Raw genomic sequence first — 50,399 nt, 5'->3', positions numbered from 1 at the left:
TCAACCCCGCCACCCAGGAGGTGCTGGCCGAGGTGGCCAGCGGCGGTGAGGCCGAGGTCCACGCCGCCGTGGCCGCCGCCAAAGCGGCCTTCCCGAAATGGGCCGGCCTGCCCGCCACCGAGCGCGCCAAGCTGATGCGCAAGCTCGGCGAGCTCATCGCCCGCCACGTGCCCGAGATCGCCCAGACCGAGACCAACGACTGCGGCCAGGTCATCTCGCAAACCGGCAAGCAGCTCGTGCCCCGCGCGGCCGACAACTTCAGCTACTTCGCCGAGATGTGCACCCGCGTGGACGGCCACACCTACCCCACCCCCACCCACCTCAACTACACCCTGTTCCACCCCGTGGGCGTGTGCGCCCTCATCAGCCCCTGGAACGTGCCCTTCATGACCGCCACCTGGAAGGTGGCCCCCTGCCTGGCCTTCGGCAACACCGCCGTGCTCAAGATGAGCGAGCTCTCGCCCCTGTCCGCAGCCCGCCTGGGCGAGCTGGCCCTGGAGGCCGGCATCCCCGCCGGCGTGCTCAACATCGTGCACGGCTACGGCAAGCAGGCCGGCGAGCCCCTGTGCAGCCACCCCGATGTGCGCGCCATCAGCTTCACCGGCTCCACCGCCACTGGCAACCGCATCGTGCAAAGCGCGGGCCTCAAAAAGTTCAGCATGGAGCTGGGCGGCAAGAGCCCCTTCGTGATCTTTGCCGACGCCGACCTGGATCGCGCCCTCGACGCCGCCGTGTTCATGATCTTCAGCAACAACGGCGAGCGCTGCACCGCCGGCAGCCGCATCCTGGTGCAAAAGGCCATCTACGCCGACTTTGCCGCCAAGTTCGCCGAGCGCGCCCGCCGCATCACCGTGGGCGACCCGCTGGACGAAAAAACCATCGTGGGCCCCATGATCAGCCAGGCCCACCTGGCCAAGGTGCGCAGCTACATCGAGCTGGGCCCCAAGGAAGGCGCCACGCTGCTGTGCGGCGGCCTGGACCGTCCCGCCTACGCGGCCGCGCTGCCCGAGCGCGTGCAGCGCGGCAACTACGTGTGGCCCACCGTGTTCGCCGACGTGGACAACCGCATGAAGATCGCCCAGGACGAGATCTTCGGCCCCGTGGCCTGCCTGATCCCCTTCGAGGACGAGGCCGACGCCATCCGCATCGCCAACGACACGCAGTACGGCCTCTCCAGCTACGTGTGGACCGAGAACCTGGGCCGCGCCCACCGCATGGCCGCCGCCATCGAGGCCGGCATGTGCTTTGTGAACAGCCAGAACGTGCGCGACCTGCGCCAGCCCTTTGGCGGCACCAAGGCCAGCGGCACCGGGCGCGAGGGCGGCACCTGGAGCTACGAAGTCTTCTGCGAACCGAAGAACGTGGCCGTCTCGCTGGGCAACCACCACATCCCCCATTGGGGAGTTTGAGCCCGCGCTCACCCATCCATCGCCCCCGACACAAGACACAACCAAAGGAGTCAACCATGGGCCAACTCGCGCTTGCCGCCAAGATCACCCACGTCCCCTCGATGTACCTCAGCGAGCTGGACGGCCCGCACAAGGGCTGCCGCCAGGCCGCCATCGATGGCCACCACGAAATCGGCCGCCGCTGCCGCGCGCTGGGCGTGGACACCATCGTGGTGTTCGACACCCACTGGTTGGTCAACTCGGGCTACCACATCAACAACGCGGCGCACTTCAAGGGCATCTACACCAGCAACGAGCTGCCGCACTTCATCAAGAACATGCCGTATGAGTACGACGGCAACCCGGCCCTGGGTGATCTGCTGGCCCGCGCCGCCACGGCAGCCGGCGTGCCCACCCGTGCCCACCCCGACACCACGCTGAACCTGGAGTACGGCACCCTGGTGCCGATGCGCTACATGAACCCCGACCGCCACTTCAAGGTGGTGTCGGTGTCGGCGCTGTGCACGGTGCACAACCTGGCCGACAGCGCCCGCCTGGGCCGCGCCCTGCGCGAGGCCGTGGAGCGCGACTACGACGGCAAGGTGGCCTTTTTTGCCAGCGGCTCGCTGAGCCACCGCTTTGCCCAGAACGGGGTGGCCGAAGAATTCATGCACAAGATGTGGAGCCCCTACCTCGAAGAGTTCGACCACCACGTGGTCGAGATGTGGAAGAAGGGCGACTGGAAGACCTTCTGCGCCCTGCTGCCCGAGTACGCAGACAAGGGCCACGGCGAGGGCTTCATGCACGACACCGCCATGCTGCTGGGCGCCCTGGGCTGGGACGCCTACAGCGCCGGTGTCGAGGTGGTGACCCCGTTCTTCCCGAGTTCGGGCACGGGCCAGATCAACGCCATCTTTCCGGTTCAGCCCCTCGCGGCCTGAACACGGCCACGCCATCACAACAAGAGCACAGGACCCCACCCACCATGCTGCCCCCAACCACCCTGGAAGCCCTGGCCCAGGAGCTCTACCACGCCCGCAAGGCGCGCACCCCGCTGCGCCACTTCTCGGCCCGCCACCCCGGGATGACCATCGCCGACGGCTATGCCATCCAGCGCGAGTGGGTCAAGCTCGAACAGGCCGATGGCCGCCGCATCAAGGGCCGCAAGATCGGCCTGACCTCGCGCGCCATGCAGATGGCCAGCCAGATCACCGAGCCCGACTACGCGCCCTTGATGGACGACATGTTTTTTGACAACGGCACCGACATCCCGGCCGCGCGCTTCATTGCGCCGCGGGTGGAGGTGGAGCTGGCCTTCATCCTCGGCAAGCCCCTGAAAGGCCCCGAGGTGACCCTGTTCGAGGTGCTGTCGGCCACCGACTACGTGGTGCCCGCCATCGAGATCATCGATGCCCGCATCGAGCAGTTCGACCGCGACACCCGGGCCCCGCGCAAGGTGTTCGACACCATCTCCGACTTTGCCGCCAACGCGGGCGTGGTGCTGGGTGGCCGCCCGGTCAAACCGCTGGATGTGGACCTGCGCTGGGTGGGCGCCCTGTTGCACAAGAACGGCGTGATCGAAGAAACCGGCCTGGCCGCCGCCGTGCTGAACCACCCCGCCACCGGCGTGGCCTGGCTGGCCAACAAGATCGCCCCGCATGGCGAGCAGCTCAATGCGGGCGATGTGGTGCTGGCGGGCTCGTTCACCCGGCCCACACCGGCCAAGGCCGGCGACGCGTTTCATGCCGACTACGGGCCGCTGGGCTCGGTGTCCTTCCGCTTTGTGTGAGGCCACCGATGCAAGCCCTGAGCCCCAACCTGTTCAAGCGTGCCCTGCAACAGGGCCAGACCCAGATCGGCCTGTGGGTCGGCCTGGCCGACGACAACGTGGCCGAGGCCCTGGCCGGCTGCGGCTTTGATTGGCTGCTGCTCGATGCCGAGCACGGCCCCAACGATGTGCGCACCGTGCTGTCGCAGCTGCGCGCCGTGGCGCCCTACCCCGTGCACCCGGTGGTGCGCCCGGTGGAAGGCCGCACTGCCCTGGTCAAGCAGTACCTCGATGTGGGTGCCCAGACCCTGCTGGTGCCCATGATCGACAACGCCGAGCAGGCACGCCAGATGGTGCGCGCCATGCGCTACGCCCCGGCCGGGGTGCGCGGCATGGGCGCCGCCCTGGCCCGCGCCTCGCGCTGGAACCAGGTGCCCCAATACGTGCACCTGGCCGACGACGAGATGTGTCTTCTGGTGCAGGCCGAAACCACCGAAGCCCTGAGCCACCTGGCCGAGATCGCCCAGGTGGACGGGGTGGACGGCGTGTTCTTCGGCCCGGCCGACCTGTCGGCCTCGATGGGCTACCGCGGCCAGGCCAACCACCCCGCCGTGCAACAGGCCATCACCGAGGGCATTGCCACCGTGCGCGCTGCCGGCAAGGCCGCCGGCATTTTGATGGCCGACCCGGTGCAGGCCCGCCACTACCTGGCCGCCGGCGCGCAGTTTGTGGCCGTGGGCGTGGACACCACCTTGCTGGTGGGTGCCGCCAGCGCCCTGGCCCGCAGCTACAAGCCCGCCACCGAGCCGGCCCCAACCGCAGCCCCCACCGGCAGCAGCCCCTACTGAACCAACCCACCATGCTGACCCTGCAAGACCCCAGCCTGCTGAAGCAGGCCAACCTCATCAACGGCCACTGGGTGGCCGCCCGCAACGGTGCCACGCTGCCCGTGCACAACCCGGCCACAGGCGAGCTGATCGCCCACATCCCCGACGTGGGTGCCGACCAGACCCGCGAGGCCATCGAATCGGCCCAGGCCGCCTACCTGCTCTGGAAAGAGCGCACGGCCGAAGACCGCGCCCGCATCCTGCGCCGCTGGTTCGAGCTGATGCTGCAGCACCAGGACGACCTGGCCCTGCTGATGACCAGCGAGCAAGGCAAGCCCCTGAGCGAGGCGCGCGGCGAGATCGGCTACGCGGCCTCGTACATCGAGTGGTATGCCGAAGAGGCGCGGCGCGTGTACGGCGAGATCATCCCCTCGCCCTGGCCCGACAAGCGCCTGTTGGTCACGCGTGAGCCCGTGGGCGTGTGCGCCGCCATCACGCCCTGGAACTTCCCGGCTGCCATGATCACGCGCAAGGTGGCCCCGGCCCTGGCCGCGGGTTGCAGCATCATCGTCAAGCCCGCCACCCAGACCCCGCTAAGCGCCCTGGCCATGGCCGAGCTGGCCCAGCGCGCCGGGGTGCCGGCCGGGGTGTTCAACGTACTCACGGGCGGCGCCCGCCCCATCGGGGCCGAGCTGACCGCCAGCCCGCTGGTGCGCAAGCTGACCTTCACCGGCTCGACCGAGGTGGGCCGGCTGCTGGCCGCCCAGTGCGCGCCCACGCTCAAGAAGCTGTCGCTGGAGCTGGGCGGCAACGCGCCCTTCATCGTGTTCGAAGACGCCGACCTGGACCAGGCGGTGATCGGGGCCCTGGCCTCCAAGTACCGCAACACCGGGCAGACCTGTGTGTGCGCCAACCGCTTTCTGGTGCACGACAGCGTGTACGACGCCTTTGCCGCCAAGCTGGCCGCCGCCGTGCGCGCACTCAAGGTAGGCAACGGGCTGGATGCCGACGTGGGCCAAGGCCCGCTGATCGACGAGCCCGCCCTGGCCAAGGTCGAAGAGCTGGTGGCCGATGCGGTGGCCGGGGGCGCCCAGGTGCTGACCGGGGGCCGGCGCCATGCGCTGGGCCGCACCTTCTACGAGCCCACCATCCTGACCGGGGTGAGCCCGGCCATGCGCCTGGCGCAAGAGGAGATCTTTGGCCCGGTGGCGCCGCTGTTCCGCTTCCACACCGAGGCCGAAGCCCTGCAGATGGCCAACGACACCGAGTTCGGCCTGGCCGCCTATTTCTACACCCGCGACTCGGCCCGCACCTGGCGTGTGGGCGCCGCCCTGCAGTACGGCATGGTGGGCATCAACTCGGGCCTGATCTCCACCGCCGTGGCGCCCTTTGGCGGCGTCAAACAGTCGGGCTATGGCCGAGAAGGCGCGCGCCAGGGCCTGGAGGAGTACCTGCACACCAAGTACCAGTGCCTGGCCTGAGGCCGGCGGCTCGTGCCGCTTTCTGATTTTTCTGCTTCCAACCACCCTTCAATACAAGAGAGACACCATGACAACAAGCCGGAGACTTTTCACCACCCTCGCGCTGGCCGGCGCCAGCCTGCTGGCCCTGGGCGCAGCCCAGGCCCAGCCCAGCAGCTACCCCAGCAAGCCGATCCGCTGGGTGGTGGGCTACCCCGCCGGCGGGGGCACCGATTTTCTGGCCCGCACCGTGGGCGCCCAGTTGTCGCGCCAGCTGGGCCAGCCCATCCTGGTGGACAACCGCCCCGGGGCCGGCGCCTCCATCGCGGCCGACAACGTGGCCCACTCGCCAGCGGACGGCTACACCATGCTGTCGGCCGACAACGGCGTGCTGGTGTACAACCCCGTGCTCTACAAAAAGCTGCCCTACTCGGCCGACAAAGACTTCGGCACCGTGGGCATGATGGGCCGCTCGCCCTTGTTGATCGTGGCCTCGCCGCAGGCCGGCCTGGCCGACGCCAAGGCCTTGCTGGCCGCGCTGCAGCGCAGCCCCGGCGAACTCAGCATTGCCACCGCCGGCCCGGGCAGCCCGCACCACCTGGCGCTGGAGCTGTTCCAGCGCGAGTTCGGCGTGAAGATGCTGCACGTGCCCTACAAGGGCGGCGCCCCGGCCCTGCAGGATGTCATGGGCAACCAGGTGCCGCTGATGATGCTGGACCTGCCCAGTGGCATCAGCGCCGTCAAGGCGGGCAAGGTGGTGCCCCTGCTGGCCCTGTCGGGCGAGCGCATCCCCCAGCTGCCGCAGCTGATCACCGCGCGTGAGCTGGGCCACCCCGCGGTCGAGGCCTACACCTGGCAAGGCCTGGTGCTGCCCTCGGCCACGCCCAAAGAGATCGGCGCGCGCCTGGGCACCGAGCTGCAAAAAGCCATGGCCGATGCCGGCGTGCGCCAGAAGCTGTTCGACGCCGGCTGGGAAGCCCGCCCGGCCGACGCCGCCGACATGAACCGCCTGATCGACAGCGAGCGCAAGAAGTGGCAGCCGCTGATCAAGGCGCTGGGCATCACGCTGGATTGAGCCCGGGGCCGTGGCGAGCCGGCCTCCTGATCCAGCTGCTGGTTACACTGCCCGCTTCACAAAACAAGCGGCCCACGACGCGGCCTCGCCACCTGTCCATGCCTGCCTGCCCACCCGCAAACGCCTCTCACACCCTCAAAGCCCTGAAAATCGCGCTGACGCTCGGCTTGGCGGGCCTCTTGCCGGGTGTGGCCTGCTCTGAAGAGCCTGCCGCAGTGGCCCACCCCGAGGCCTTCAGCGGCGATGTCGGCCTGGGCGTGCTGCACACCGCCAGCGGCATCCAGGGCGTGCAGGCCCAGACCAGCGTCGTGCCCTACCTGAACTTCGAAAAGGGCCGGCTGTTTGGCCGCATCGATACCTTTGGCGTCAAGACCCTGCCGCTGGGCGCAGGCCACCTGGAGTTGCTGGGCCAGGTGCGCAGCGATGGCTACCAGGGCGGCGGCTGGTCGCTGCGCAAAGACCCGGTGCCGCTGGGGCTGGGCACGCTGCAAATCACGCCGGTGGGCGCCTTCGGCCTGAATGTGCTGCACGACTTCGGCGCCTCGGGCGGCACGCTGCTGCAGGCGCGCTACCTGGCCGAGCTGCCACTCGGCCGCCTCACGCTGTACCCCGAGCTGGGCCTGGAGCGGCAGTCGGCAGCCTATGCCCGCTACTACCTGGGCACCACCGCGGCCGACGCGGCTGCGGCGGGCCGCGCCTACCAGCCCGGTGCGGCCCTGAACCCCTATGTGGGTGGCCTGATCGAGTTGCCCGTGAGCGGTCCCTGGGTGCTGAACCTGTACCTGCGCCGCGTGTTCGTGGACCGCAACCTGAGCAACAGCCCGCTTGCAGGGCATGGCCACCGGGACACGGCGCTGCTGGCACTGACCTACCGGTATTGAAGCCCGGGCCACCAGGGCCCCAAGAAAGCTCCAAACAGGAGACAAGATGAAAAAGACAGAGGAAAAGACTGAGGGGTTGATGGCGGCCGGCAGGCGGCGTCAGCTCGGGGTGTGACCTGGCTCCGTGGCTGACAAATCACGATCCAGCAGGCAGCCGATGAAAGCGCTCAGCGCCGGCTGCAAATGGCGCCGATTCGGGTAGTAAAGGAACAGCCCCGGCCGCGTGACCGACCAATCGGCCAGGACCTGCACCAGCCGCCCTTGGGCAAGATGCTGGTCGACGTGCTCGCGGTCAAAGGCGTAGACGATGCCCAGTCCCTGCAGCGCTGCTTCGACGCCGACGTCCGAGTAGTTGGTGACCAAGGGGCCTTGCGCTGCGATCTCGAGCCGCTGGCCCTTCTTCTCGAACTCCCAACGATAGGCGCTACCGTCAAGCTGAAGGCGCCAGTTGATGCAGGCATGGTGGTGCAGGTCGGCCGGTGAACGCGGCATGCCGCGATGCGCCAGGTAGCCCGGCGACGCTGCCACGATCATGTTCACGTCCGGCGTCAGGCGCACGGCGATCATGTCTTTCTCCAGCCGCCCGCCCACGCGGATGCCGGCGTCGAAGCGACCCGCCACAATATCGCTCAGCCCGTCGTCCACCACAATGTCCAGCACCACCTCGGGATGTGCACGATGGAATCGGCCCAGCCGAGGGGCGATGATCTGCCGTGCAGCCATTCCGAGCGTATTGATGCGCAGCGTTCCGCTCGTCTGGCCGGCAGCCGCACTCACCTCGGCCACGGCGTCTGCCATCTCGCGGAACAAGGGTGCGATGCGGCCATACAACTGATCGCCAGCGGCCGTGGGCGCCACGCTGCGCGTGGTGCGGTTCAGCAACCGGGTGTCAAGCCGGGCTTCGAGCTGCCGGATGGTCTGGCTCAGCGCCGAGGGTGACAGGCCCAAATGCTCCGCCGCACGCGCAAAGCTGGCCCGCTCGACCACGGCGGCAAAGGCCTTCAGTTCAGCAAAGTCGGACCCGCGCATTCTGCATCCATTTCTACATAGATCATTCAAATTCTAGGTCATTCACTAAATTCTCTGGCGGGCGCATCCTGAGGGCTTCATCACCACGGAGTTCCTCACCATGACCGCCCTGATCCTCCCCGAACCCATCGCCGCCTACTTCGCGGCCGACAAGCAAGGCCACGAGGCCGTCGCCCGATGCTTCACGGCACAAGCCGTCGTGAAAGACGAGGGTCGCACCCACGTCGGCCTTGACGCCATCAGCGCGTGGAAGCTGGAGGCCTCAAGCAAGTACACCTACACGAGTGAGCCCTTCGCGCTGGAACAGAAGGACGGGCGCCATCTCGTCACCAGCCGGGTGGCCGGCAGCTTCCCTGGCAGTCCGGTCGATCTCCGCTACGACTTCCGGCTCGAGCACGGTCTGATCGCCTCCTTGGAGATCACCGCATGAGCTTTGACCTTCAACTGGCAGGCCGGCGGGCGCTGGTCACCGGCGGCACCAAGGGTGTGGGCGCAGCGGTCGTGCAGGGCCTACGCGACGCAGGGGTGCAGGTTGCAACCACGGCGCGGGCCGTGCCTGAGCCTGCGCCTGAAGGGGTGCACTGCATCGCGGCCGACCTGTCGACGGCCGAGGGCGCGACCGAGGTGGCGCAGGCGGTACTCCAGCGGTGGGGCGGGCTCGACATTCTGGTCAACGTGCTGGGCGGCTCCAATGCACCTGGCGGCGGCTTCGCGGCCTTGGACGACGCGCAATGGTTCGATGCGTTGAACCTGAACCTGATGCCGGCCGTGCGCCTTGACCGCGCCCTGCTGCCGGCCTTGCTGGCCCAAGGCTCTGGCGTCATCGTTCACGTCAGCTCGATCCAGCGCATGATGCCGCTGCCGGAATCGACCACGGCCTACGCGGCAGCCAAAGCGGCCTTGTCCACCTACAGCAAAGCCTTGTCGAAGGAAGTGACGCCAAAGGGGGTTCGCGTGTTGAGCGTCTCGCCGGGCTGGATCGAGACCGAGGCCGCCGTGGCCTTGGCCGAGCGCTTGGCGGCACAGGCGGGCACTGACTACGAAGGCGGCAAGCAGATCATCATGCAATCGCTGGGGGGAATTCCACTCGGGCGGCCAGCCAGGCCGCAGGAAGTCGCCGATCTGATCGTGTTCCTCGCATCACCGCGGGCGGGCTCGATTTCGGGTTCAGAGCACCTGATTGACGGGGGCACGGTGCCGACGATCTAGGAGCCTGCGCCTGGTCCAGGCCCCGGTGCATCCCGAACCCCACGAACGGGGCCAAGGTAACGCCGACACCGACCTGCCTCGCAGCGACTGCCACTGACTTGCGCCTCAATCCACCTGCAGCACCTCAAACTGCTGCCGGATGGAGCCGACCCCGATCAACACCTCATCGCCCTCGTATTTGCCCAGCATGGCCCGCCCCAAAGGCGCTTCGCTGCTGATGACCTGAACGAGCTGGGTGCCGCTGAGCAACCTCATGCTGCCCCCATCGGGGCCGAGAAAGAGATGCTGCTGTTGGCCGCCGGCATCGACCAGGCAGACCAGCGCGCCCAGCTGTATGCCCTGGCTGGCGTCGTAGGGGCGCGGGCGGAACTGGCGCCAATGGGCCATGGCCTGGCGGATGGCTTCAGCCCGGCGCGCCTGGCCAGTGGCCAGGTAGGCGGCTTCGAGGCCCAGGGTGTCGTATTTGTTTTCGGCGATGTTCTCTTCGTGAGTGGCCGTTTCATGGGCCTCGCGCAAGGCCTGTTCGACTTGCAGCAGGTCTTCGGCGAGCCGGTCCAGCACCTGCTGCTGCAGCAAAAATTTATCCATGGTTAGAGGCAGGTCGCTTGAGCAAGCGGCAGTGAGGCAAGGGCTTGAGGGTGAAAAGGGCGCCAGCAGCCTGCAAGGCCGCCTTGGGCTAGTTGGTTCGCTTCAGTGACGGGCACGGCCCTGTGACCGGCTTCAATGCAGCGAACGGCAGGCCCCAGCGGGCCCAGATCATCGTATCAGGCCCTGCCGGCGGTGAAGCCAAGCGGCGGTGACCGGCAGAACGGCCGGGGTGACAGCTTGGGACCTGATGGTTGCTCGCCTTCTATTGCGAGCCCCCATCCAGCAGCGCAGCGCTGCATTGATCAATGTTTAAGCACAATCAGGATTTCAAAATCGCCGACGCCCCTGGTGATCAACTCGCAACACGCAACGGTTCAGGCAGATAAGCCATGTTGGCTGAGATCCTGGACTTTTCATTGGGCGGCAATTCTGGCTGACGCAGCAGTTTCTTCCAGCAATCGGCAGCTTCCGCCAGCCGCCCTGTGTAATACGCGGCAATTCCAAGTTCATCCATCGAACGCCAGTGGTAGACCGACATGTCGACGAACAAGCGATCCGTCGGTATCGGGCGACGGGCGGCATCTGAAGCGAACAGATACGCCTGATGCCAAGCCATTTTGGATCTGCAGTAGGTGGCCAACGCTGTCAAGGTTTCTGCTCGCTGCGGACGAGTCTCAAATGCGAGAAGGTGGGACTGCACAATCACTTCTTGAGACAGCCCAAGCGCTTCGGAGAGCCGGGCCACCTGATACAGCGAATACCAAACCTCTTCCTCCCAGCCACCCAGCAATGAGCGGCGCGCGTACGCATCGCGCGCCTTTTCCAACTGACCGCTATCGCGATAGCTTTGGGCCAGGTAGAACACATAACGTGCGTTGCTCGGCTCGTCGAGCAAGGCCGCCTCCAACACTGCTGCGTCTTTGCGGAACTTGTCTTGATCGCCGGAACGCGCCCCATCCGGCGTTACCTGTATCCAAAAGCCAGGCATGCGGGGCTGCTCAACCGGCTGCCCTGCATCTAGGTATTCATGCAAAACGCCACACCATCGCCAGTCCAGGCGTGTAGACACCAGACTGACCCGGTCATAGGAAAGCTCGGCGTACCTGGCCTCAAGGGAGTATGCAGGCTTGTCCATGACCCGCGGCCAATGTGCCCCACGCTCTGCGCCGAGCTGCTCGTCGGCATCAATGAACAGAAGATAGTCCGACTTGGCCTTGGCCAATTGAAGTGCTTCAGTTCGGTTGTGCCCGAAATTTCGCCACGGCCGGTGAACCAATTCACCAGGCACCCCTGCCAGGGCCGCTTGGATGCGTTGCGGCGTATCGTCGGAGGACCCTGTATCAACAATCAACCAATGATCGATCCAAGGTTTGACAGAACGCAGGCACCGCTCGATTACCCGAGCCTCGTCCTTGACGATCATGTTCAGGCAGATTTGGGGCATTTGTTTGCTCCGGATTTGAATGAGTCCAATTTTTGTGACCGGTTCGGCCTGCAATTGATGTGGATACGGTCGCCGAACTGAATGGTAAACCGGGTTATCTGAGCCGCCCCCAATGATCGGCCGATCTGGGCGCAGGTGACGGGGTTCAGATGGCGAAGGCGGGCCATGAAAGACGCCTCGAGGCAGGAAGGGGCAATGTCCGCAGAAATCAGGCAAAAAGTGGTTGCTGCTGCCTGAGGCCTGAGGCCTGAGCAGCGTTGCACAACGGAACCCAGCATTCGCTGGGTCAGCAGGATTCGTCTGAATGAAACTCAGGGCGCCGTCCGCGATACGTTGCCGCTCCCCGTCATGCATAGAAGAAACCCTTATCAGGACACCCGCCATATCGATTTTCTGTACAAAAAATGACGACCGATGCTACATTCACAAAATTCATAACAAAAAGGCGGCAAATGAAAATGTTTTTTAACCGCTGGGCAGCAGTAGGAGGTTTACTGCTGGTTTTTACGGCTAACGGCTATGCACAAAGTGGATTCACTGTTCCCCCTGGGGGCACATCGAATCTACCCAGCGGTTCAAGCATGAACCTTGCTTGCGCTGCACTCACGGTGCAGGGCGCACTCAATATGAATTCGGCACAGGTCGATAGCGCCAATGCCGTCACCATTGCCGCCTCAGGTGCCGTCGATGCCGGCCAAAGCACCATCACCCTCAGCGGCGACTGGAGCAACAACGGGACGTTTGCGGCTGGCACAAGCACCGTGGTCTTCAACAATGGCTGTACAGCCGGTCCCATGCAACTCAGTGGCAACACGGTGTTTTACAACCTGACCCTCAGCAGCACGAGTGGCAGTACCTTCGTGATTCCTGCAGGGTCGAACATCACGGTTAACGGAACACTGACCCTGCAAGGCACAAATGGCCAGCCGATCACATTGGTCTCATCTTCCGGTTCACCCGCCGTCATCAATCTGGGACCCAATGCCCATGTCAACCAAGTCAATACCAACCTGAATAATGTCCAGATCGGCGCTGGGACAAATAGCCAAGGCATTCCGACCTTGCAGACATGGGGTCTGCTGATGCTGGGCCTGCTGCTGACAGCTTTGATGGTTTGGCAACAAAGACGTGAGCACAGCTAAGCCCGACAGAAAAAACCATTTTGAATATACGGAGTGCATGATCATGAGCAACTTGTTCCAGAAGAAAAAGATCGCCTTGGCAATATCTGCGGCTTTCCTGATGCAGATGTCTGTGCACAGTGCGGCAGCAGACATCACCATGACGCCACCAAGCGGGGGGGGATTTGCCGTCACTGACAGTACGGGCACCTCGACCAGATTTAGAGTTCAGGACGCAGGCGCAGTGACCATCCCCGGACTGCCGTCTGCCGCAGCACAAAGCACCAGCAACGTGACTTGCTTCAATGCCTCCAGCGGGCAACTCGGGCCATGCTCAGGTAGCTTGACCGGCGCCACGGGCGCAACCGGCGCTGCAGGTCCAACTGGCGCAACCGGTGCCACGGGACCGACTGGCGCCACCGGCGCAGGCGCCACGGGTCCAACCGGGGCGACGGGTCCAACGGGGGCTACAGGCAGCACCGGGGTGACGGGCCCAACCGGAGCCACGGGCAGCACCGGGGCCACGGGCACTACAGGACCAACTGGATCCACTGGTGCCACAGGCTCAACAGGTGCCGCAAGCTCTGTCGCCGGCCCCACTGGTGCAACAGGCAGCACGGGTGCTACAGGGAGCACAGGCCCGACCGGTGCTACCGGTTCTACAGGGGCAACGGGCGCGACAGGCGCCACGGGTGGGGCGACGTTCAGTCTCACCGAGTACAGCAACTCCACCTCGACGGGTGGAGGTGGAGCCATTTCGGTTACGGCGTCTTGTACGACAGGGGCCGTCATCAGCGGGGGATGCGCAACTTCTGCCCCAACCAACGATGCACTCTCCAATGGCAGACGTGCGAGTACAACTTCCTGGACTTGTACATACGGGTCAGGCGGTGGCTCTACGATTACTGCTTACGCCTATTGTCAATAAACAGCCCGGTGCAATCATGAACCGGCACCTTGGTACTGCGTATGTAGCATCCAGGGTGTTTAAAAACACAGGTCCTTTTTTGCCGGCATTCTCGGGTTTTGCCATCATCCATGCGCATGACACCTACCACAGGGCGGGCCGCGCCTTGGTAGTGGCTTCAACCAGAAATCGGAGATCCCTCCTCGATCAGCCGCCAGGCATCACTTTGAGCGCCTTACGGACTGCAGCGACTCTTGCAGCAACCCAAAAAAGCCCCCAGAAGGGGCATTGAAGTCGCTTGGAGAAGTGGCTTTGAAAGGTGCCGTGCCGAGGCAGGTGTGCCCCCACAGCACGCCCATCTCAGTTCATGTGAAAAGCCGGCCACGCCTGGCGTTGCGCCTCGGTGAGGCCCGAGGGCTCGGCCTGCAGGCTGTCGCCCGCGCCATCAATTCGCAGCACCTGCCCTGCCGCAGGCAGGGGTTGCCAGCGTGGCCATTCGGGCAGCCCCTGGGCCTGGGCCTGGGGCTGGCCCGATCGGACAAAGGCCACCCAGCGGGCTTGCACACGCTCGGACACGGCCAGGTCTTCAGCCCCCTGCTGGGCTGGCAACAGGTTGCCGAACACACAGGGGATCTCTTGCGTGTGGATGGCGCCGGCCTGGCTGGCCCGCTGCGAAGCGGGCACCTGGGTGAAGAGGTAGCGGTACACCGGCAGGCCCTGGGCGCTGTGGGCCTGGGCCACCTGGGCCGTGGGCAAGGTGGCAAACAGGTCGGTGGCCACGCGGGCTGCGACCGGTGCATCGGAGGCGTCCACGCTGGCCCCATAGGCTGCCTTGACCTGCGGCCAGGCCGGGCCAATGCCCCGCACCGCGCCCAGGCTCCAGTCAGGCGGAAAGAACCCAGCCTCGTTGTCATTGCTGCCGATCGGCAAGGGGATGCGCGCGGCCTGCCCCTGCTTGAACGCGGCCACCAGGCCTTGCGGCAACACCACGCCGTCGATGACCGGCATGGTGTCAGGCCGGGGGATGGGCAGGGCCAGCAACTGGGCCGCCGGCAGGCCCTGCAGATCGGCCAGGCGCGACTCGGCGGGCAACAGGGGGCGCAAGTGGGCCTCGGCCCGCTGCTGGGCCTGCGCCAGGCTCAACTCGGGCAGATCCAGGGCGCCCGACTGGACGATGGCCTGCTGGAACAGCCCCCGCGCCAGCGGCGACCCCATCAGGTAGGCCACCGAGGCCCCGCCGGCCGATTCGCCCATCAGGGTGATGCGGCCTGGGTCACCGCCCAGGGCCGGCAGGTTCTGCCGCAGCCAGTGCAGTGCCGCGATCTGATCGAGCAAGCCCAGGTTGGCCAGGGGTTGGCCCGCCAGCGACCGCAACAGGGGGTGGGCCAGAAAGCCAAACACCCCCAGCCGGTAATTCAGGCTGACCACCAGCACGCCCTGGCGTGCCAGGGCCGCACCGTCGTACAAGCGCAGCGCGGACGAGCCCAGGCGGAAGGCACCGCCGTGGATCCACACCAGCACTGGCAGTGGGCCCCCGGCTGGCGCGGCGGGTCGCCACACATTGAGGCTCAGGCAGTCTTCGCTCATCTGATCGGGGGTGAGGGCCGATTCGGGCCCGCGTGGTGCGCTCACCTGCAGGCAGGCCTTGCCCAGTGCCAGGGCCAGTGCCCGGGGCTCCAGCGCCTCGTCGGCCACCACCTCGCTGACCAGGCCTGCCGCACAGGCCTGCGCCGCGCTGAAGCGGGCGCCGGTCAGCAGCCATTGCATGGCCTTGAACTTGCCCACGGCACGGGTCAGGCGCTGGGTGGCGCCCCCTCCGGGCATCAGGCCGATGGCCACCTCGGGCTGGCCGAAGCTGGCCGTCTCTGACGCCAGCACGATGTCGGCATGCATGGCCAGCTCGCAGCCCCCGCCCAGGGCGTGCCCCCGCAAGGCGGCCAGCACCGGCTTGCGGCAGGCACTGATGGCGCCCCACAGGCGGTCCATCTGGCGGTCCATGATGTCCAGGGGCGTGGCGTGCAGGTACTCGTTGAGGTCGGCACCCGCGCAAAAGGCCCGCGCCTGCCCGGCCAGCACGATGACCCGCACGGAGGCATCGGCATCCAGGCGCACAAAGGCCTCGGCCAAGGCCTGGCGCAGGGCCAGGTTCAGGGCGTTCAGCACGGCGGGCCGGTTCAGGCGCAGCAGCACCACGCCGGGGCTGGGGCGTTGCTTCAGCAGCACGGGCTCTGGCAGCGCGGCCAGGGAAGGGGCGGTGCGGATGGCGCTCACACCCGCTCCATCGCCAGGGCAATGCCCTGGCCCACGCCGATGCACATGGTGCACAGGGCATAGCGCCCCCCGATGCGCTGCAGCTGGCGGGCCGCCGTGAGGGCCAGCCGAACCCCCGACATGCCCAGCGGGTGGCCGAAGGCAATGGCCCCGCCCCAGGCGTTGATGTGCTCGCCATCGTCCGGCAGGCCCAGTTCGCGCAGCACCGCCAGGCCCTGGGCCGCAAAGGCCTCGTTGAGCTCGATCACGTCAAAGTCGCTGATCGACAGGCCGGTCTGCGCCAGCAGCTTGCGCACGGCCGGCACCGGGCCAATGCCCATCAGGCGCGGCTCCACCCCGGCGGTGGCCACGCCCAGGATGCGGGCCATGGGCTTGAACGCACCCTGGGCCAATTCGCTCTCGCCCATCAGCAACAAGGCCGCCGCGCCGTCGTTGACCCCCGAGGCATTGCCGGCGGTGACCGTGCCGCCTTCGCGGAAGGCCGGCTTCAGGCGGGCCAGGCTTTCCAGCGTGGTGTCGGCACGCAGGTGCTCATCGTGCTCGAACAGGCGGCTTTCGCCCTTGCGGGCACCCGCCACCGGCACCGGCAGGATCTCGGGCGCCAGCAGGCCCTGGGCCTGGGCCGCGGTGGCACGCTGCTGGCTGCGCCAGGCAAAAGCGTCCTGGTCGGCGCGCGAGACGCCGAACTTCTGCGCCACGTTCTCAGCGGTCTCGCACATGGCGTCGGTGCCGTGCAGCGCCTGCATGCGCGGGTTCACAAAGCGCCAACCGATGGTGCTGTCATGCACCTCGGCATGGCGCGAGAAGGCCGTGCCGGCCTTGGGCATCACCAGCGGGGCACGGCTCATGCTCTCCACGCCGCCGGCCAGGGCGGCCTTGAGCTGGCCCTTGGCAATGCCCCGGGAGGCACTGGCCAGGGCCTCCAGCCCCGAGCCACACAGGCGGTTGACGGTGGCCGCAGCGATGCCGACGGGCAGGCCGGCCAGCAGCGCACTCATGCGGGCCACGTTGCGGTTGTCCTCGCCCGCCTGGTTGACGCAGCCCATGTAGACCTCGTCCACACGCGCCCAGTCGTAGCCGGGGTGGCGTGCCATCAGGGCCTGCAGCGGCAGGGCGCCCAGGTCGTCGGTGCGGATGCCCGACAGCGAACCGGCATAGCGGCCCACCGGGGTGCGCAGGCCATCACAAAGGTAGACCTGCTGCATCACAGCCCCAGCACCCGCTCGGCATTGCCGTGCATGACCTTCTCCATCACCGCATCGCTGTAGCCGAGCTCGGCCCATTCGCGCAGGATGCGTTCATACGGCAGGCTGGGGTAGTCGCTGCCGAACATGATCTTGTCCTGCAGGCGGCCGCGGATGTCGACCTTGAGGTTGCCCGGAAAGTGCTTGGGCGCCCAGCCCGACATCTCCCAGTACACATTGCCCTTGTGCAGGGCCACGGCCGTGGTCTCGTCCACCCAGGGCCAGCCCGGGTGGGCCATGATGATCTTGAGTTGGGGGAAGTCGGCCGCCAGCTCGTCGATGGCGCCGGGGTGGGCGTGGCGCACGCTTGGCGCCATGGCCACCGGGCATGCCGGCCCCCATGCCGGTGGTGCCCACGTCGGGCATCACCGCAGCGCCCAGGGCGTTGATCTCTTCAAACAGCGGGTAGTAGCGGCGGTCGTTGACCGCGAAGTGCTGCATGATCGGGTGGAAGTGAAAGCCCATGAAGCCGAGCTCATTGACGGCGTGCCGGGCCTGGCGGATGGCGATCTCACCCTTGGCGGGCTCGATGGCGCCCCAGCACTGGATGACCCGGGGGCGGTTGCGTTGCCAGAAGCCGTTCACGTAGTCATTGGTGCAGGGGGGCGTGGCCACGGTGGTCTCCAGGTCCAGGGCCACCATGCAGGCCTCGACGCCGGCAGCGGTGAACTCGGCCACAACCTCCCGTTCGGACTTGGCGACCCAGTCGCGTTTCCAGTAGGTGGCCAGGGCCTCGGGGTACGGGCCTTGTGAGTCGATCCAGGTCTGGGTGCCTGGGTAGCAGTGCAGATCGATGATGCGCATGGGATGCTCCGGTTTCAATGAGGGGTGGGCAGGGCACGGGCCACGGCGGCCCGTGCAGGGTTCAGGCTGAGGCGGGGACGCGGGCTTCGGCGGCAAGTTGGGCCGCAATCTGCTCGCCCAGGGCCTTCTTGGACACCTTGCCGAAGGTGGACACCGGGAACTCGGGCAGCAGCTCCAGCCGCTCGGGCAGCTTGAACTTGGCGATCTCCTGGCGCTGCAGGAAGGCGTTGAGCGCCGGCAGGTCCAGCCGCTGGCCTGGGTGCAGGATCACGAAGGCGCACATCTTCTCGCCCAGGGCCGGGTCGGGCATGGGCACGCAGGCCACGTTTTGCACCGCCGGGTGCATGAGGATCAGGTTCTCGACCTCTTCGGCACTGATCTTTTCGCCGCCGCGGTTGATCAGGTCTTTCTTGCGGCCCTCGACGATGTAGTTGCCCGAGGGGTGTTTGCGCATCAGGTCGCCGCTGCGGTAGAAGCCATCGGCGGTGAACTGGCGGGCGTTGTACTCGGGCACGCCGTAGTAGCCCCGCAAGGTGTAGGGGCCGCGGCAGGCCAGCTCGCCCACCTCGCCGTCGGCCACTTCGCGGCCTTCTTCGTCGATCAGCCGCACCTCATCATCGGGGCAGACCGGGCGGCCGCAGGTCTCCAGCAGCACCTCTTCGCTGTCGCCACGGCGCACGAACATCAGCAGGCCCTCGCTCATGCCGAAGTTCTCCTGCACAAAGGCGTTCGGGAACACGCCGGGCTGCGAGCACCGCGCCTGGCTGGGGCATTCCAGCCAGGGGCATTTCTTTATTGGCTCGCTGCGTTTTGGTAGACCGACAAGCCCGTGCTCTGCTGAAGGGTCAGCATGGCCTTTTGCTGCTGCGTCAAGGCGCTGCTGTGCTGGGTCAGCTTGGCCACGCTGTTGCCGACATTGCCGTCGCTGGCCAGTTCCTTGCTGGCGGCGGTCTGCACCTGTTTGCCCAGTTGGGCCAGCGCCGCCGCCACCCCTGCCGGGTCTTTGGCCAGTGCCGCGGCGAACTTGCTGGCGTCCTGCTTCAGGGTGCCGTCGGCTTGAACCGACAGCCCCAGCTTGTTCATGGCGTTCTGGTTGGCCACGCCCCCGGTCAAGGCGCCATCGAGGTCACGGCCAACCCGCCCCGCCGCTTGCGCGGCCTGCGCCGAGCCGGGCACGGCGGCCGTGGTCTTGGCGGCCTTCACCGCCGCATTGAAGGCGTTGAAAAAGTCGCCCATGGCCTGGGTCACATCCGTGGCAGACGAAGCCGATGACAGCTTGGTCAAGGCCTGTGCGGCGGTCTGGCTGCTGGCCAAGGCCGACTTGAGCTGCCCGAATGACGACAGTTGCGCCGTGGTGGCGGTCGCATCGGCCTGGATGCGGGTGGCCGTCTTGGAGAGCGCTGCCGAGGCCGCCGCCAGGGCGCCGGTCGCTTGCGTGGCCTGAGACCCGGACCCCGTGGAGGCCGAAGAACCCAGGAGCGAGCTGAGGTAGGCGGTGTTGATGTTCATGACACACCCGACATTACCTGCTGCCGTGCATCGCCATCGCCGGATATCAGGGGCGATCAGCCCTCATATCACCCCCAGCAGGCGCCCCGTGTATCCGCCTGAATGTCAGCGCGGCGCGCCAGCCCCACCTTGCGCCAGTGCCCTGAGGGCGACGCCCAGACGCTCACGGTCTTTGCCGAGGGCACTGGCCAGGCTGGCCTCGTCGTCAGCCAGCGTGATGCCGGCCTGTGTCAGGGCCTGCCGGGCCTGCTCAGGCGTCTTGCCATACAGGGGCGCCAGCAGGCGGATGGGCGCGCCCGACACGGCCTGGAGAGCCAGGCCCGGGGTGGAGGGGCCTTTTGGGGCGCCACCCGGCCAGGGCACGAAGGAGCCAGCCAACACCAGGGCAAAGAGCGCCATGACCCACAGGGCCGGGCCCGGCTTGAAATAGCGTTTGAAGCCCAGCCAGTTGGCCAGCGCGTGCACCACCACCGCGGCCACCATCCCCCAGCCCACCCATTCGTGCAGGGTCTTCTGCAGGCTGTTGTCCCAATGGAAGAACATCAGCAGGCCGGTGACCCCCATCAACCCAAACACACCGATGGTGAGCGGCGTGGCCCACTCCCGCGAAACCTTGATCATGAAACGATTCCTTGAACTGTCATGCAACCTGCCGCCCCTGCGGGGGGCCTGTGCCCATTCATTGTGGCGAGCGAATGTGCAAGCCATTTGAAGAAACGCAAGCTGAGGCGCAAAGGGGCTGGGCACAATCCAGATCATGATCTCTGCCCTGCCCCGCTCATTGGTGTTTGTTCTGCTGCTCGGTGGGGCCGTTTGCGCCCAGGCGGCTTCGCCCGAGCCTGCCGCGCTGCAAGCCCGTGATCCGGACGGCGACGAGGTGCAGGAAACGGCCTCTGGCCTGATCTGGGCGCGCTGCGCCGAGGGCATGCGCTGGAGCGGCAAGCATTGCCTGGACCGCCCTGTGCTGCTGACCCGGGCCGAGGCCATGCAACGCGCCACCGAGCGCCAGCGCGAGAGCGGCCTGGCGTGGCGCCTGCCCACGGCCAAAGAACTGCAACGCCTGGTCAAGCTCAACCGCCAGGACGAGGGCCTGGACCCCAAGCTGTTTCCGGATGCGCCCCTGGGCTGGCACTGGTCGTCCACCACGCGCACCAATGGCCAGAGCGTGAACGCCTACCGCTATGACAACATCAGCCGCGGGGTGTCGGGCGAATCGGTGAACCGGCTCAGCTTTCTGCAGGGCTGGTCGGTGGACCTGGGCACGGGCGAGATGAATGGCGAGGTGGCCAAGAAATCGCAGCTGCCGGTGCGCCTGGTGCGCAACGGGCGCTGAGCGCCACGCCTCGCCACCCTCGCCGGCCGCCTCAGCCGGCCTTGCGCTCCCAGGCGTTGCACCAGCCCGCGGCCGCCACCTCTTTGCCATAGAACAAGGCGCAGCCGCCCTGCGGCTGACCCGCGTCGCCTGCGTACAGCGAGCAGTTGGCGCAGGTCTGGCCGGGTTTGTAGGTGGGGTTCTTGGCCGGGTCCACCTTGGCTGCGTCGGCCCGGTAGGCCAGGCCTTGGGCGCCGGGGTCAGATTCTTCGAGCAAGCTGGCGGCCATCTGGGCCTGGGCCCGGCGCGGGGCCAGGGCCCAGACGCCCAGCGCCAGGGCGGGGGCGGTCAGCAACCACAGGCGGCGCGTGGGTGCGGATCGGGCCAGGGTGGCAGGTTGGGGCCATGAGGGCGAGGTGGGGCGGTTCGGGTGGGTCATGACGGCACTATAGAAGCCGTGCAGATCACCCGTGTGGCGCTCGGGATAGAAGCCCGGCGGGGCCTGCGGCACCGGATGGCCGCAGCGCTCACTCCATGACCACCTTGCCCACCCTGACCAGCTCGGCAAAGCGCTCGGTCTCGGTCTTGAGGGTGCGGGCCATGTCCTCGGGTTTGTCGCCCACGGGCTGGGCGCCGATCTCGTCCATGCGCTTGATGAACTCGGGCGACTGGATCACCTTGACCATCTCGGTGTTGAGGCGCGCCACGATGTCGCGCGGCGTGCCCGCCGGCGCCAGCACGCCGAACCAGGTGCCGATGTTGAAGCCCTTGAGGCCGGCCTCGTCCAGCGTGGGCACCTCGGGCAGCGCGGGCGAGCGCGTGGCGGTGGTGACCGCCAGGGCCCGCAGCTTGTGGCTGCGGATGTGCTGCAGCACCGGGGTGATGGTGTCAAAGGACATCAGAATCTGGCCGCCCAGCAAATCGGTGGCCAGCGGGCCGCTGCCTTTGTAGGGGATGTGGGTCAGCGCCACGCCCGTGCTGTTCTGAAACTGGGTGCCGATCAGGTGCTGGGCCGTGCCATTGCCGTTGGAGCCGTAAGTGCCCTTGTCGGGCTGGGCCTTGAGCAGGGCCACCAGCTCGGCCACGTTGCGCACCGGCGTGCTGCTGTTGACCACCAGCACGTTGGGCACCACCGCCACGGTGGTGATGGGGGCAAAGTCTTTCTGGAAGTCGTAGGGCAGCTTTTTGTAGACGCTGGTGGCAATGGTGTGGTGCACCGCCCCCATCAGCAGGGTGTAGCCATCGGGCTTGGATTTGGCCACGTAGTCGGCACCGATGGTGGCGCCCGCGCCCGGGCGGTTGTCGATGATCACGGGCTGGCCCAGGCTCTTGGCCAGGGCGGTGCCCAGGGCCCGCGCCAGCACGTCGGTGGTGCCCCCGGGCGGAAACGGCACCACCAGGGTCACCGGCTTGAAGGGCCAGGTCTGCTGGGCCTGCGCCCCGGTGAAGGGGGTGATGGCGGTGATGGCGGTGATCGCAGCCATGGCGGCCTGCAACACCCGCCGCCGGCTGGGCACGGCGGCCCCCAGTCTCTGTGAAGTCATGTCTGTCTCCTTGTATTTTTGAGGCCCCATGCGGCGGCCTGACCCGCCCTGCGGCAAGGCGCCAGGGCGGGCTCTCAGCTCGCTGGGTTCAGTGGGCGGGGGCGCCCAGGTGGGTGCACACCGCCTCGGTCACCTGCTGGGTGGTGGCCTGACCGCCCAGGTCGCCGGTGTGCAGGGCCGGGTTGGCGGTGACGGCCTCGATGGCGGCCATCAAACGGCGCGCCGCCGCGTGCTCGCCCAGGTGCTCCAGCAGCATGACCACCGACCAGAAGGTGCCCACCGGGTTGGCCAGGCCCTTGCCCATGATGTCGAAGGCCGAGCCGTGGATGGGCTCGAACATCGAGGGGTAGCGGCGCTCGGGGTCGATGTTGCCGGTGGGCGCAATGCCCAGGCTGCCGGCCAGGGCGGCGGCCAGGTCGCTGAGGATGTCGGCATGCAGGTTGGTGGCGACCAGGGTGTCCAGCGTGGCCGGGCGGTTCACCATGCGGGCGGTGGCGGCGTCGACGATCTCCTTGTCCCACTTCACGTCGGGGAACTCGAGCGCCACCTGGGCGGCGATCTCGTCCCACATCACCATGGCATGGCGCTGGGCGTTGCTCTTGGTGACCACGGTCAGCAGCTTGCGCGGGCGCGACTGCGCCAGGCGGAAGGCAAAGCGCATGATGCGCTCCACGCCCACCCGGGTCATCATGGTCACATCGGTGGCGGCCTCGATCGGGTGGCCCTGGTGCACCCGCCCGCCCACGCCCGAGTACTCGCCCTCGGAGTTCTCGCGCACGATGACCCAGTTCAGGTCTTCGGGGCGGCAGCGCTTGAGCGGTGCATCGATGCCGGGCAGGATGCGGGTGGGCCGCACATTGGCGTATTGGTCAAAGCCCTGGCAGATCTTCAGGCGCAGGCCCCACAGGGTGATGTGGTCGGGGATGTCGGGGTCGCCGGCCGAGCCGAACAGGATGGCGTCCTTGCGGCGCAGCGCCTCCAGGCCATCGGCAGGCATCATCACGCCATGGCGACGGTAGTGGTCGCCGCCCCAGTCGAAGTTCTCGAACTCGAAGCGAAAGCCCGTGCTGGTGGCCGCCAGGGCCTGCATCACCACCTGCCCTGCGGGCACCACTTCCTTGCCGATGCCGTCGCCGGGGATGGTTGCAATCGCGTAGGTCTTCATGGCTTGTTGTCTCCGACAGATATTGAGTGCTGCCACTGTAGGCAGGCCCGGGCCTGGCGGCGCGCCGCTATAGTGAAACCACTGTTTACTTGAATTCAACAATCACGCCATGTCCGAGCTCATTCAACCCGCCGACCTGGGGTTTTTCTCGGTGCTGGCCAGCGCTGGCAGCCTGAGTGCGGCGGGGCGCGAACTGGGCGTGACCACACCGGCGGTGAGCAAGCACCTGGCCCAGATCGAGGCCCGCCTGGGGGTGCTGCTGGTCAACCGCACCACGCGCCGCATGAGCCTGACGCCCGAGGGCGAGCTGTACCTGGCCCATGCGCGCCGCATCCTGGGCGAGATCGATGACATGGCCGAGTTGCTGGGGGTCTCGCAGTCCACACCCAGCGGCTTGCTGCGCGTGAACGCCACCTTGGGCTTCGGGCGCAGCCACATCGCGCCCATCATCTCCCGCTTCGCCCGCGCCTACCCCAAGGTGGAGGTTCAGCTGCAGCTGTCGGTGAACCCACCGCCCCTGAGCGACGACAGCTATGACGTCTGCATCCGCTTCGGTGCCCCGCCCGATGCGCGTGTGATCGCCCAGCGCATTGCCCCCAACCGCCGCCTGCTGTGCGCGGCGCCGGCCTACCTGAAGCAGTTCGGCACCCCCAAGGTGCCCAACGACCTGATGGGGCACAACTGCATCGGCATCCGCCAGGGCGAAGAGGCCTACGGCCTGTGGCGCCTGAGCCCGTTGCGCGGCCGGCAAGGCCGCGCCGAAGCGATCAAGACCCGGGGCACCCTGAGCACCAACGACGGCGAGATCGCCGTCAACTGGGCGCTGGATGGCCACGGCATCTTGATGCGGGCCGAATGGGACATCGAACGCCACCTGAAAAGCGGCCGCCTGGTGCAGGTGCTGCCGGGCTACGGCACGCCGGACGCCGACATCCATGCGGTGTACCCGCAGCGCCATCAATCGGCCTCTCGGGTGCGCGGTTTCATCGAGTTTCTGAAGCAGTCGTTTGCCCGGTAAAGCCCCGGGCAACATGACCGCCTTCGAAGTATCGTTTGGTAACAAAAAAGTAAACGCCGCCAGGGGGATTGACCGTCCATCTAGAATCATTTTTTAACATTTAGGCCAGCTGGGGCCCGACGGGCGGCTTGTTGAATGGTTCCATTTCTCTCTTCAAGTGCTTCCGGGACAGGTCTGTCGCTGCGTTTTTTCGGTCCGTTCGAGGTTCGCCTCAACGAGGGCCCGCCGCTGGCATTTCCGTATGACAAGGTGCGCGCCCTGCTGGCCTACCTGGCCCTGGAGCCTGCCGAGCACCCGCGCGAGGCCCTGGCCCAGTTGCTGTGGCCCGATCTGGAGGCCGAACAGGCCCGGGCCAACCTGCGCCGCTGCGTGTTCGACCTGCGCCGCGGCCTGGGACCGGCCGGGGCCGACTGGATCAGTGGTGGCCCCCGCGCCCTGCGGTTGAACAGCCCGGCGTCGACACACTTTGATGTGCCGGAGTTCGAACGCAGCCCCACAGCGGTGCTGATCAGCCCGGAAGAACTGGCCCAGCAACTGGAGCAGCGCCTGGCGCTGTACCGTGGCCCTTTGCTGAGCGGGCTGAGCCTGCCCGATGCGCCGGAGTTCGAGGCCTGGCTGCAAGCGCGCCGCGATGCCCTGCACCGGCTGGCCCTGGCCTTGCTGGAAGAGCTGATCACCCACCACGAACAGCGCCACGAAACCGCACGGGCCCTGCAACACGCGCTGCGCGCCATCGAACTGGAGCCCTGGCGCGAATCACTGCAACGCAGTTGCATGCGGCTGCTGGCCCGCCACAGCCCCGAGGCGGCACTGGCCCACTTTGGCACCTTCGAGCTCCAGTTGGAACAGGAACTCGGCGTGCGCCCCAGCCCGCAGACACTGCAACTGGCCGAACAGATTCAGCGCCAATGCCAAAGCCAAGCCCCCGCTGGCGCGCAGCGGCCGGCCCGGGTCGAGCGGCGCCGGCTGGTGGCCCTCGTGGCCGAACTGGATCTGATCAACCCCGGCGAAGAAGCCACCGCCCTGCTTGAGCAGGCCTTGACCCGCGCGGTGGCCAGCCTGCAAGCCCGCGGGGCCCATGTGGCCCTGGCCGAACGCGCCGAACTGCTGGCTTATTTCGGTCACCCGGTGGCCCGGGAGCAGGCCCCCCGGGACGCAGCCGAAGCCGCGCTGGACCTGGCTGCGGCACTGCAGCCTTTGGCCGCATTGAGCTGGCGGGTGGGCCTGCATGCCGGCTGGAGCCATGGCAGCAGCGAAGCCAACCGGCCTGACGAAGCCGGCACCCTGGCGCGTGAAGCGCGCCGCCTGGCCTGGCACGCCCCAGCCCGCGGGCTGGTGCTGGGGCAGACCCTGCAGCGGCGACTGCACAGCCACTTCCAGTGGGCCCCGGGTGAGGGCCCGGACGCCCACTCACATGCGCTTTTGCTGGCCCGACGGCCCACAACCCCGATCGATCAGGGGAGCGAACCCCAGCCGCCCCGGCTGTTGGGCCGGCAGACCGAACTGACACAACTGACCCAGCTGTGGCAGCAGGTGGGCCAGAGCGGTCAGGCCGCGGCCCTGCTGCTGCGCGCCGAACCGGGTCTGGGCAAATCACGCCTGGCCGCCACCCTGGCCCGACAGGTGCAACACGAGGGCGGCACAGTGCTCACACTGCGTTGCCAGGCCGAATCGGCCCACACGCCCTACTTCGCGTTGCTCGAAAGCCTGCCCGTCTGGCTGGGGCTGGACAGCGACGCCGCCACCCGACGCGACCCCAGCCTGGGCAGCGCCTTGGCCACGCTCGGCCTGAACCAGCCAGAGCACCTCAGGCACCTGTTGGGGCTGCTGGACAGCCGGCCCCAGACCCTGGAAGCCGCCGCCCAGGACGACACCCACCCTGCCGAGCGCAAGCGCCGCGAACAGGCTCTGCTGTGCGAGTTGATCGCTGGCCTGGGCCAAGGCCGGCCCCTGCTGCTGTGGGTGGAAGACCTGCATTGGGCCGACGGAGCCACCCTGGAAACCCTGGCCCGCCTGGTGGCCCAGGGCAGCCCCGTGCTGCTGCTGGCCACCTCGCGCCAGACCCTGCCGCCCGCACTGGCCCACAGTGGCATGGGCGAGTTGAGCCTGGGCCCGCTGTCCACCCACGCCGCGCGTGAACTGGCGCAAAGCCTGGCCGAACCGCAGGCCCTGAGCGAAGCCTGGCAGGCCGCCATCGTGAGCCGGGCCGATGGCGTGCCCCTGTTTGTGGAAGAGCTGACCCGCGCCTGGCAGGCGGGCCTGAGCGAGCAGGTGCCCGACTCGCTGTGGGATGTGCTGGCCGCCCGGCTCGACAGCCTGGGCCCGGCCAAGCACATCGCGCAGTTGGCGGCGGCCATCGGGCGCGACTTCAGCGACAGCCTGCTGCTGGCCCTGGGTGAGCCGGCCGAGCGGGTGGCCGCGGGCCTGGAGGCTTTGCTGCGCTCCGGCCTGCTGCGCCGCCAGCGCAGCGGGGCCTACCACTTCAAGCATGCGCTGGTGCGCGATGCCGCCTACCAGTCGCTGCCGCAGGCCGAGCGCCGGGCCATCCACGCCCGGCTGGCCCAGGTGCTGCGCACCCACTTTGCCGAACGCCTGCAGGCCCACCCCGAGATCCTGGCCCACCACCTGAGCGAGGCCACCGACCCGGGCGCCGCCCAGGCCTGGCTGGCGGCCGGCCGCCAGGCTGCCGCCCGCTCGGCCCATGCCGAGGCCTTGCACGATTTCCAGGCCGGGCTGGCGGCCTTGCAGGCCCTGCCCCCCCACTGAGGCCTACCGGGTGCGCACCGAGCTGGATCTGCAGGTGGCCTTGGGCACCTTGCTGGTGGCCACCGAAGGCTATGGATCGGAAGCCGCCAAGACCTGCTTCATGCAGGCCTGGGCCCTGAGCGCCCTGGCCCCGCCCGAGCAGGACCGCTTTCCCCTGATGTGGGGCCTGTGGATGGTGGGCCGCAGCAGTGCCGACGAGCACCCGCTGGAGTTTGCCGACCGCCTGCGCGACCAGGCCGGCCCCAACCCGGACGCCGCCACCCAGCTGGCCGTGGCCTATGCCTATGGCAACAACACCTTGTGGCTGGGCGAGCTGGTGCAGGCCCAGGCGCACCTCGAAGAAGCCGTGGCACTGAGCCGCCAGGTGTCGGGCAGCACCCTGGTGCGCCGCTTTGGCGAAGACATCGGCGTGGCCGCACGCGCCCTGCTGAGCTGGGTCTGCTGGCTGCAGGGGCGGCTGGAAGCCGCCCGCACCCTGGCGCAGGAGAACGTGCAATACGCACGCCAGCTCGACCACGCGCACAGCCTGGGCTATGCGCTGGGTTGCGCCGCGGTGCTGCACCGCCACCTGGGTGATCTGGAGGGGGCGGCCGCACTCAGCCACGAGTTGCTGGCCCACGGCCAACGCCACCAGTTGCTGCTGTGGCAGGCCGGCGGTGCCACCGTGCTGGGCTGGACCCTGGCCACCCAGGGCGACGACCGCGGGCTGGACACCCTGCACCAGGGCGTGGCCGGGGCCCGGCAGGCGTTTCGCATCATCGAGCTGACCTTCATGCACATCCTGGCCGATGCCTTGTTGCGGCTGGGGCGCAGCGAAGAGGCCCTGGCCGTGACCCGCGACGCGCTGACACGCGCCCAGGCCAACCACGACCTGCACCTGGTGGCCGACTTTCTGCGGCTGCAAGGCGATGCGTTGATGCAACAGCCGCAGGGCGACCACAGCAGCGAGGCAGCCGGCCTGTACCAGCAAGGCTGGCAACAGGCCCAGGCCCAGGGGGCCCACCTGCTGGCCTTGCGCTGCGCCACCGCGCTGGCCCGGCTGTGGCAAGGCACAGCCCGCCAGGCCGAGGCCCAAGCCGGCCTGAGCCAGGCGCTGGCCCGGGTCGACGCGCCGGCCCAACCCGTCGATATGAGGGCCGATGTGGGGGCCGATGTGTTTGCCAATATATGGGCTGATGTGCAGGCCGCCAGGCAGGCCTTGAACCCCCAGCCCAGCCAGGACCCGGTGAGCTGAACCGAACGGATCGGGGTGCGCCAGTCGGCAAGGCCCCGGGGCAGGCTGCCGCTGCCCCCGGCAGTTGCGCGTGCGTGAATCTGGCGGCCTGCGACAGGCCTGCCCGGAACCCCTAGGCCGCCGCGCCTCATGCCCGAAGCGCAGCGCTCAATGACAACGCCCTGGTGACGCTCAGAAGGTCTTGCCCAACGAGAGCACGACGCTGGGGCGGCCGAGCTTTCTGGCGTCGGCGCCCGCCGAATTGCCGGCCTGGTAGTAAGCGGTGTCGGCATTGCTGCCCACCAGCGCGGCCCCGAGGTTCAGGCCGTGCCAATCCTGGGTGAGGCCGATTTTGTAGTCGGTGTAAGAGAGCTCGCCGTAATGGCGCACCGAGGTGTGCCCCAGGTGCAGGCCCAGCGTGAGCTGGTCGCCCAGATCGAGGTTGTAGTTGAGGTCGAGGTAGGTGCTGCCACGCGAGCCACCCCGGTTGGGCAGGGCGCTCCAGTAGGCATAGGCGGCGGTGTCGCCCTTCAGGCCGAAATAGTCGCTGACCGCATACGAGAGCTTGGCGCTGAAAGGGCCGTGGCTGAGGCCGGCGTACAGCTCGGTGTTGTCGTAAGCGTTGGCGCTCGGCTGGGCCGGTGCGCTGTTCAGGCGTGCGCTCGGGTAGAGGTAGTGCAGCAGACCCAGGTCGGCGCCCCACTCCGGCGCCAGATCAAAGCGGTAACCGCCATAGAGGTCGACCTCCAGGCTGGCCCCGTTGTTGTAGCTGTTGGACGACACGCTGGAGTTCCAGTTGCCCAGGTACCAGCCGCTGGCATGGGTGTAGTCAAAGCCCCCTTGCACGGCCGGCCGGCGCCAGCTTTGGGAAATGCCCCGGAAGCGGTAGTCCGACACCAGGCTCAGGTTGCCGGTGAGCGTGTGGGCCGAGGCTTCGGCAGCAGCAGGTTCGCCGCTGGCCTGCGCCAGGGCGGCGCTGCAAAACAGGGTGAGCGCCAGAGGCGCCAGAACGTGGCTTGTCTTGATCATGGAAGGGGTGCCATCCGGTGATGGCGATGGAGGTTGTGCACGGCTAGGGGTCATCGGCAGGCGGCCGCGCAAACGCCTGGTGGCTGCAGTGCAAGCACTGAGCACGCTCCGGCACCGGGGGCTGAGCCCTCAGCGGTGCCGGGCCAAGCGAGGGTTGAGCGGCGGGTTGCGCGGCGGGTTAAGCGGAGGATTGAGCGAGCCCCAGTCGCAACTGGGCACCGCGCGCTGCAGGCAGCGCCGCAAGGCGGCCGCCTGCCCGGCCGGGTGGCTGATGTGCAGCTGCACGCGGGCATCGGCGGGCCAGGGCAGGCAGCATTCGATGCGGCTGTTCGGGCAGGTGGCCACGGCCTGGTGCGCCTGGGCCGCCTCGCAGGCCGCCACGGTGACGCGCATTCTTTCCAACGCGCGGGGGGCCGGGGCAGCCGGTGGGCGATGCCCGGCAGCCGCCGTGCGCGGGCCGGCAGTACGCGGGCGGGCCATGCGCAAGGGTGACAACAGAAAAGCGAACAGGCTCATGCGTGTGTTCCGACGTGCCGTGGGGGCTTGGCACTCGGGGATGAGCTTAAAAAAGGGCGCGTAAAAATGCCGATGAAGCTGGCAGGCCGGGCGCAAAAATGTCGTAAACGCCCGGCCAGTGCGCCCAGCCCAGCCCAGCCCAGCCCAGCCCAGCCGGTTCAGCGGAACACGCGCTGCAGCAGCACCGCCAATGCCAGCGGCAGGGACAGAAAGGCCAGCAGCAGGAAGACGCAGGCCGCCGGCTGGGCCACCGGCGTGCCCAGCCAGGCCCCCAGGCCCTGCAAAGCGCCCCCCAGGCGGGCCAGGTGGCCTTCGCCCAGCTGGTGCAGCAAACCCGTGAGCAGTGCCACGCTGAAAGACAGGCTGAGCTGGCGCACGATGTTCTTGACCTGGTAGCCGTGCGAGAACACCGCCGGGGGCAACTCCAGAAACGTGCCCTGGGCCACCGGGCCGATGAACAAGGGCAGCGACAGGCCGCTCAACACCGTGCCCAGACACAGCGCCAGCACGCTCCAGGCCGGGCCCTGAACGCCCTGCCCTGCGTGTTGAACCTGGGACAGCAGCAGGCAGGCCAGCGCCTGCAGCAGCACCCCCGACAGCATGAAGCCCTGGTGGCGTGGCCAGCGCCGGGCCACAAAGATGTGAGCCAAGGCCATGCCGACACTGCTGCACAGCCCCAGCGATGTCCACAGGGCCGTGGCCAGCAAGGAAAAGCCCAGTTCCTGGTGCAGCATCCAGGGCAGGAGCAAACCCATGGCACCGGCCAAGAAGTAGCCCAGGGCATAGAACACCAGACCCACCAGATAGCGCTGTTGCACCAGGCCGCGGTAGTTGATCAGGGGGCGCTCGCGCCCCCATTGGCGCCAGGCAAACAGGCTGAGCACCACCGTGGACACCCCGGCCACGGCCAGCCAGCGCCCAGACAGCGCACCCGCCTGCTGCACCGGGATCTGCTGAATCACCCACTGCAGGCCGCACACCCCGGCCAGCACGACCAGCAGCCAGCCCCAATGCTCTTGCGAGCGCTCATGGGGCGCACTGCGCTGGGCCGGCAGGCAGCCCCGGGCCGCCCAGGCAACCCACACGGCCCAGACCAGCCCGAACCAGAACAGCGCGCGCCAGCCCCCCAGGCCCAGCAAGGCCGCGGCCAGCAGCGGCGCCAGCGCGGTGCCACCCAGCAAGGCGCAGACAAAGGTCAGCAGGCCCTGGAAGCGCCGCTCGGGCGGCAGCTCGTTGATCAGCATGCGCCCGGCCACAAAGAAGGTGGAGCCCCCCAGGCCCTGCAGCAGTCGCCCCAGCGCCAGTTGGAGCACGCTGCCATCGGCCGGGCTGGTGGCACAGACCCCCGAGCCCAGGCCGAAGACGAGCAGGGACAGTGCGACAAAGCGGCGGTAACCCAGGCGCTCGACCAGCCACTGGTGCTTGTAGAGCATGAAGACGGCCGCAGCGCCATAGGCGGCATACACCAGCGCGAAGGCCGAGGCCGACACCCCCGCCCCGGCCATGATGGGCCCGGCGCCAAACAGCACCAGGCCGTTCTCGAGGAACTCCACACTGGTGACGGCGGCCAGCGCCAGCAGCTGTGCGGCGGTGGAGGGGCGCTCACGGGGGGCCGGGAAGGCGGGGGCAGACACAACAGACATGGGCAGCAGACGGGGGCAAAAAAGCGAAAAAACAGGGGCTGGCCAACAGTGACCAGGCCGGAGTTTGCCCAGACCTGCACAATCAGGCCAATCGATTGTTCTGATGCACAACATCAACATGGCTGATTTTGATCACACCGCCCTGCGCCGCCTGGACCTGAACCTGCTGGTGGCCCTGGATGCCCTGGTGGCCGAGCGCAGCGTGACCCGCGCCGCAGCCCGCCTGTGCGTGGGCCAGCCGGCCATGAGCCACGCCCAGGCGCGCCTGCGCGAGTGGCTGGGCGACGACATCCTGTACCGCGAAGGGGCCGCCATGGTGCCCACCGCCCGGGCCCAGGCCCTGGCGCCACGGGTTCGCCAATGGCTGGCCGAGGCCCAGGCCATGACGCTGAGCGAGGCGGCCTTCGACCCCCAGCGTGTGCAGGAGCGCTTTGACCTGTGCCTGAACGACCCGCTGGAGGCGCTGCTGTTGCCCGGCCTGGTGGCGGCATTGCGGCAAAAAGCCCCGGGCCTGAGCCTGTCGGTGCGCCCGGTGCCGGCCTGGCAGCAGCTGGAGCAACTGGACGCGGGCGAGATCCGCATGGCGCTGGGGCACTTCCCCCGGCTGCGCAGCGTGCACGAGCCGGTGCTGTTGTTCCGCTCGGGCTTTGGCTGCGTGTACAACCCGGCGCTGTTGAAGGTGCCGGCCCGGCCCCGGCCCGCCGATCTGGCCCGGCTGCCAAACATCCACACCAGCTACGCCGGCGATGGCCCGGGCCTGGTGGACAAGGTGTTTCAGCAACAGGGGCTGAGGCGGCAGGTGGTGGCACACACGGCCAACCCGCTGTCGATCCCCTTCGTGGTGAAGCAAAGCCCGCTGGTGGCGGTGCTGCCCGACATGCTGACGCGCCTGTTCGGCAGCCATGGCGATCTGCGGATCGCGCCCCTGCCCTGGCGCGCTCTGGTGCTGCCGATCTCGATGGTGACGCACCGGCGTGACGCCTCCGATCCGCTGGTGCGCTTTGTGACCCAGGAGCTGCTGGCGGTGACGCGCGCGGTGTTTGCCTGAAGCGTTTGCCTGAAGCGTTTGCCTGAAGTGTCAGCCTGAGGTGTCAGCCGGGGGCTGGCACCGTGCTGCGCCGGTCGATCTTGCGGCTGAGGATGAGCGAGGTGTGCGTCTGGTGGATGCCCTCGATCTGGCCCAGTTGGTCCAACAGGCGGTCGAGCTGCTCCGGGGTGGCACAACGCAGCAGGGCCAGGTAGTCGAAGGCGCCGCTGACGGCGCACAGCTCTTCCACCTCGGGCAGGCGCTCCAGCGCCTGCACCACGGCGCTGGCCTTCTTGGCATTGACGCTGAGGCCGCACCAGGCGCGCACGGCGGCCTGCTCCAGCGGCTGGCCCAGGCGCACACCGTAGCCGGCCACCACGCCCTCGCGCTCCAGGCGGGCGATGCGGGCGGCCACGGTGGTGCGGGCGATCTTGAGCTTGCGGGCCAGGTTGGCCACGGGCTCGCGGGCATTGGCCTGCAGCAGGCTCAGCAGGTGGCGGTCGGTGTCGTCGAGTTTGACGTCCATGGTGCATCAGCGCACGAAGCGCTCCGGACGGAATGGTGCGGCCGGCACCGGGGGGGCCTCGCCATCCATCAAGGCACCCAGCAGCAAAGCGGTGCCGGGCCCGGTGCTGAAGCCGATGTGCTGGTGGCCAAAGGCCAGCCACAGGCCGGGCTGACCGGGTGCTGCGCCAATCGCGGGGCGGCTGTCGGGCAAGGTGGGGCGCCGGCCCAGCCAGGGCTGGTCCTCCAGGCGCTGCGCCAGCGCGAAGGCCTGGCGGGCAGCCGTTTCGGCCAGGTCGAGCTGGGTGAGCTTGGGCGGGGCGTCGAGGTCGGTCAGCTCCACCCCGGTGCTCAGGCGCAGGCCCTGGGCCATGGGGGAGAGCACATAGCCGCCCGCGCTGTCGTACACCGGCCGGCTCAGGCTGGCCTCACCCTCGGCCGCGTAGTGCATGTGGTAGCCGCGCTCGAAGGCCATGGGCACCGACAGGCCCAGGTGCTGCTGCAGAAAGCCCTTGCTCCAGGGGCCCAGCGCCAGCACCACGCGCTGGGCGACCAGCGGACCGGCCTCGCCCAGATCGAGCTGCCAGGCCCCGTCGGGGCCTGTGCGGGCCAGGCCCTGCACTGGGGCCTGCAGCAAGCGCCCGCCGCGGGCACTGAACAGGCGGGCATAGCTTTCGGTCACCGCGCCGGGGCTGTCGACCGAGGCGGCATCGCGTACCCACAGGGCACGTGGGAACAGGGGGCGCAGGTGCGGCTCCAGCGCGTGCAAGGCAGCGGCATCCAGGGGCTCGGTCTGCACACCGAACTGGGCCAGGGTATCGCGCCCGAATTGCCCGGCGTCAAAGGCCGCCTGGCTGCGGTACAGAAAGATCCAGCCGTTCTCGCGCAGGCGATGGCTTTGCCCGGCTTCGGCCAGCCATTGGCGGTGCGCGGGCTGGCTGAGGCGGATCAGCGCATCGAGGGCGGCGGCGGTCTGCTGGAACGGGGCCTGGCGGGCCCGGGCCAGAAAGCCCAGCCCCCAGCCGGGATGGCGTGCCAGGAAGGCGGGGTTGTAGCGGAACTGGGCCGTGCGGTTCTTCAGCAGGGTGGGCAGGCTGGCCCACAGCCCGGGGTTGTTGAAGGGGATCAGCGAGCTGCGCGCCAACACGCCGGCATTGCCGTAGGAGGTTTCCCGCCCGGGGCCCAGGCGGTCGACCAGGGTGACCTGGTGGCCACGTCGTTGAAGCTCCAGCGCGCAAGACACGCCCACCATGCCAGCGCCCAGAACGGCCACCGTGCTGCTCATTGAAAAACCCTTTTGTTGGTCTGTGCGGGCCACAAAGGCCCCAGGCCGCGCCGCAGGGCGCCGCCGACGCGGCTCAGTATGCCATCGCAAAAGTTCTGATCGGCGCAGATTCAGGCATGGACGGCAAGCACCTCGGCCGAGGGCCGCTCCGACACCCCCACTGCGGGACCCGCTGCGGACCCAAGCACCGGTGCAACATCCGGGCCAGGCCCGGCCTGCTCACGCAAGCCCGCATAGTGGTGCCCGACCCGGGTGGCCAGCAGGGCCTGCAGGGGCACCTGCTCCTGGCTGACAAAGCCCGCGCTGGGCAACTGGCCGCGTTGCAGCAACTCCAGCACCCCCACCACGCCGGCGGCGGTGCTCAGCTCGATGGCGGTGCGCTGGCGGCCCCGCAAGGGGGCGCCCAGCACCCGGGCGAGGCGGGTCTGCTGCTCCAGGCGGCCCTGGCGCAGGCCGGTGGCCGAGGCATGCACGATGACCACATCGTCGCGGCTGTGCGGCACAGCGCGGTCCAGCACCTGGCGCAGCAGATCGCGCTGCTCGACCAGGCGCAGGTCGTGCAGCAGAAAGTCCATGGCGTCGCGGTGGCCCGGGTAGCGCAGCGTCTTGTAGCTGAGGTTGCGCACCCGGCCTTGCAGGGTTTCGCACAGGGTGCCCAGCCCGCCCGAGGTGTTGAAGGCTTCGTAGGTGTCGCCATCAAGCAGCAATTGCTCCAGCCCCTCCAGCGGCTGGGTGATGACGCGCTGGCCTTGCACGATGGCCTCGCAGGGCTGGCAGTACTCATTGATGACGCCGTCGATGCTCCAGGTGAAGTTGTAGCGCAGGCGGTTGGTGGCGTGGCGGGTGAGCGCGCCCACGCGCAGGTTCAGGTCGAACAGCTCGTCGAAGCCACCCGCCAGCTGCATGCCGAGCATGCCGATCACGCCCGGGGCCAGGCCGCACTGGGGCATGAGCAGGCTGCGGGCGCCCACCGCCAACTGGCGGATGGCCTGGGTGGCGGCCACATCTTCGGTCAGGTCGAAGTAGTGCACGCCCAGCCGAGCCGCCTGGGGCGCGACGGTCTGGGCCAGAAAGTAGGGCAAGGCGTTGATCACCACCGGGTGCTGCGCCAGGGCCGCGGACAGGGCGGCGGGGTGGCGCACATCCAGCTGCAGGTGCTGCACCAGGGCATCGTCGGGCTGGGTGGCAGGCTGAATAGCGGGGTGCTGGTCGGCCAGGGTGACGGGGGTTTGGTGGGCCTCGGCCACCATGTCGGCGATGGTGCTGCCGACCTTGCCGGCCCCCAGGACCAGGACGCTGCGCAGAGGGGTGGGGAGGGTATGGAGCGCTTGAGGCATGGCGGACTCTCTCTCAAAGGGGTGGATCGATGAGAAAAAGTCTAGGGGGGGTGCCGCACCGTTGCCAGCGCACAAAGTGGCGGGCAAGCCGGGGTGGGCGGTCATTTTGACGAGCCACTTGGTCGAAATGACCGGGGTGGCCCCCACCCCGGGCCGGGGGCTCAGAAAGAGTCTTGTTCCGACGGTGCGGGCCAGGCCGATGGCGCGGCCAGGCTGCGCATGGGGCGGCGGCTGGCTGCAGGCCTGCCAGCGAAGGGAGTTGCGGCAGCGGGCAGCGCGCGTTGCGGGGCGCGCGCATCGTGCGCCAACCTGAAGACGGACACGGCCTGCACCAGTTGCAGGGCCTGCGCCTTGAGGCTTTCGGCCGCGGCAGCGCTTTGCTCGACCAGCGAAGCGTTCTGCTGGGTGACCTGATCCATCTGCATGACGGCCTGACCGACCTGGCTGACGCCGGCATTCTGCTCGCTGCCAGCACTGCTGATCTCGCCCATGAGGTCGGTGACGCGCTGGATGGAGGCCACGATCTCGCTCATGGTCACCCCGGCCTGGTCAACCAACTGCGTGCCCTGCTCCACCCGCTCGACGCTGGCCGAGATGAGGGCCTTGATCTCTTTGGCGGCCTCTGCCGAACGCTGGGCCAGGCTGCGCACTTCGCTGGCGACCACGGCAAAGCCGCGGCCCTGCTCACCGGCACGCGCGGCCTCGACCGCGGCATTCAAGGCCAGGATGTTGGTCTGGAAGGCGATGCCGTCGATGACGCCGATGATGTCGGCGATTTTTCTCGATGACTCGTTGATGCCGCGCATGGTGTCCACCACCTGGCCCACCACCTGGCCGCCCTTGATGGCCACCGCCGTGGCGCCCTTGGCCAGCTGGTTGGCCTGGTTGGCGTTGTCGGAGGTCTGGCGCACGGTGGAGCCCAGCTCCTCCATCGAGGCGGCCGTCTCTTCGAGGCTGCTGGCCTGCTCTTCGGTGCGCTGGCTCAGGTCCTGGTTGCCCTGGGCGATCTGGGCACTGGCGGTGGCCACCGACTCGGCGTTCTCGCGCACCGTGCCCACCACCGTGGTCAAGGAGTCCTGCATGGCCGAGAGGGACTGCAGCAAGGGGCTGAATTCGTCAGACACCGAATCGTCCACGGGCACGGTGAAGTCGCCCTGGCGCACGCGCTCGGCCACTTCGCGCGAGGTGGTGACACGGCGGCGCAGCAGGCGCGCGATGTACCAGGAGAACACCAGCAGGCCCACTGAGATGGCCACCACCAGCGTGACCAGGAAGAAGCGGATGCTGTCGGCTGCAGCGCCGATGGCATCGACCTCCTGGCTCAGTGACTTGCCTTGCGCGCTGCGCGCCGTGATCAGCCAGTCCTGCATGCGGGTAAAGGCCGGGATGGTCTGGTTGATCAGCATGGTTTGCGCCTCCTCGGCCTTGCCGTCTTTCAGCAGCTGCAGATTGGCCTCGGCGACCGGCCAGGTCACAGTCTGCAGCTGGAGCCAGTCGCGCTGGAACGCATCGCGGCTGTCCTGGCTGCGCAGCTCCTTCAGGTAATCAGCATCGTTCTTCGAGATCTTGGTGCGCTTGGCCTGGATGCCCTGCACGGCCAGCTCGGTGTCTTTGGGGGCCTTCATCAGCAGGGCCTGGCGCAGGTCGGACAGCACTTGGGTCACCTTCAGCTCGGTGCTGGCGATCAGCTCCAGTTGCAGCACCTTCACGCTGCCCGCGCTTTGGGCCAGGTCGCGCACATACAGAAGTTGGCTCCAGGTGCTGATGGCCAATGCGGTGAGGGCCGTGATGAGCAGCAAGGACACGCCGTACAGGCGGCCGCTGATGCCAAGGTTGCGAAAGAGGGACATGTTGAGGGGTCTCGGAAAAGGTGATTGCTGAGGCGACAGCACGGCTGGCGACGGCCCGGCCGGTGGTCTGCATTCGCCCCCCATCTGGCATGCAGATGGCCGCCCTGGCAATCATTTGTTCGCATTCATGACCCTGCAGCCCGTCGATTGACCGCCAGGGTCCCAAGAGTGGCCGTCCAGATGACTTTTTGCGGCACGGATCGTTGTTCCATGACGAACACACTACCGCTTTGGGCCCGGCGCCAGCGGACACTGAGCACGGAAAAACCTCGGGGAACCGACATGGACCGTGATGGATGGATTCGGCAGCAGGCGGTGACGGCTGGGGCTGGGGCCGGGCGGCACATGCAGGCCGGCCGGTGACGCACGGACGACCACCCGGCGGGCGCGCACAGACGCTCGTGGCACCGGTGTTTGTGGCGGCCCTGCTCGCGCAGGCGGTGCGCCAGGGCATTGATCCAGCGGTCTTGCTCAGGGGCCTTGGATTGAGCCTCGCGGACCTGGCAAAACCCGGCTTGGCGGTGTCACACCGGGAGGCCATCACCCTGGTGCGCCGATGCCTGCGCCTGATGCCGCAGCCCGATCTGGCGCTGCGCCTGGGACGGCAGATGGTGCTGACCGACTGGGGGACGCTGGCCCTGGGGCTGCTGGGTGCCACGACCCTGGGCGATGCCCTGGGGCTGTGCCTGCACCACCCCGCCAGCGCCGGCTACCTGCTTGACCTGCGGGAAGGCAGCGCGCCGGACGGCCTGGTGCTGATCGCCGAGGCCTTTGGCGGGGAGAGTGATCTGCAGCCCTTTTTGGTGGAGCTGACGTTTGCCGCCACGGTGCAACAGCTGCGCCAGACGAGCCAGACGATGTGTGCCCCCGCGGTGGTGGAGTTGATGCACCCGGCGCCCCTGCGTGCGGCGGGCTACACCGCCTATTTTGGCTGCCCTGTCCACTTCGGGCGCCCGCAGAACGCCTTGCGCATGCACCACGATTGGTTGGCATTCCGGCTGCCCTGGGCAAGCAGCCTGGCCCATCGCCTGGCCTTGCAGGGGCTGGAGAGCGAGCAGCAGCGTTGGGGGTCAAGCTCGCCACTGGGTCTGGCCGTGGAGCGCACCCTGCGCGGGCTGCTGCCCGAGGTGGCCGACCTGGCACGGGTGGCTGGTGCCTTGAACCTCAGCGAGCGCAGCCTGAGGCGGCACCTGGCGCTGGAGGGCTTGAGCTACCGGCAGGTGCTGGACGAAGCGCGCCGCAGCGAAGCCCTGGCCTTGATGGCCGGCGGCCCCAGGCCGATCGCCGAGCTGGCCCGGGCCACGGGGTTTTCGAGCCATCGCGCCTTCACTCGGGCCTTCAAGCGCTGGACGGGGCAGTGGCCCTCGCGCTTCAAGGGAGGGGCCGATACACAGGTCGTCGGCACGCCGGCCACCGCCCCCGAAGAACAGGATTGAAGCCCCCCTGGCCGACGGGAGGGCGTGCGAGGGGGCTCTGCTTCAGGCCTGTTTGAGCGCTTCAGCCGTGATGGGCAGGCGGCGGATGCGCTTGCCGGTGAGTGCCGCCACCGCATTGGCGATGGCTGGGCCCACCACGGCCGTGGCGGGCTCGCCAATGCCGCCGGGCTTCTCCTGGCTTTGCACCAGCACGATGTCGACCTTGGGGGCCTCGAACATGCGCACCGGCTGGAAGGTGTTGTAGTTGGTCTGCTGCACGCGCCCGGCCTCCAGGGTGATCTGGTGCTTGAGGGCGGCGCCCATGCCGAACACGATGCTGGACTGGATCTGCGCCTCGACCGTGTCGGGGTTGACCATGTGGCCCGGATCGACCGCCACGGTGACCCGGTGCACATGCACCTCGCCCGCGTCATTGAGGCTGACCTCGGCCACCTGGGCCATGTAGGTGTCGTAACCCTCCATCAGCGCGATGCCGCGCGCCCGGCCCTTGGCCAGGGGCTGGCCCCAGCCGGCCTTCTCGGCGGCCAGCTTGAGCACGTTGGCAAAGCGGGGCTTGCCCTCGAGCAGGCTGAGGCGGTAGCGGTAGGGGTCTTGACCTGCGGCCAGGGCCAGCTCGTCGATGAAGCTTTCGTTGGCGAAGGCGTTCATGTTGTGGCTGACGGCGCGCCAGTAGCCCACGCGCAGACCGGCATCGTGGATGACCAGGTCGTGCTGGGTGTTGGGGATGTTGTAGCCCGGCACCGAGGCTTCGGCCATGAAGGGGTCGAGCGTGTTGGCGGGCAGGCCGAAGGCGCGCTGGGTGACCGACTGCGAAGCCACCTTGAAGTGCATGGCCACGGGCTTGCCGCTGGCGTCCAGCCCGGCCTTGAGCTGGTTGACGGCCACGGGGCGGTAGAAGTCGTGGGTGAAGTCGTCCTCACGCGTCCAGACCAGCTTGACCGGCTTGTTGACGGCCTTGGAGATCTGCGCCGCCTGCACGATGAAGTCGAGCTCAAGGCGGCGGCCAAAGCCCCCGCCCAAGTAGGTGGTCTTGAGGGTGATGGCCTCGGGCTTGACGCCCAGGGCCGCCGCCACGGCCCCCTGCGCGCCTTGCTGGAACTGGGTGGGGCCCACCAGCAGGATGGTGTCACCGTTGACATGGGCCGTGAAGTTCATGGGCTCGAGCGGCACGTGGGCCTGCAGGGGCTGCACGTACTCGGCCTCGACCACCTTGGCCGCGCCTTTGAGGGCCGCGGCCACATCGCCCTGGGGCTTGGCGATCTCGATGGGCTTGGCGCTGGCCGCGGCGGCGCGGGTGCTGTTGATCATGCCCTCGCTGCTGAGCTGGGCGCCGGCGCCCTCGTCCCACTGGATGGTGAGGGTGTCGCGCGCCTTTTTGGCCTGCCACCAGCTGGCAGCCACCACGGCCACGCCGTCGGGGATCTGCACCACATCGATGACGCCGGGCATGCTCTTGGCCTTGGCGGCATCCAAGCTGACCACCTTGCCGCCGATCACCGGGCACTGGGCCAGTGAGGCATAGACCATGCCGGGCAGCTTGACGTCGATGCCGAACTCGGCGGTGCCATTGACCTTGGCAGGGGTGTCGATGCGCTTGGTGCGCTTGCCCACCAGCACGAAGTCTTTCGGGTCTTTGAGGGCGGGCTTGTCGGGCACGGGCAGCTTGGCGGCGGCTTCGGCCAATTGGCCGTAGCTGGCCTTTCTGCCGCTCGGGCCGGTGACCATGCCTTGGTCGGCCTTGAGGCTGGCCACATCGACACTCCACTGGTTGGCGGCCGCCTGCAGCAGCATCTGGCGCACCTGGGCGCCGGCCACGCGCAGCTTGTCCCAGCCATCACGCACCGAGGTGGAGCCCCCGGTGATCTGGGCGCCGAGCAGGGCGTTGACATAGACGGCAGCGGGCGGTGCCGCAACCACCTGCACTTGCTTGAGGCCGACGTTGAGTTCTTCGGCAATCAGCATGGACATGGAGGTGTAGACGCCCTGCCCCATCTCTGAGCGGGCCACCATCAGGGTGATGCGGTTGTCGTCGGCGATGTGCACCCAGGCGTTCGGGGTGTGCACGGTGCCGGCGGCCTGCGCGGCGCCTGCGCCCAGCAGGGGCAGGCTGACGCCCATGATCAGGCCGCCGGTGGCGGCGGTGGAGGTCTTGAGAAAGGCCCGGCGGGAGGTGTTGGCGACGGTTTGCTGGTGGTTCATGTGGGGCTCCCGGGGGTCAGGCCTTGTTGCGCATCATGGCGCCGGCATCCTTGATGGCGGCGCGCATGCGGTTGTAGGTGCCGCAGCGGCACAGGTTGCCACTCATGGCCGCATCGATGTCGGCATCGCTGGGGTTGTTGTTGCGCGCCAGCAAGGCCGCCGCACTCATGAGCTGGCCCGACTGGCAGTAGCCACACTGGGGCACCTCGTGCTTGATCCAGGCCACCTGCAGCGGGTGGTTGGCGGTTTTGGCCAGGCCTTCGACGGTGGCCACGTTCTTGCCGGCCACGGCGCTCAGCGGGGTCTGGCAAGAGCGCGCGGGCTGGCCATTGACGTGCACGGTGCAGGCGCCGCAGAGGGCGGCGCCGCAGCCGAATTTGGTGCCGGTCAGGCCCAGCTCGTCACGGATCACCCACAGCAAGGGGGTGTCGGTCTCGGCCTGGGCCGTGACCGGCTTGCCGTTGATCTTGAATTGAACGCTCATCGTGGGGCTCCATCTGGGTGTTGTCATGGCCGATGAGGTTAGAGCGCCCCCCCAGGGGGCCTATGGGGGTAAGCCCTGAAACAATTGGATACCGCCCCAGGTTTTCTCAAATTGCGACAGACGCGCGTCCATGCGAACAAACGCGCAGCCCACACGCCGTGAGCCCCCCACTACATGACCGCCCCCAACTGCCAGGGCAGGAATTCGTTGTCGCCCAGGCCGTTGTCCTCGCTTTTGCTGCGTTGGCCCGAGGCGGTGGCCAGCATGAGGGCAAACAGCTGCTGGCCCGCTTCGAGCACGGTCTGGCGGCCATCGACCACGCCGCCGCAGTCAAAGTCCATGTCGAGCACCATGCGCTGGAACATGGGGGTGTTGGAGGCCAGCTTGAGCGAGGGCGTGGGCTTGCAACCGTAGGTGCTGCCGCGCCCGGTGGTGAAGCAGATCAGGTTGGCGCCGCCGGCCACCTGGCCGGTGGCCGAGACCGGGTCGTAGCCTGGGGTGTCCATGAACACCAGGCCCTGGGCCTGCACGGGCTGGGCGTATTCGAGCACTTCCATGAGGCCGGTGGAGCCGGCCTTGGCCACCGCGCCGAGCGATTTTTCAAGGATGGTGGTGATGCCGCCGGCCTTGTTGCCGGGGGAGGGGTTGTTGTTGAGGTCGCCACCGTGCAGCGCGGCATAGCGCTCCCACCAGGCCACGCGCTGCATCAGGCGCTGGGCCACCTCGGGGCTGGCGGCGCGGTGGGTGAGCAGATGCTCGGCGCCATAGATCTCGGGGGTTTCGGACAGGATGGCGCGGCCGCCGTGGCGCACCAGCAGATCGACCGCCGCCCCCAGCACCGGGTTGGCGCTGATGCCCGAGTAGCCGTCCGAGCCGCCGCACTGCAGGCCGACCGTGAGGTGCGACAGCGGCACGCGTTGGCGCCGGGCCTGGTTGGCCTGCTGCAGCATGGTGTGCAGCAGGGCTTTGCCGGCGGCAATGGTCTCGCGGGTGCCGCCTTCGTCCTGGATGGTGAGGCTGGCCAGCAGGCCAGCCGGGCGGGCCGCCAGCTCGCTGACCAGGGGGGCGATCTGGTTGACCTCGCAGCCCAGGCCGATCACCAGCACGCCGGCAAAGTTGGGGTGGTTGGCGTAGCCGCGCAAGGTGCGTTGCAACAGGGCCAGGCCTTCGCCATCGCCCATGCCGCAGCCGCTGCCATGGGTGATGGCGACCACGCCATCGACATGCGGGTAGGCGGTCAGGGCCTCGCCCTTGAAGGCGTCGGCAATGTGACGGCACACGGTGGCCGAGCAGTTGACGCTGGCGATCACGCCCAGGTAGTTGCGCGTGCCCACGCGGCCATCGGGGCGGAGGTAGCCGTCAAAGCCCAGGTCCTGCTCGGCCGGCACGGTGGGCACGTAGCCCTGGCCGGGCTGCTGGGTGCCCTCGCTGCCGGCCATGGCCAGGTTGTGCACATGCACGTGCTGGCCCGGTGCGATGTCGGCACTGGCCAGGCCGATGCGCTGCCCATATTTGTAGACCGGCTGGCCCTTGGCGATGGGCTGCAAGGCCACCTTGTGGCCGGAGGCAATGGGCTCGCGCACGAGCACGGCCGGGCCGGCGCCCAGCGCCAGGGCCTGCCCAGGCACCAGGGCCTGGCGGGCCACGGCGACGTTGTCGAGGGCGGACAGTTGCAGGGCGGGCGCTGGGGTGTGGGGTTCGGTGGTCATGGAAGGGCGCAGAGTGGGGGCGGTTTGGGGGCGCGTCAATTCGGGGTGGCCAGTGCGGCCTGCAGACGCGGCTGCAGCAAGCCAGGGGCACGCTGGGCCGCCAGCGCCACGATGGGGGCGAGGCGCCGCTGCTTCTTGGCCGCGTGGTTCTGGGCGATGTCGGCGATGCGGTGCTCCAGAAAGGGGTTTTCGAAGCGCTCGCGCACATCGCGCAGGTAGGCCTCGGCCTGGGGGCCTTCACCCAGGGCCTGGAACACAGGCAGGATCTCGTCGCGCCACAAGGCCTCCAGCTCCGCCCGCAGGGGGGCATCGGCCATGGCCTGGCGCACGGTCTCGGCTGCAGGGCGCTGGTCGAGCAGCCAGCGCTCGGCCAGAAAGGTGTGGCCGGCGTTGAGCAGGAACAGCTTGAGGCGCTCGTGCGCGGCCAGGTCGTCGGTGAGCACGATCGCCGGGTGCCGGCAGGGCAGTTGCAGGCCGGCCTGGCGCTCGACCACCCACACGGCATAGGGCTCTGCCACGGCGCCGACGGGCTCGATGGCCTCGGAGACGATGCGATCGACCAGGGAGTTGGCCCAGACCAGCCCGCTGGGGCTGCCCTGCAGCCACTGTTGCAGGCCCTCGGGCAGGCCCCACTGGCGGGCCAGCTGGCCGACCAGGTCGCGCAGCACATCGCCATTGCGCTCTACCAGCTCACAGGGCATCAAGGTGAGGGTTTTGTTGGGGGTCTGTTGCCAGCGCCCGTGCAGCAACACGAGCAGTTTGGCCGGGAAGCTCTGCGGGGCGGGGCTGCCTGCGGCCAGCAGCGCGGGGCCATCCTGCGCGCTCAGGCCATAGCCCTGGTCGCCGGTGTTGGAGACGATCACTTGCACTTCGCCCTGGGCCACGGCCTGGCGCAAGGCGGGCCAGTGGGTGCTGGCGTGCCAGGCCTCGCGCACAGCCAGGCAGTGCTGCAGGCGGTCGACCCGTTGGCCACCGGCCAGCCCCCGCACGCGCACCGGGTAGCCTTTGCCGTCGGCCAACGCGGCGATGCGCGCCGCCCCATCGGCGCGGTCGGTGGTCTGCACGACGGTGATGCCGCCCAGGGCCTCACCCGCGCCTGGGGCGCCGGCCAGGGCTTCGGCAATGAACAGGTCGACGTGGGCCTGCAGAAAACGGCTGGTGCCGAACTGGAGAATGGGCTGGACCATGGCGTGTAGGGTGGCGTGTACGGCTTGGGGCTCAGATTTCGACGATGGCCTTGACCACGCCCTGCTTGGGGTCGAGCAAGGTGGCAAAGGCGGCCGGCACATCGGCCAGGGCCATGCGGTGGGTGTTGAGGGCGGCGGTGGGCACCTGGCCGGCGCGCATGGCGCTCAACACGGTTTCGAAGTCTTCGGTGGTGGCGTTGCGGCTGCCCAGCAAGGTGGTTTCGCGCTTGTGGAACTCGGGGTCGGAGAAGCTGATGGTGTCGCGCACCACCGAGATCAGCACGTATTGGCCCCCATGGGCCACAAAGCCGAAGCCGCGCTCGATGGCCCGGGCGTTGCCGGTGGCGTCGAACACCAGGTCAAAAAATTCGTTTTGGGTGGCGGCGGCCAGTTGGGCCTCATCGCCCTCCCCCAGGGCCACGGTGCGCGCCACGCCCAGCTCGCGCTGGCAGAAGTCGAGCCGGTCCTGACGGCCGTCGAGGGCGGTGACTTCAGCGCCGCGCAGGCGGGCGAAGATCATGGCGGCCATGCCGATGGGCCCGGCCCCGACCACCAGCACGCGCTGGCCGGCTTGCACCCGGCCCCGGCGCACCGCGTGGGCGCCGATGGCCAGGAACTCGATCATGGCGGCCTGGTCGAGCGTGACGCCCTCGGCCTTGTGCACAAAGGCTTCGGGCAGCGACAGATACTCGGTGAAGGCGCCGTCGCGGTGCACGCCCAGCACCTGGATGTTGACGCAGCAGTTGGTCTTGCCCTGCCGGCAGGCCACGCACTGCCCGCAAGACAGGTAGGGCATCACGTACACCACATCGCCCACGGCCAGGCGGCCGCCGGGCACGGCCTCTTCGACCACCCCGGACAGCTCATGCCCCATGACACGGGGGTACTGCAAGAAGGGCTGGTTGCCGGTGAAGATGTGCAGGTCGGTGCCGCACACCCCCACGCGCTTGACGCGCACCAGCACCTCGCCCTCGCCGCGGCTGGGGCGGTCGCGCTCCAGGGCGCGCAGGGTTCCAGGGGTTTCACAGATGACGGTCAGCATGGCGGGATCTCGATGTCGGGTGGATGTGGGATGGGAACGGCAACAGGGCTTGGAACGGCTCAGCCGCCGTGGTACTTCTTGTAGATGGCGCCCAGCTTGCCGTTGTCGGTGTTGCGCTTGATCCAGTCGTTGAGCCAGGCCTTGAGTTCGGGCTCGTTCTTGCGCAGGCCGATGCCCAGGGGCACGGTCTGCATCACGAACTTGATGGCCAGGTCTTTCTGGGGGGCCTTGGCCAGCACGGTGTTCACGATGGCGGGCGAGGTGGCGATGATGTCGGCCTGGCCACTGACGGTGGCGGTGACCAGGGTGGCGTCGTCGTCGTAGCGCACCATCTGGGCGCCCTTGGCGGCCTGGGTGGCCACCTTGTCGTTGTTGGAGCCCCGGGTGGTGGCCACGCGCTTGCCGTTGAGGTCGTCAAAGCCCTTGATGTCGGCGCCCTTGGGGCCGGCCACCACGGCCTGGATCTGGGCATAGGGCACAGAGAAGTCGATGACCTTTTCACGCTCGGGGGTGACGGACAGCGAGGCGATCACGATGTCGGCCTTGCCGGTCTGCAGGAAGGGGATGCGGTTGGGGCTGGTGGTCTGCACCATTTCGAGGGCCACGCCCAGGTCCTGGGCCAGCAGTTGGGCGGTCTCGACGTCGGAGCCCACGGGCTTCAGGGCATCGTCCACGAAGCCATAAGGGGGCGAGCCCGTGTCCTGCGCGATGCGGATCTTCTTGGCCTCGCGGATGTCTTTGAGCAGATCGGCATGGGCCGGTGCCTGGCACAGGGCCAGCAGGGCGGCCGAGGCCAGCAAGGTGTGCAGCAAGAGGGAACGACGGGCTTTCATGGGTTTGTCTCCTAGGGATGAATGAGGGAAGGCAGATCAGAGGCCGTTGCCGACGAAATCGCGCAACTCGGTGGTGGCGGGCGCATCGAGGATGGAGGCCGGCCCGTGCTCCCACACGCGGCCGCGGTGCATGAAGATGACCTCGTCGGCCACCTTGCGGGCAAAGGCCATCTCGTGGGTGACCAGGATCATGGTCATGCCGTCGGCGGCCAGGCGCTCCATCACACGCAGCACCTCTCCGGTGAGTTGCGGGTCGAGGGCCGAGGTCACCTCGTCGAACAGCATGAGCTGGGGCGACATGGCCAGCGAGCGGGCGATGGCCACACGCTGCTGCTGCCCACCCGAGAGCTGCGAGGGGTAGTGATCGGCCTTGTCGGCCAGGCCCACCTGGTTGAGCACGGCCATGGCGGTGTCGCGGGCCTGGGGCTTGCGGGCCTTCTGAACCAGGCGAGGGGCCAGCATGATGTTCTGCAGCACCGTGAGGTGGGGGAACAGGTTGTAGCTCTGGAACACGATGCCCACGTCGCGCCGCAGCTGGTGCAGGTCCAGCCCCGGGCCGGTCACATCGTGACCACAAACCTTGATGTGGCCGCTGTCCACCGTCTCGAGCCGGTCGATGCAACGCAAGGCCGTGCTCTTGCCGGAGCCGCTTTGCCCGATGATGGCCACCACCGAGCCCTTTCGCACGGTGAAGGACACGCCTTCAAGCACACGCGTGCTGCCAAAGCACTTGGAGATGTTGTCGATCTCAACGATGGGCGACATGGAATTTCCTCTCGAGGCGACGGCTCAGCACCGACAGCGGATAGCACAGGACGAAATAGAGCGCAGCAACGATCACGAAGATGACGAAGGGCTCGAAGGTGGAGTTGTTGATGATCTGGCCGGCCCGGGCCAGCTCGACAAAGCCGATGGCCGAGGCCAGCGAGGTGTTCTTGACGATCTGCACCATGAAGCCCACGGTGGGCGGGGTGGCGATCTTGATGGCCTGCGGCAGGATCACATGCCAGACCCGCTGATGCCAGCGCAAAGCCAGGCATTCGGCGGCCTCGGCCTGGGTGCGGGGCACCGACTCGATGCAACCGCGCCAGATCTCACCCAGGTAGGCCGACACGTAGATCGACAGCGCCATGGCCGCTGCCGCCAAGGGCGCCACGTCCAACCCCAATGCCGGCAAGCCGAAGTAGGCCAGGGGCAACAGCACCAGGAGCGGCGTGCCCTGGATCAGCTTGATGTAAAGCGACACCAGCAGGCGCGACCCACGCGGGCCATAGGAGCTGCCCAGCGCCACCGCAAACCCCAGTAGCCCACCACCGACGAAAGCCAGCAAGGACAGGCCCACGGTCCACAACAAACCATCGAACAGAAAGCGCAGGTGCGCTGCATTGAGAAAGCCCATGTCGTGCTCCGTGACAGGTTCCGTGAAAGGTCAGAGGGGGGTGCCAAGGCGGCGACGGCGTGGGAAAGCGAGGCGGGCCAGCAACCAGAACAGCCCCCGCATCAGCAGCGACATCAACAGGTAAGCCACGGCCACGATCAGGTAGGTCTCCACCGAGCGGTAGGTGTCCGACTGAATGCGGTTGGCCACAGCGGTCAGCTCTTCGGCCGAGATCTGGGAGCAGATCGAAGAGGCCAGCATCAGCAGCACGTACTGGCTGGTGAGCGCGGGGTATACCCGCTCGATGGCGGGGGGCAGCACCACATGCAGCAGCGTTTGCCAACGGCTCAAGCCAATGCATTCGGCGGCTTCCAACTGGCCTTTTGGAATCGATTCAATGCCGGCGCGCACGATCTCGCTGGTGTAAGCCCCGACGTTGACGACCAGGGCCACCGTGGCAGCAGTGAACGCCCCCACCTGCCAGCCAAGTGACGAAAGGCCGAAATAGACAATGAAGACCTGGACCAGCAATGGCGTGTTGCGGATCACCTCGATGTAGGCCCCTGCGCAGCGGGCCATCCAACGGGTTCCCTTGGTGTTGGCGATCGCACACAAAACCCCCAGCAGGAAGCCGAAAAAGGTGGAAGCCAGCGACAGCGTCAAGGTGGTCCACGCACCGGCCAGCAGGTCTGGCGCGTAGGCCAGTGGGGCAGAGAAATCGAAAGCGTAGTTCAAGGTGGTGTTGGCGGCGCTGAAGAGCAGCACCGGCCTTTCTTTTTTGGTAAGGCCAATTTGAATACAAAACCAAAATTGGCCTTACCGGGTTAACCCTGAAATCACAAACAACTGCGCGTCAATACCTGATATTGCTAACATTTCGGCGCGAATAGCGCCGTGAATGGCCTTTACACTCCATCATCAGCCCAACTGGCCTGACCAAATCGGTCACCCAACTGGACAGACCAAATTCCACATGAACCTACCCATGAACGACCTGGAGAAGAGCCTGGAACCCAGGCGCCTGTATCAGCAGATTGCAGACCGGGTGCGCGTGCTGATCCAAAGTGGCGACTTCCGCGAAGGCAGCCGCCTGCCACCTGAGAGAGACCTGGCGCAGCAGTTGGGGGTGTCGCGACCGTCGCTACGCGAAGCCCTGATCGCACTCGAGATCGAAGGCAGCGTAGAGATCCGCATGGGCTCGGGCGTCTATGTGTGCGCACGCGCGTTGCGGCGCCCTGCCCTGTCCATTCCGATGGGCGAGAGCCCTGCGGAATTGATGCAAGCCCGAGGCGTGGTGGAAGGCTCCGTGATTGTGCTGGCCTGTGTGAATGCGACCCCGGAAGGACTCGCGCGCGTGCGCGAAAGCATCGAGGGCATGCGGGCCGACATCGCTGCAGGCCGGGATGTGTTGGCCCACGACCGAGAGTTTCATGTGCGCATTGCCGAGATGGCCGGCAATTCAGTGCTGACCGCCTTGATCAGCACCCTGTTCGATGAACGACAGCGCCCCTTGGCCAGCCACATGCGAAATCGCCTGGAAAGCCAGCCCACCTGGAGTGCAGCACTGGCCGAGCATGAACAAATCTACCGCTGCCTGGTCGCAAGAGACCCCCTGATGGCCGAGTCTGCAATGCGGGCCCACATCCGATCAGCAGCAGAGCGTTGGGTGATTCCAGACGCGGCATGAATCTGTGCTCAGCTCAGCGGCCTCACCTTCAGGCCTGGAACACAACATAGCCTGGGGTGGCGTCAAAAGTAGTCATGGTTTTGGTACCGAGACCAAAGATTGAACGCGAATCAATGAATCGAGGCTTGTGAGCAGAACCGCTTTCAACTGTCCCGCAGTGTTCCAGGTTGGTATTGAGGCCTTGTTGGCCAAGGCCGCTGCGGTTGATACGCCAGAAGCTTGGCAGGCAGTAAGGATGTTGGCCTCGGAGGCGGCGCTGCATTGACCATGGCACAGGCCAAAGACATGGAAAATTGATGGCAGAAGAGTCCATGTGTCCACCAAGGGTGGGGATGGATGAAATGGATCCTCAAGAAGAAACTGGCGACCGCCTAGACAGATGACTAGGTCGCATACATACGGCCATTGTTTCCGCGCCCCCAAAGACAAAACCCCCGCCAGTTGCCTGGAGGGGGTTTTGAGGGCTGTAAGAGCCTGACGATGACCTACTTTCACACGGGAACCCGCACTATCATCGGCGCGGAGTTGTTTCACTGTCCTGTTCGGGATGGGAAGGAGTGGGACCAACTCGCTATGGTCATCAGGCATAACTTGGTGCTGGGCTGTTGGTTAGCAACAGCCTGGCGAATTCATAGAGTTTGGAATCAGATTTTATTTTTTGTATTGCGTCTTGGCATAACCAGACTTTGAATTGGATTCAAAGTTATAGG

General features: G+C 67.6%; 46 protein-coding genes, 1 rRNA gene and 1 pseudogene. 17 read left to right on the top strand and 31 right to left on the bottom strand.

Going from position 1 to position 50,399, the window contains the following annotated elements:
• The 7 genes from hpaE to F624_RS0129765 all read left to right on the top strand — a co-directional run.
• A partial coding sequence (gene hpaE, locus F624_RS0129795; RefSeq protein WP_019573550.1) for a 5-carboxymethyl-2-hydroxymuconate semialdehyde dehydrogenase occupies positions 1 to 1,409 on the top strand: 1,409 nt, incomplete at its 5' end.
• Between the two features lie 56 nt (positions 1,410 to 1,465).
• Positions 1,466 to 2,329, top strand: a complete 864-nt coding sequence (gene hpaD, locus F624_RS0129790) for a 3,4-dihydroxyphenylacetate 2,3-dioxygenase (RefSeq protein WP_019578040.1) — start codon at positions 1,466 to 1,468, stop codon at positions 2,327 to 2,329.
• 44 nt (positions 2,330 to 2,373) lie between these two features.
• The gene (gene hpaH, locus F624_RS0129785) at positions 2,374 to 3,177 is read left to right on the top strand and encodes a 2-oxo-hept-4-ene-1,7-dioate hydratase (protein WP_019578039.1); all 804 of its coding nucleotides are present in this window, start codon (positions 2,374 to 2,376) and stop codon (positions 3,175 to 3,177) included.
• 8 nt (positions 3,178 to 3,185) lie between these two features.
• Entirely contained in the window at positions 3,186 to 4,004 is an 819-nt protein-coding gene (hpaI, locus tag F624_RS0129780; RefSeq protein WP_019578038.1) for a 4-hydroxy-2-oxoheptanedioate aldolase, read from the top strand.
• 11 nt (positions 4,005 to 4,015) lie between these two features.
• On the top strand, positions 4,016 to 5,464 hold the full coding sequence (locus F624_RS0129775; protein ID WP_019578037.1) for an NAD-dependent succinate-semialdehyde dehydrogenase: 1,449 nt from the start codon (positions 4,016 to 4,018) through the stop codon (positions 5,462 to 5,464).
• A 67-nt stretch (positions 5,465 to 5,531) separates the two neighbouring features.
• Complete coding sequence (locus tag F624_RS0129770; RefSeq protein ID WP_019578036.1) at positions 5,532 to 6,518, top strand: Bug family tripartite tricarboxylate transporter substrate binding protein; 987 nt, start codon at positions 5,532 to 5,534, stop codon at positions 6,516 to 6,518.
• Positions 6,519 to 6,685: 167 nt separating this feature from the next.
• Positions 6,686 to 7,399, top strand: a complete 714-nt coding sequence (locus tag F624_RS0129765; protein ID WP_051107591.1) for a MipA/OmpV family protein — start codon at positions 6,686 to 6,688, stop codon at positions 7,397 to 7,399.
• A gap of 99 nt (positions 7,400 to 7,498) precedes the next feature.
• Here F624_RS0129765 and F624_RS0129760 read toward each other — a convergent pair whose 3' ends face one another.
• Positions 7,499 to 8,428 carry a LysR family transcriptional regulator gene (locus tag F624_RS0129760; protein ID WP_019578034.1) on the bottom strand — a complete coding sequence of 310 codons (930 nt, stop codon included), beginning with the start codon at positions 8,426 to 8,428 and terminating at the stop codon, positions 7,499 to 7,501.
• 100 nt (positions 8,429 to 8,528) lie between these two features.
• On the opposite strand from F624_RS0129760, the gene F624_RS0129755 reads away from it, so the two are divergent.
• The gene (locus F624_RS0129755; RefSeq protein ID WP_019578033.1) at positions 8,529 to 8,858 is read left to right on the top strand and encodes a nuclear transport factor 2 family protein; all 330 of its coding nucleotides are present in this window, start codon (positions 8,529 to 8,531) and stop codon (positions 8,856 to 8,858) included.
• Complete coding sequence (locus F624_RS0129750; RefSeq protein ID WP_019578032.1) at positions 8,855 to 9,637, top strand: SDR family oxidoreductase; 783 nt, start codon at positions 8,855 to 8,857, stop codon at positions 9,635 to 9,637. The genes F624_RS0129755 and F624_RS0129750 overlap by 4 nt, the downstream gene beginning before the upstream one ends.
• 105 nt (positions 9,638 to 9,742) lie before the next feature.
• Here F624_RS0129750 and F624_RS0129745 read toward each other — a convergent pair whose 3' ends face one another.
• A complete protein-coding gene (locus F624_RS0129745; RefSeq protein ID WP_019578031.1) occupies positions 9,743 to 10,225 on the bottom strand; it encodes a GreA/GreB family elongation factor in 483 nt (160 codons plus the stop codon).
• A 352-nt stretch (positions 10,226 to 10,577) separates the two neighbouring features.
• Positions 10,578 to 11,669, bottom strand: a complete 1,092-nt coding sequence (locus F624_RS0129740) for a glycosyltransferase (protein WP_019578030.1) — start codon at positions 11,667 to 11,669, stop codon at positions 10,578 to 10,580.
• Positions 11,670 to 12,121: 452 nt separating this feature from the next.
• Between F624_RS0129740 and F624_RS34485 the strand changes: the two genes are divergently transcribed.
• A complete protein-coding gene (locus F624_RS34485) occupies positions 12,122 to 12,811 on the top strand; it encodes an IPTL-CTERM sorting domain-containing protein (RefSeq protein WP_169426726.1) in 690 nt (229 codons plus the stop codon).
• A 1,246-nt stretch (positions 12,812 to 14,057) separates the two neighbouring features.
• Here the strand turns inward: F624_RS34485 and F624_RS33745 are convergent.
• From F624_RS33745 to F624_RS35435, 7 genes and pseudogenes are all read right to left on the bottom strand, one after another.
• Entirely contained in the window at positions 14,058 to 15,968 is a 1,911-nt protein-coding gene (locus F624_RS33745; protein WP_019578027.1) for a carboxylesterase family protein, read from the bottom strand.
• Positions 15,965 to 17,173 carry a 3-oxoadipyl-CoA thiolase gene (pcaF, locus tag F624_RS0129720; protein WP_019578026.1) on the bottom strand — a complete coding sequence of 403 codons (1,209 nt, stop codon included), beginning with the start codon at positions 17,171 to 17,173 and terminating at the stop codon, positions 15,965 to 15,967. The genes F624_RS33745 and pcaF overlap by 4 nt, the downstream gene beginning before the upstream one ends.
• Positions 17,173 to 17,529: an amidohydrolase family protein gene (locus F624_RS36335; protein ID WP_019578025.1), complete on the bottom strand. Its 357-nt coding sequence runs from the start codon at positions 17,527 to 17,529 to the stop codon at positions 17,173 to 17,175. Before F624_RS36335 ends, pcaF begins: the two co-directional genes overlap by 1 nt.
• 88 nt (positions 17,530 to 17,617) lie before the next feature.
• Positions 17,618 to 17,854: pseudogene (locus F624_RS36330) on the bottom strand (amidohydrolase family protein); the annotation flags it as partial.
• 223 nt (positions 17,855 to 18,077) lie between these two features.
• Positions 18,078 to 18,755 (bottom strand): AMP-binding enzyme, encoded by a 678-nt coding sequence (locus tag F624_RS0129710; RefSeq protein WP_019578023.1) that lies wholly within the window; start codon positions 18,753 to 18,755, stop codon positions 18,078 to 18,080.
• Between the two features lie 53 nt (positions 18,756 to 18,808).
• The gene (gene fliD, locus F624_RS0129705) at positions 18,809 to 19,525 is read right to left on the bottom strand and encodes a flagellar filament capping protein FliD (RefSeq protein WP_019578022.1); all 717 of its coding nucleotides are present in this window, start codon (positions 19,523 to 19,525) and stop codon (positions 18,809 to 18,811) included.
• Between the two features lie 105 nt (positions 19,526 to 19,630).
• Positions 19,631 to 20,146: a DUF4405 domain-containing protein gene (locus tag F624_RS35435; RefSeq protein ID WP_019578021.1), complete on the bottom strand. Its 516-nt coding sequence runs from the start codon at positions 20,144 to 20,146 to the stop codon at positions 19,631 to 19,633.
• A 136-nt stretch (positions 20,147 to 20,282) separates the two neighbouring features.
• Between F624_RS35435 and F624_RS0129695 the strand changes: the two genes are divergently transcribed.
• Positions 20,283 to 20,858 (top strand): Lcl C-terminal domain-containing protein, encoded by a 576-nt coding sequence (locus F624_RS0129695; RefSeq protein WP_019578020.1) that lies wholly within the window; start codon positions 20,283 to 20,285, stop codon positions 20,856 to 20,858.
• Positions 20,859 to 20,889: 31 nt separating this feature from the next.
• Here the strand turns inward: F624_RS0129695 and F624_RS35430 are convergent, their stop codons facing one another.
• From F624_RS35430 to F624_RS0129680, 3 genes are all read right to left on the bottom strand, one after another.
• The gene (locus tag F624_RS35430) at positions 20,890 to 21,348 is read right to left on the bottom strand and encodes a high-potential iron-sulfur protein (protein ID WP_019578019.1); all 459 of its coding nucleotides are present in this window, start codon (positions 21,346 to 21,348) and stop codon (positions 20,890 to 20,892) included.
• A 16-nt stretch (positions 21,349 to 21,364) separates the two neighbouring features.
• Positions 21,365 to 22,381 carry a Bug family tripartite tricarboxylate transporter substrate binding protein gene (locus tag F624_RS0129685; RefSeq protein ID WP_031256741.1) on the bottom strand — a complete coding sequence of 339 codons (1,017 nt, stop codon included), beginning with the start codon at positions 22,379 to 22,381 and terminating at the stop codon, positions 21,365 to 21,367.
• Between the two features lie 88 nt (positions 22,382 to 22,469).
• Positions 22,470 to 23,546 (bottom strand): tartrate dehydrogenase, encoded by a 1,077-nt coding sequence (locus F624_RS0129680; protein ID WP_019578017.1) that lies wholly within the window; start codon positions 23,544 to 23,546, stop codon positions 22,470 to 22,472.
• Between the two features lie 109 nt (positions 23,547 to 23,655).
• Between F624_RS0129680 and F624_RS0129675 the strand changes: the two genes are divergently transcribed.
• From F624_RS0129675 to F624_RS0129665, 3 genes are all read left to right on the top strand, one after another.
• On the top strand, positions 23,656 to 24,564 hold the full coding sequence (locus tag F624_RS0129675) for a LysR family transcriptional regulator (RefSeq protein ID WP_019578016.1): 909 nt from the start codon (positions 23,656 to 23,658) through the stop codon (positions 24,562 to 24,564).
• Positions 24,565 to 24,699: 135 nt separating this feature from the next.
• Positions 24,700 to 27,330 carry an ATP-binding protein gene (locus tag F624_RS0129670; RefSeq protein ID WP_084679802.1) on the top strand — a complete coding sequence of 877 codons (2,631 nt, stop codon included), beginning with the start codon at positions 24,700 to 24,702 and terminating at the stop codon, positions 27,328 to 27,330.
• 10 nt (positions 27,331 to 27,340) lie between these two features.
• Positions 27,341 to 28,564: a tetratricopeptide repeat protein gene (locus F624_RS0129665; protein ID WP_031256737.1), complete on the top strand. Its 1,224-nt coding sequence runs from the start codon at positions 27,341 to 27,343 to the stop codon at positions 28,562 to 28,564.
• Between the two features lie 171 nt (positions 28,565 to 28,735).
• Here the strand turns inward: F624_RS0129665 and F624_RS0129660 are convergent, their stop codons facing one another.
• From F624_RS0129660 to F624_RS0129650, 3 genes are all read right to left on the bottom strand, one after another.
• Entirely contained in the window at positions 28,736 to 29,572 is an 837-nt protein-coding gene (locus F624_RS0129660; protein ID WP_019578015.1) for a TorF family putative porin, read from the bottom strand.
• Between the two features lie 129 nt (positions 29,573 to 29,701).
• Positions 29,702 to 30,088, bottom strand: a complete 387-nt coding sequence (locus tag F624_RS0129655; RefSeq protein ID WP_157443699.1) for a hypothetical protein — start codon at positions 30,086 to 30,088, stop codon at positions 29,702 to 29,704.
• A gap of 158 nt (positions 30,089 to 30,246) precedes the next feature.
• Positions 30,247 to 31,731: an MFS transporter gene (locus F624_RS0129650; protein WP_019578013.1), complete on the bottom strand. Its 1,485-nt coding sequence runs from the start codon at positions 31,729 to 31,731 to the stop codon at positions 30,247 to 30,249.
• Between the two features lie 118 nt (positions 31,732 to 31,849).
• Here F624_RS0129650 and F624_RS0129645 point away from each other — a divergent pair, with 118 nt between their 5' ends.
• Positions 31,850 to 32,779: a LysR family transcriptional regulator gene (locus F624_RS0129645; protein ID WP_157443698.1), complete on the top strand. Its 930-nt coding sequence runs from the start codon at positions 31,850 to 31,852 to the stop codon at positions 32,777 to 32,779.
• A 43-nt stretch (positions 32,780 to 32,822) separates the two neighbouring features.
• On the opposite strand, the gene F624_RS0129640 is transcribed toward F624_RS0129645, so the two are convergent.
• The 4 genes from F624_RS0129640 to F624_RS0129625 all read right to left on the bottom strand — a co-directional run bounded on the left by F624_RS0129640 (position 32,823) and on the right by F624_RS0129625 (position 37,734).
• Positions 32,823 to 33,284, bottom strand: a complete 462-nt coding sequence (locus tag F624_RS0129640; RefSeq protein WP_019578011.1) for an Lrp/AsnC family transcriptional regulator — start codon at positions 33,282 to 33,284, stop codon at positions 32,823 to 32,825.
• A gap of 6 nt (positions 33,285 to 33,290) precedes the next feature.
• A complete protein-coding gene (locus F624_RS0129635; RefSeq protein WP_019578010.1) occupies positions 33,291 to 34,547 on the bottom strand; it encodes an NAD(P)/FAD-dependent oxidoreductase in 1,257 nt (418 codons plus the stop codon).
• Between the two features lie 110 nt (positions 34,548 to 34,657).
• Positions 34,658 to 35,884: a saccharopine dehydrogenase family protein gene (locus F624_RS0129630; protein ID WP_019578009.1), complete on the bottom strand. Its 1,227-nt coding sequence runs from the start codon at positions 35,882 to 35,884 to the stop codon at positions 34,658 to 34,660.
• Between the two features lie 161 nt (positions 35,885 to 36,045).
• On the bottom strand, positions 36,046 to 37,734 hold the full coding sequence (locus tag F624_RS0129625; protein ID WP_019578008.1) for a methyl-accepting chemotaxis protein: 1,689 nt from the start codon (positions 37,732 to 37,734) through the stop codon (positions 36,046 to 36,048).
• Between the two features lie 296 nt (positions 37,735 to 38,030).
• Between F624_RS0129625 and F624_RS0129620 the strand changes: the two genes are divergently transcribed.
• Positions 38,031 to 39,170: an AraC family transcriptional regulator gene (locus F624_RS0129620; protein WP_084679796.1), complete on the top strand. Its 1,140-nt coding sequence runs from the start codon at positions 38,031 to 38,033 to the stop codon at positions 39,168 to 39,170.
• Between the two features lie 42 nt (positions 39,171 to 39,212).
• On the opposite strand, the gene F624_RS0129615 is transcribed toward F624_RS0129620, so the two are convergent.
• From F624_RS0129615 to F624_RS0129575, 9 genes are all read right to left on the bottom strand, one after another.
• Positions 39,213 to 41,369 carry a xanthine dehydrogenase family protein molybdopterin-binding subunit gene (locus F624_RS0129615; protein ID WP_019578006.1) on the bottom strand — a complete coding sequence of 719 codons (2,157 nt, stop codon included), beginning with the start codon at positions 41,367 to 41,369 and terminating at the stop codon, positions 39,213 to 39,215.
• A 16-nt stretch (positions 41,370 to 41,385) separates the two neighbouring features.
• The gene (locus F624_RS0129610) at positions 41,386 to 41,853 is read right to left on the bottom strand and encodes a (2Fe-2S)-binding protein (protein ID WP_019578005.1); all 468 of its coding nucleotides are present in this window, start codon (positions 41,851 to 41,853) and stop codon (positions 41,386 to 41,388) included.
• A gap of 170 nt (positions 41,854 to 42,023) precedes the next feature.
• The gene (locus tag F624_RS0129605; protein WP_019578004.1) at positions 42,024 to 43,562 is read right to left on the bottom strand and encodes a UxaA family hydrolase; all 1,539 of its coding nucleotides are present in this window, start codon (positions 43,560 to 43,562) and stop codon (positions 42,024 to 42,026) included.
• 35 nt (positions 43,563 to 43,597) lie between these two features.
• Entirely contained in the window at positions 43,598 to 44,749 is a 1,152-nt protein-coding gene (locus F624_RS0129600) for a mannitol dehydrogenase family protein (RefSeq protein ID WP_019578003.1), read from the bottom strand.
• A 31-nt stretch (positions 44,750 to 44,780) separates the two neighbouring features.
• Positions 44,781 to 45,791, bottom strand: coding sequence for a zinc-binding alcohol dehydrogenase family protein (locus F624_RS0129595; RefSeq protein ID WP_019578002.1), 1,011 nt, complete (start codon positions 45,789 to 45,791; stop codon positions 44,781 to 44,783).
• A 59-nt stretch (positions 45,792 to 45,850) separates the two neighbouring features.
• Positions 45,851 to 46,624, bottom strand: a complete 774-nt coding sequence (locus F624_RS0129590; protein ID WP_019578001.1) for a transporter substrate-binding domain-containing protein — start codon at positions 46,622 to 46,624, stop codon at positions 45,851 to 45,853.
• A gap of 36 nt (positions 46,625 to 46,660) precedes the next feature.
• Positions 46,661 to 47,389 (bottom strand): amino acid ABC transporter ATP-binding protein, encoded by a 729-nt coding sequence (locus F624_RS0129585; RefSeq protein WP_019578000.1) that lies wholly within the window; start codon positions 47,387 to 47,389, stop codon positions 46,661 to 46,663.
• Positions 47,373 to 48,023: an amino acid ABC transporter permease gene (locus F624_RS0129580; RefSeq protein WP_019577999.1), complete on the bottom strand. Its 651-nt coding sequence runs from the start codon at positions 48,021 to 48,023 to the stop codon at positions 47,373 to 47,375. Before F624_RS0129580 ends, F624_RS0129585 begins: the two co-directional genes overlap by 17 nt.
• A 30-nt stretch (positions 48,024 to 48,053) precedes the next feature.
• Positions 48,054 to 48,737: an amino acid ABC transporter permease gene (locus F624_RS0129575; protein WP_031256731.1), complete on the bottom strand. Its 684-nt coding sequence runs from the start codon at positions 48,735 to 48,737 to the stop codon at positions 48,054 to 48,056.
• A 238-nt stretch (positions 48,738 to 48,975) separates the two neighbouring features.
• Between F624_RS0129575 and F624_RS0129570 the strand changes: the two genes are divergently transcribed.
• Positions 48,976 to 49,689 carry a FadR/GntR family transcriptional regulator gene (locus F624_RS0129570; protein WP_245573769.1) on the top strand — a complete coding sequence of 238 codons (714 nt, stop codon included), beginning with the start codon at positions 48,976 to 48,978 and terminating at the stop codon, positions 49,687 to 49,689.
• Between the two features lie 28 nt (positions 49,690 to 49,717).
• On the opposite strand, the gene F624_RS35195 is transcribed toward F624_RS0129570, so the two are convergent.
• Positions 49,718 to 50,002: a hypothetical protein gene (locus F624_RS35195; RefSeq protein WP_157443697.1), complete on the bottom strand. Its 285-nt coding sequence runs from the start codon at positions 50,000 to 50,002 to the stop codon at positions 49,718 to 49,720.
• 159 nt (positions 50,003 to 50,161) lie between these two features.
• Positions 50,162 to 50,274 (bottom strand): 5S ribosomal RNA (gene rrf, locus F624_RS0129565).
• Positions 50,275 to 50,399: the final 125 nt, after the last annotated feature.

The organism is Curvibacter lanceolatus ATCC 14669, assembly GCF_000381265.1.
GTDB classification, from domain to species: domain Bacteria; phylum Pseudomonadota; class Gammaproteobacteria; order Burkholderiales; family Burkholderiaceae_C; genus Curvibacter; species Curvibacter lanceolatus.
Note: the sequence above shows the minus strand (reverse complement) of the source record. Positions and strands in the feature narration are given on the sequence as shown.

Bases quoted from the DNA above. Each gene is read 5' to 3' on its own strand.
- F624_RS0129695 (WP_019578020.1), top strand. From the start codon at position 20,283: ATGATCTCTGCCCTGCCCCGCTCATTGGTGTTTGTTCTGCTGCTCGGT.
- F624_RS36335 (WP_019578025.1), bottom strand. From the start codon at position 17,529: ATGGCGCCAAGCGTGCGCCACGCCCACCCCGGCGCCATCGACGAGCTG.
- hpaD (WP_019578040.1), top strand. From the start codon at position 1,466: ATGGGCCAACTCGCGCTTGCCGCCAAGATCACCCACGTCCCCTCGATG.
- F624_RS35435 (WP_019578021.1), bottom strand. From the start codon at position 20,146: ATGATCAAGGTTTCGCGGGAGTGGGCCACGCCGCTCACCATCGGTGTG.
- F624_RS0129615 (WP_019578006.1), bottom strand. From the start codon at position 41,369: ATGAACCACCAGCAAACCGTCGCCAACACCTCCCGCCGGGCCTTTCTC.
- F624_RS0129585 (WP_019578000.1), bottom strand. From the start codon at position 47,389: ATGTCGCCCATCGTTGAGATCGACAACATCTCCAAGTGCTTTGGCAGC.
- F624_RS0129610 (WP_019578005.1), bottom strand. From the start codon at position 41,853: ATGAGCGTTCAATTCAAGATCAACGGCAAGCCGGTCACGGCCCAGGCC.
- F624_RS0129675 (WP_019578016.1), top strand. From the start codon at position 23,656: ATGTCCGAGCTCATTCAACCCGCCGACCTGGGGTTTTTCTCGGTGCTG.
- F624_RS0129625 (WP_019578008.1), bottom strand. From the start codon at position 37,734: ATGTCCCTCTTTCGCAACCTTGGCATCAGCGGCCGCCTGTACGGCGTG.
- F624_RS0129755 (WP_019578033.1), top strand. From the start codon at position 8,529: ATGACCGCCCTGATCCTCCCCGAACCCATCGCCGCCTACTTCGCGGCC.
- F624_RS35195 (WP_157443697.1), bottom strand. From the start codon at position 50,002: ATGGACTCTTCTGCCATCAATTTTCCATGTCTTTGGCCTGTGCCATGG.
- F624_RS0129775 (WP_019578037.1), top strand. From the start codon at position 4,016: ATGCTGACCCTGCAAGACCCCAGCCTGCTGAAGCAGGCCAACCTCATC.
- F624_RS0129685 (WP_031256741.1), bottom strand. From the start codon at position 22,381: ATGACTTCACAGAGACTGGGGGCCGCCGTGCCCAGCCGGCGGCGGGTG.
- F624_RS0129645 (WP_157443698.1), top strand. From the start codon at position 31,850: ATGGCTGATTTTGATCACACCGCCCTGCGCCGCCTGGACCTGAACCTG.
- F624_RS0129655 (WP_157443699.1), bottom strand. From the start codon at position 30,088: ATGAGCCTGTTCGCTTTTCTGTTGTCACCCTTGCGCATGGCCCGCCCG.
- F624_RS0129620 (WP_084679796.1), top strand. From the start codon at position 38,031: ATGGATTCGGCAGCAGGCGGTGACGGCTGGGGCTGGGGCCGGGCGGCA.
- F624_RS0129670 (WP_084679802.1), top strand. From the start codon at position 24,700: ATGGTTCCATTTCTCTCTTCAAGTGCTTCCGGGACAGGTCTGTCGCTG.
- F624_RS0129660 (WP_019578015.1), bottom strand. From the start codon at position 29,572: ATGATCAAGACAAGCCACGTTCTGGCGCCTCTGGCGCTCACCCTGTTT.
- hpaH (WP_019578039.1), top strand. From the start codon at position 2,374: ATGCTGCCCCCAACCACCCTGGAAGCCCTGGCCCAGGAGCTCTACCAC.
- pcaF (WP_019578026.1), bottom strand. From the start codon at position 17,173: ATGCAGCAGGTCTACCTTTGTGATGGCCTGCGCACCCCGGTGGGCCGC.
- F624_RS0129740 (WP_019578030.1), bottom strand. From the start codon at position 11,669: ATGCCCCAAATCTGCCTGAACATGATCGTCAAGGACGAGGCTCGGGTA.
- F624_RS0129745 (WP_019578031.1), bottom strand. From the start codon at position 10,225: ATGGATAAATTTTTGCTGCAGCAGCAGGTGCTGGACCGGCTCGCCGAA.
- F624_RS0129570 (WP_245573769.1), top strand. From the start codon at position 48,976: ATGAACCTACCCATGAACGACCTGGAGAAGAGCCTGGAACCCAGGCGC.
- F624_RS0129600 (WP_019578003.1), bottom strand. From the start codon at position 44,749: ATGGTCCAGCCCATTCTCCAGTTCGGCACCAGCCGTTTTCTGCAGGCC.
- F624_RS0129760 (WP_019578034.1), bottom strand. From the start codon at position 8,428: ATGCGCGGGTCCGACTTTGCTGAACTGAAGGCCTTTGCCGCCGTGGTC.
- F624_RS0129605 (WP_019578004.1), bottom strand. From the start codon at position 43,562: ATGACCACCGAACCCCACACCCCAGCGCCCGCCCTGCAACTGTCCGCC.
- F624_RS0129595 (WP_019578002.1), bottom strand. From the start codon at position 45,791: ATGCTGACCGTCATCTGTGAAACCCCTGGAACCCTGCGCGCCCTGGAG.
- F624_RS0129630 (WP_019578009.1), bottom strand. From the start codon at position 35,884: ATGCCTCAAGCGCTCCATACCCTCCCCACCCCTCTGCGCAGCGTCCTG.
- F624_RS0129640 (WP_019578011.1), bottom strand. From the start codon at position 33,284: ATGGACGTCAAACTCGACGACACCGACCGCCACCTGCTGAGCCTGCTG.
- F624_RS0129680 (WP_019578017.1), bottom strand. From the start codon at position 23,546: ATGAAGACCTACGCGATTGCAACCATCCCCGGCGACGGCATCGGCAAG.
- F624_RS0129635 (WP_019578010.1), bottom strand. From the start codon at position 34,547: ATGAGCAGCACGGTGGCCGTTCTGGGCGCTGGCATGGTGGGCGTGTCT.
- F624_RS0129580 (WP_019577999.1), bottom strand. From the start codon at position 48,023: ATGGGCTTTCTCAATGCAGCGCACCTGCGCTTTCTGTTCGATGGTTTG.
- F624_RS0129650 (WP_019578013.1), bottom strand. From the start codon at position 31,731: ATGTCTGTTGTGTCTGCCCCCGCCTTCCCGGCCCCCCGTGAGCGCCCC.
- F624_RS0129590 (WP_019578001.1), bottom strand. From the start codon at position 46,624: ATGAAAGCCCGTCGTTCCCTCTTGCTGCACACCTTGCTGGCCTCGGCC.
- fliD (WP_019578022.1), bottom strand. From the start codon at position 19,525: ATGAACATCAACACCGCCTACCTCAGCTCGCTCCTGGGTTCTTCGGCC.
- F624_RS0129750 (WP_019578032.1), top strand. From the start codon at position 8,855: ATGAGCTTTGACCTTCAACTGGCAGGCCGGCGGGCGCTGGTCACCGGC.
- F624_RS34485 (WP_169426726.1), top strand. From the start codon at position 12,122: ATGAAAATGTTTTTTAACCGCTGGGCAGCAGTAGGAGGTTTACTGCTG.
- F624_RS0129770 (WP_019578036.1), top strand. From the start codon at position 5,532: ATGACAACAAGCCGGAGACTTTTCACCACCCTCGCGCTGGCCGGCGCC.
- hpaI (WP_019578038.1), top strand. From the start codon at position 3,186: ATGCAAGCCCTGAGCCCCAACCTGTTCAAGCGTGCCCTGCAACAGGGC.